This is a genomic window from Flavobacterium chryseum (assembly GCF_004362015.1).
Taxonomy (GTDB): Bacteria; Bacteroidota; Bacteroidia; order Flavobacteriales; family Flavobacteriaceae; genus Flavobacterium.
Genome location: NZ_SNWW01000004.1, coordinates 1 through 57,671, shown reverse-complemented (window position 1 = coordinate 57,671; position 57,671 = coordinate 1). Strand labels below are relative to the sequence as shown.

Below are 57,671 nucleotides of genomic sequence, written 5' to 3'. Positions count from 1 at the left end.
CCATTCTTCGGTCGTACCATAAACCATAATTATGTTCAAGGGCAATTATATTATTCGAAGTCAAATAATCTACAGTTTCTTCGACTTTATCTGTAAGTCCGTTTCCGGTTCTTCCCGGAACAAATCTCGTAAGATGTGGTGAAGATTTTTTTATGTCATTATCTAAAAGACTTCCGCGCCACCAAGCCACATTGGTTTCTTTTCCGGCAATTAGTTTTCCATCAAAAGTTAATAAGCCGTTTTCGATTTTTACTTTTGAGGTGTTTTTAGCAACTTTATTTTGATCATTTATTTTTAAATCATTGGCATTTTTTAAACCTGAATTATTAATATTGATCGGATTTGATTTTGATGCTTCGGCAATCCATTGCGGTAAACTTATTGCGGTTGTAACGGAATTTTTGATTAATTCTGCAGCCACTTCAATACTTGGACTTGATGATGCTTCTGAACCTAAATCATAAATAAAAGGCTGAACAGGAAGTTTTCCTAATCTTGTTTCTAATTGTGCGTAGAACAAACTTCTTGGAGTGATATGACCGTTTACATCTTTCCAATGTCCGTTTCCGGCAAATTGTCCCCAAACTCCAAATGCCCAGTTTTGCGCAGTTGGCGGACTGTAACATTCTATTTTTGAAGCTGATGATTCCCAGATTACAGAATTTGCAGCTGTCCATCCTGCTCCTCTTCCGTTTTGTTCTCTATTATTATAGCTTAATGCTTTTCCGTCGATGTTGGCAATATCGAATAAAACTCCGGTTGCCCAGCTTCCTATTGCTCCGCTGTTTTGAAATGGTAAATGAGATTCGCATTGTAAAAATACATTTGGTCCTGTTATTCCAAAACCTCCCACAGCAAAATCATGATATCCGAATTCTGAATAACAACGCTGAAACAACGTTTGCTGTCCTTCGGTATAAAAAGTATGTCTTCTAAAAGAAGCGATTTCAGAAACTGGTTCTGTTGCGATACAATCTTCAACGGTAATTTGTTGTGATGTTTTTAAAACTGAAACTGCTCCACCTGCAAAATGTTTAAAATTGACTTGCTTTACCCAGGCATTTCTGGTGTTTTCTATACTAATTGCCTGCCAGCGATGTTCTTCGTCTTTTAAATTAGAAGGATTGTAAGTTGATTTTATTAAAATATTTTCGATTCCGATATGTTCGATTCTTCCTTGCCAAGAGTAAACCGTGACTTTTGAAATTCCAAAAACATCATCTAATGACATTGTTAACGGAGCGTTTAAGGTAATTTCATTTCCGTTTATTTTGGTTACAACTCTGTTCCAGGTCATATCCCAATCTCCTTTTTTCCAGCCAATCCAAGAGGTTTCACCTCCAAAATCCTGCATTTTTACTTCTTTAATGAAATTATCCGTTAAAGGTTTACTGATTTCTATTTCATCAGAAACTTTTAATTTTGCAGTATTTTTTAGTTGAATTTTTTGAGTTCCTAACGGTGTGTAGGCCGTATTGAATTCAAATGAATCTTTGTACACTTTATCGTTTATTCCTAAAACACGAATTAACGCTTCTCTTTCTAATCCGGTTCCTAAAAGAATGGTTCCGTTTTCGTTGTTTCCGCTTCCTCTTAAAACTACGCCTGATTTTTTGATGTATAAAGTTCCGCTAACTTTAAAAGTTCCTTTGTCTAAAAGTACTGCTCCGCGAAAACCTGATTTGTCTGGTTTTAGAGTACTTACATAATCAATCGCTGCTTGTATTTTTTGTGTGGCATCTTCTTCTTGTTTCGGAACAAAAATTTTGTTGTCAAGATTGGGAATTGCTTTTTCTGAAGCCATATATCCTGCATACGAAAAATCAGGAATTTGGTTGCCTAAATTATCGGTTGTGAAAGAAAGTTTTCCTTCTTTCGTTTTGATAATATCCGGGAAACTATTTTGTGCGACGCTATTGCTAATGCAAAAAAGCAAAGCAAAAACAGACAAAATTATTTTATCTTTTTGAAGAGAAATTATATTTTTTAGTTGAGTAAAATTCACTTTATTCCTTTTTAGACTTTAAAATTAAAACAAATAAGTTCTATACTTTTCAGACTTATAATTTACATTCCTAATTTCCATAATCTTGTCATTTCGACGAAGGAGAAATCTTCGCAAGAAACTCTACAAAGCGTGATTCAGCAAACGGAGATTTCTCCTTCGTCGAAATGACAAACTTTGGGGATTCTTTATTTGATTAAACCTGACAGGTTTACGTTGAGAATATTGCTGTGACTAAATTTAAGACTTTATTGCAATAATCCTTTTGATAATTTTGCCAATGTATCGGTATTATTTTCGTTTTTGGTCCAGTCTGTTTTAGATTTTGGATCAATTCCGTTAAAATACTTTTCGATATTGGTATAACCGTCTCCGTTTGAATCTTTATTGGCATCTGAAGCATCGTTTGGATTCAGCCCATTTTTCTTTTCCCAATTGTCCGGAATTCCATCATTATCAGCATCTTTATAGGCTTTTCCTTTGTATTCAGGATAACCTCCAACTTGGTCAGGATGTGTTATAATTCCTTTTTTATACGAATCTGCAGGCAATCTTCTTTTAATATATGCTGCACCAATTGCATTTTCTAAACCGTCTTTAACTTCGATTTTTCCGGTGCGAACTTGTTTGATAATTCTTTCGTCTACTGCATCTCTTTTTGGTAAAGTTGCTCCAACATTATTCAATACAAATTCATATGCTTCTTCTGCCTTCATTATGGTAATGTGTGGCATTGTGAATGGTTTATTTTGTTTGATTAATTCTAAAAATCCTTTGGTTTCTTCGTCTGAAAGATCTTCTAATTGTACTCCGCCGTTCCAGTTATCGGCAGTAACTTCAGGAGCTCCATCAATATAATTGCCAGAGACATAAGCTCTTCCGTAGGTTTTAGGTTTCATATAATCTGATTCCGGTTTTAGAATTCTGTAACGGATTGGTTTATCTGTTGGCGTTATTGGTCCCGGTTTAAAATAATTATTTACGATATTAAACATCGAACGATAATCTCCTCCGTCAAGAGAACGATTCCACCAATTGAAAATTACGTTGTTTACAAAATTAAAATCGCCGTACATTCCGATTGAGGCATTTCTTGAAATATTATCTGCCCATAAATTTCTCATGAATGTACTGTTTAATCCGCCGATTGTGCTTCCGAAAGCGTGATTGTAAGTATCTAAACCTTCAGATGAAATGGTGTTTTGAATGGTAATATTACAAGCCGGAAGTTTGTCTAATGTCGATTTTTCATTGGCTCTAAACTGGTGTCTGTACAAAGAAATATTTTCGTCTAATCCCCAACTTACTGAGCAATGATCTATAATAATATTTCCAATTGGGTTTCCGCCAAGTGCATCATCTCTGCGGGCGACATCGGTTGCTCCTCTGCGAAAACGCATGTGCCTGATGATCACGTCGTGCGTATCGATTTCTAAAGTTTCGCCTGCAATGCAAATTCCGTCGCCTGGTGCTGTTTGTCCTGCGATGGTAACGTAAGGCGCACGCATGCTGATTCTTTTTTTTAACTGAATAATTCCGGAAACATTAAAAACAATTGTTCTTGCTCCTACAGCTTCACAAGCTTCACGAAAAGTTCCTTTTCCACTGTCTTCTAAACTGGTCACTACAAATATTTTTCCGCCTCTTCCACCTTGAGTGAAAGCTCCTCCACCTTCGGCACCCGGAAATGCAGGAATGTCTGCCTGAACAAAATCTTTTGGATAAGAAGCCCAAGGTAAATAAGGTCTCCCTAATTTTGCTTCGGCCTGAATAACGTTATAATTTGCTGTCCAAATTTCGCTTAAGCGTTTTTCTTCATCGGCTAAAACCTGATCTGCTTTGTCCTGAATTGCTTTTGGAATCTCGGGATATTGTGCATATGCAGAAGTAAAGAAGGAACAAAATGAAATGATCATCATCGTTCGTTTCAGAGTGGTATTTGGGGAAATATTTTGCATTTGTTTCGTTCTTAGTGATTAGTCCCTAGTAAATAGTCCGTTAGTACTTAGTTTTTATTAGTACATTATTTCAGTCATTTAAAAAGCTAATGACTAAGTACTAATTACCAGGGACTAAAAAATGACTGGCTAACTATTGACCTGATTTGGCTTTTTCTCTTTCTTCTACACGTTTATGCCAATCTGCACTTTCTTTGTTTAGGTCGTAACCTTCTTTAGATAAATAGTTATTGATTCTTCCTTTATATTTACCAAACCAAGCATGTTTTTCTTTGGATGTTCCTCCATCCATTGCAAATTCTCTGGCTTCTACTAAATTGGTGTAGATATATTCTTTTTGTTCTTTGGTTAAGGCAGGCAACATATCCTGATATCCGGCGTAGGTTATTTCTACAACGCCGTAAGTCATTCCGTCCTTTACTGCAACTATTTTATCCTGTGATAATTGAGTTCCTAATTTTTTTAAATATTCCTTGTGCAGTTTTCCAATTGATTCATCTGCTGTTGCTTTTAATTTATCAATTTTCTCGTTTCGTTTTTCCTTTACTAAACTGCTGTCTGCTTTTATTTTTTTAATTTCAGCATCTCTTCCATCCTGAATCTGACTTAAATCTCTAAACTGCTGTGCAATAATATCTGTAACTGCTTTTTCTTTTGCGGGATTTGCCAATTCTAATTTAGCTACAATTTTAGCAGCTCTTTCATTAGTAATATTGATATATACCGGATCTAAATGCTGTTGTGCAATGCTATTGAAGAATACTAATAACATCATCAACATACCTGTTTTTTTAATTGACTTCATTTTAATAAAAGTTATTAATTAGAATGATTTTGAAAATTTGCCTAGTCCGCTAATTTGCATGCCGTTATTTTTTCACGCAGATTTGGCAGATATTTTTTTAATTGAAAACGTTTGCCTTTAACTTTAAATCTTAAAACTACTCTTGCAAAGACTTCGTTAAAGTCTCGTGATTGTTGCTTAAATCTTTCCAGTCTGTTTTTTGGTTTGGATCTGTGCCGTTTAAATATTCTTCGATATTGGCATAGCCATCATTATCTGAATCTATTTTTGCATCAGATGCATCGTTTGAATTTAAGCCGTTTTTTTTCTCCCATTTATCAGGAATACCATCTTTGTCTGTATCTACATATGGTTTTCCTTTGTATTCCGGATATCCTCCTACTTGAGAAATATCTGTGATGATTCCTTGTTTATAAGAATCCATCGGAAGACGTCTGTGCTCAAATTGATAGAATTCTTTTTTCTCTAATCCTTTTGCATATTCAGGAACTCCGGTTTTAACTGTTCTTACGATTCTTTCATCGACTTTATCTCTGATTGGTAAAGTTGCTCCAACGTTTTTAAGTACAAATTCGTAAGAATCCTGAGCCGTCATGATTTTGTTAAACCATGGCATTGGGAAAGGTTTGTCGCTTTTCATTTTATCGAAATAAACTTTGGCTTCTTCATAATTCATTAACTCACCCTTTTTATTTTCGATTTGAACGCCGCCATCCCAATTGTCTTTTGTTACTTTTTCGTTATTATTTATAACGTTTCCGTTTACATAAGCTCTACCAAAAACCATGTAAGATAATTTGCTTCTTCCTGATTCCGGTTTTAAAATTCTATAACTAATAGGCTGCGTTAAATCTGTAACGGGACCTGGTTTATAAAAGTTATTGATGATATTGTAATTGGCAGTATAATCTCCACCGTCTGTAGATCTGTTGTACCAGTTGAAAATTACATTGTTTACGAAGTTGAAAATTCCGTTCCATCCAATTGATGGGTTTCTTCCAGCATTACTTGCCCACATATTTCTAACAAAAGCGCAATTTTCTCCACCTAATGTACTTCCGAAAGCATGGTTATAGGTATCTAACGCTTCTCCGAATAAACTATTCTGAATCGTGATATTTACAGTTGGTTTCTTTTCGTCAGGGTAACCTGCGCCCGGACTGTACATATGTCTGTACATAGACATGTTTTCGTCTAATCCCCAAGTTGCAGAAACGTGGTCGATCATAATGTTACCAACAGGATTTCCTCCAATTGCATCGTCTCTACGCCCAACGAAAGTTTCTCCTCTGCGGAAACGCATATGTCTGATAAGAACATCATGAGTATCAATCCAAACAGATTCTCCTGCCACACAAATACCATCGCCAGGAGCAGTTTGCCCTGCAATAGTAATATAAGGTGCACGAATAATTAACGGACTTTTGATTTTGATAATTCCCGAAACATTAAAAACTACGATTCTGGCTCCACCTTGTTCGCAAGCTTCACGTAAAGTTCCCGGACCGCGGTCTTCTAAACTTGTAACCGTGTAAACATTTCCGCCACGACCTCCAAAAGTAAACATTCCTCCACCTTCTGCTCCAGGAAATGCGGGAATATCTGCTTGCGGTAAATCATTTGGTCTTGATGCCCATGGAATATACGGTTTGCTGTGCTTGGCTTCTTCTTCGATAATGACAAGGGCTTTTTCCCAAGCTTCATCAGAAAGTTTGGCAGCTTCGTCTTTAATTGCTTTTTCTTGTGCCTGAACTTCAGGGCTTAGTTTAGGATACTGTGCAAAACATTGAAAATTTCCTAAAAACAATAGGAAAAGTGCCGATAAAGTGAAATTTTTCATACTAATTTTTAATTTGGGTAATCTTTTTTTAAACAAATCACCTGTATTTTTTTTAGAAATACAGGTGAAAGTTTAATATACTAATTCATTTAATCTTAAAATTTTATTCTTGGTAATTGAAGGTTCCAGCGCCTCCAAAATTGTCATTCCAACCTACTGTTTGCAATAACCAAGGGTTTTGTGTCAAAACAGCAGTATTAAGTCCACTTATGTAATAGTTTGGATTAAATTTAATATTGACCGGAGCACCTCCAAAATTATCCATAGCTGTAATTAGTTCAGTACGAGTAAAATTAGCATTATAAAAAGTCGCTAAAGTTGCCAATTGAGTCTGGAAATTAGGAGAATCAAAATCTACTACAATGCTTGCACGAGCAGCTGTTAAAGGATCTGTTGTTGACGATGCAGCGGTGTTTTTGTATTGTAAGTAATTTCCAGTTCTTTTTGTTCCGTTGATTGGAGACAAACCTAATTTACTAACTGTACCACCAGCAATACCAGGAAGTGATTCATTACTATAAAGCATCCATCTTTGCACATCCCAAAAACGTTTTCCTTCGTAAGCTAATTCAATTCTACGCTCATATAAAACAGCTTCTATAGCAGCATATTTACTAGCTAATGTTCCTATTCCGTAGTTATTTGCAGAAGGAATCCCTACGCGATTTCTAATTCTTCCTAAATATGCCAAAGTATTATTAGTTTGCCCTAGCGCTGCATAACATTCTGCAATATTTAGTAATAATTCAGCATAACGGTATTCAAAAATATCTGTTCCTGAATATTGGAAATTAGTTTCTTTACTTGCAGCAGTATTACTCATTTTTCGAACAAATGCAGGGCTTGATATAGCAGTATTTGCATCAGAGAAACCTGCTTTATTAGAAGCGTCTACCCAGCGATAAGCCCAAATAACGGCGTTTGGTGTTTCTTTGTTTCCCCATTTAGCACCAGAAAAAGAAAATGTTCTGTAAAATCTAGGGTCTCTATTAAGGAAGAATGTAAAATCATTATATCCATTCGCTGCAGTAGGTCTTGAACCATCAGCCAGTGGAAATAAATCAATCATTTCTTTAGGAGCGGGAGTACCACCCGCAGATCCACCTAAACTAACCAAACGAATCGCTTTTTCCCAAGAATTGTTTATTGCTGTACCTGTTGTACCAGTTCCACAAAGTTGAACCGTTATCGCTTCCGGACAAAAAACATTGTCTTTCAGGAACATTGCTTCCCAATCTTTAATTGAGCTTCCAAATAATCCGTACCCATCCTGTGTTAATCGAGTTTCAGCGGCCAATCCGGCATCCAAAGCTGCCTGCCAACGCTCGTTAGATCCATCCCAATTTTTGTTGAATAAAGGACTTGCGTATGTTAACAGTACTCTTGCTTTTTGTGCTAAAGCCGCTCCTTTTGTAAAACGCCCGTAACTTGCATCTATCCATTTTCCAGGCAATAGACTTGCTGCCATGTCTAAATCTGTAACTATTTGGGCTACCACTTCAGAAACTTTTGCTCTAGGAAGCTGTATTGTTGGATCATCTGAAGCAGCTGTCTGAACAGTCGTTACGATAGGAACTCCCCCATAAGTACGCATTAAATCAAAATACTGCATGGCACGCATGTAGTACATTTGCCCTTTTGCCTGATCTCGGAATGTTTTATCCAAATTTGCACCTTTTACATCAATATCTTCTAACAGAATGTTACATTCTCTTATTCTATTATAAGCGGTATTATTAACACCTGAACCAAGTTTAAGTCCATAGTAATTACCAGCTTCTCCTGCGGTTAAAAGCGTTTTATTTGGATTAATAAAATCCTGCGTTCCTCCAAGCTCTTCTGTTAATCTGGAATTTGTGTCAGTAAACAAACCTACTACAGTAGATACTGGTGATTTGTATGCGTTGTAAAAATCATAATATTGATTATCAACATACGCCTGTACACGTTCCTGAGTTTGAAAGAAAGTATCATCGTAAGAACCATAATTTTTCTTTTCTTCCAAAAAGTCCTGACTACAAGATGTACCCAAAACAACCAGTAGTGTTAAAGATATATATAAATTAAATTTTGTTTTCATAATTTCTTTTTAATTTAAATTAGAATGATACGTTAAAATTAAGCGCCCATGTTCTAAGTGTAGGATAACCTACAGAAGAATTGTCATACATGTTACGGTACTTATCAGGATATGGGTTATAAAGATCCCAAAGATTATTACCTGTTATACCTAATGTTATACTTGAGATTTTTGTATCTGCAAATACTTTTTTAGGAATATCATAACCAACACTTAAGTTTCTAATAAAACAACGGAAAGTATTCACTTGCCAAAAATCAGAAGGACTTGACATATAAGTCCATTGTGCCACGTTAGGATATTTTCCGTTTGGATTATCCTCAGCAGAGTACATATCATTCCAAAACGTTTCACGTGCCCACATATTAGAAGCAGATGAAGAACCTTGGTTTACTAAATCTACAAAAGTAGCTCCTCCCCAAGAAGTGGCAATTTGAGTTTTTAAATAAAACCCACTAACTTTGAAGCCCAAATTAGTATTAAATCCGTATTTTCTGTTGCTTTTAGCTAATTTAACATAATCTAATTCTTTACTATCCGATATAATCTGTCCATCAGGTGCGCTTATAGTTCCGTCGGGATTAAGTTGTCCTCCAGTATCCTGATAAGCTAATGAACCTTTTCTTAACGCGGCAGCCGAAGTAATATCAAAATATTTTGGAGTTCCGCCAACTGCAGTTGCATGATCAGTTAAGTATGCCCAGTAATTTGCTATATCTGCATCGGTACGTAAAATACCATCTCCTGTAGATGTTCCCTTCCATACTGCAAATCCCCAAACAGGATTAAATCCTTCTGATCTGCCTTCTCTTCTTACATTATTAGCTTCAGGCAAGTTACCTTGGTCTGGATATTTTATTACTTCATTATTTGCATAGCTAAAATTGATACCAACATCATAACTAACAGCTCCTTTTATTTTATCACTCCAGTTAATACTAAACTCAGATCCCCATGTATTAGCAGCACCGTAATTTTGCTCTGCATATCCTCCTCCTACTGAAAATGGCACACCTGTAGCACTTGCCATATCTGTTAGCATGTTTGTCGTTTTATCATAATAGAAATCATAAGTAATATTCAATCTGTTTTTCAAAACATTCAAATCTATACCAACATTGTTTTTTATTGTAGTATCCCATGTTGCATCTCTGTTCGGATTTACTCTAGGAGTCAAACCTGCTGCATTATTACCTCCATTAGAGCCAAATTGAAAACCTTTGTCAACAATAACATCATAATATTGAACCCATCGCCAGGCCTGAAGATTATCTTTTCCTGTTTTACCAATTGAATAACGAACCTTTAAGAAATCAACCCAAGGCACATTTTTTTCAAACCAATCTTCTTTAGACACTACCCAACCCAATTGAAGTGATGGAAAATATCCCCAATAGTGTTCCGGAGCAAATTTTGTCGAAGCGTCGCTACGGAAAAGAAATTGTGCCAAATACTTTTGCTTATAATTATAGTTGATACGTCCAAAATATGAAAGGGTTCCACCTTCGACTTTAGTTGCCTGGCTATTAGCCTGGATTAATGTCCCGGCTGTTGCAAAATTTCCTAAATAGTCTTTTCCTGTATTTTCATAGGCTAGACGTGTAAATGTATTGTAAGTCTCAGATGCTTCTCCTCCAATCATCGCACCAATTTGGTGATCTCCAAAAGTTCTGTCGTAATTAATTAAAAAGTCACCCTGAGTATTCTTACTATCACTATTATTATAATAAACTCTTGAATTTCTAACATTTGTTTCTATAATATAATCCCCATTTGGATTAGTAGCATTATTGAAAACAGTAGGATCAGCTGCACTTGCTAGGTGATTACCCAGTGTTTCGTAATTTCTAATTCTTGCCAAATCATATGGTAATTGAATTTGTTCTGTATAACTAGAACTTTGAGTTCTGGAAAAAGTTCCTTTAAAAGATAAGCCTTTAACAGCAGCTATTTTATAATTTAAAGAAGCATTAATAGTAGCCGAATTATCTTCACTTATCTGATGAGAACCATTATTTAAGTTAGCAAAATAGTTCCATCCTGCGATATTATTATTTGCATTTGCACTTCCAAAATTTTTATTTGAATTAGGAAATGGTGACATATAATATTGTTTACCATCAACAACTGTCTCCCATGGAACATGTTTTGGCATATGCACCAAATACCCATAATCAGCCTGTTCTCCTCCTGCAGCAGAACCATAACTACCGTCACTGATATTTGCCGAAGCTTTTGTAAAAGACTTATCAACTGTTCCTGAAGTTCCGGATACAGATGCAGAAAAATCTAAACCTTTTGCTATTTTTGCGTTAATTCCTAAACGATAATTCCATTTATCATATTTTTGATATCCCAGGTTAGCATCTTGAGTAAATAAAGTTGCTCCAGCAAAATAAGTAATATCATCACTACCTCCACTTACATTGAAAGTGTGTTTTTGTTGAGTAGCCGGTTTCCATGCTTCTTTTAACCAATCATAATCCAAACTTTTCATCTGCTCTAATTCTCCTGCAGAATACAATTTTACCGGATCAGTCACAGCGCCAGGAGCTGTTTGCGAATTGAAATATCTATTGCTGAAAACCCCAAATTCGTAAGCGTTCATTGTTTTAGTATGGCTAACAGCATCATTAATCGCAAACTGGCTGTTATAACTAAACTTTGCCTTACCTACTTTTCCTCTCTTGGTTTTTACTACTATTGCCCCTTGTGAAGCACGAGAACCATAGATTGCAGCAGAACCATCTTTTAAAATAGTTATACTTTCAATTTCAGAAGGATCCAATCTGTTAAATTGTTCTAATGTAGGTTTACCATTCGTTGGATCTACCTGAATCATATCATCAATAATTACTAGAGGTATTGATGAATCACCATCTTTTGAGAAACCAACAGACTGACGAATTTGAATACTTGCAGCCTCTCCTGGTCGTCCAGAACCTCCAGTAACGGCAAGTCCGGGAACCAATCCTTTTAAGGCATCAGATAAGTTAGTTACTGGCAAATCCATCAAATCATCTGGTTTAATAGTTGCAATAGCTCCTGTAAGTTCCTTTTTTCTTTGAGTACCGTAACCAACAACAACAATATTTTCTAGTTGATTAGAATCTTCTGCTAATTTCGCATTAACAATAGTACGCCCGTCTAAAGGGAGTTCTACTTTTCTCATTCCTATGAAAGAAAAAACCAAAGTTCCTCCTGTCTTTACTTTAATTGAATACTTTCCACTATAATCTGTGGTAACAGTATTCTTCGTCGATTTTTCAGTTACGTTTACACCAGGTATTAAACCTCCTGAATTATCTGTAACAGTTCCTGTCACAGTTACAATAGTGTGTGTTGTCGTTTGAGCATAACTCACAATACTCATCAGCGTAAACAAAAGAAAACTACATCTTTTAATAAGTGCTTGTTTCATAAATGTTTTGTTTTTGGTTAGGTTATTAGTTTAGTTAGATTTGAAATAAAAAATATAATTTTCTTAAAATTGTTTAACAATATTAAATGTTAAAAATACATTTATTAATTGTGTTCCAAAAATATAACGATTGCGTATTACAACTATCCTGCTCTATCCTGTACGAATGGTATTATCTGAAAAATTACGACTTAAAAAAACAATATTAATAAAAATAAGAAAGAAAAAATGAACGTTAAGTAAAAAACAAGGAAAAGGTTTGAACATAATTAAATATCCAAACCCTTTTTAATTGAAAAACAGTAAAATATGCAGTAAAATAAAAAATATGCTATTTTATTCGTAAAATAAAATTCTTCTTAAGACTGAATTTGAAGTGTTTAAAGATTCTTTTTTGAAAAATTTGCGCATTTACTATTAAAAAGAGACTACTAATCTGAATAAAAAACTTACAGAAACTAATAAATTTAATTTTAAGAGAATCTGTTAATTTTATCTAAAAATCACAAGAAAAAATAACTTTTAAAAGTAAAATCTTACGAATGGATTCAAAAGAAATTAGTGAGCCATCCAAACTGTCATTTCTCCTTTGCCTTTATTTCCCCAAGCGAAATATGGAATTAAATTGAAATTATATTCTTTTGCGACTTTAGCAGAAAGAGGCTGATATAATTTTTTGTCCCACGAATAGTCCTGACTATTTCTTGAACTTGCGTTTATGGTCAGTAATTTTCTATTATTCAATTCAATAAAATTTGTAGTAAATTGAGAATTAGCATTTAAAACAACATCGTTAATACTTATGTTTTCCGGAAGCTGATCTGATTCTAAACAATAAACAACCGGCCCTCTTTTTACAGCAATTTGATTTTTAATTTCCTCAACCAATGGATTTGCCTGCATTAATTCAACTGGCATCGGAATATTCAATTCGATAATATCTCCTTTTTTCCACTTTTGATTGATTTTGAAATAGGTTCCTGAAATAACCTCATCATTAAGTTTATTATTGTTTAAGGTAATAGTTGTTCCCTGACTCCATCCCGGGATTCTTAAGAAAAAATCCTGAGCTTCTTTTGGTGCTTTTATAATTTTCAGGACAATTTTTCCATCCCACGGATAATTAGTTTGTTGTTCGATTTCTATTTTCTGACCGTCAGGCATGGTTGTTTTCAGCGTATTGCTTCCGTATAAATTCACATACAAACCTTCTTTAGAAAAACTGTAGGCATAATTACCAACTTCGGCAATAGTTCTCGTAACGTTTGGTGCGCAACAATTAGAAAGCGCAATATAACCTTCGCGTTCTTTGCTCCATCGTTGTTTAAAAGGTAAATCTTTAGAAACATTCAATGGATTATTGTAACAAAATTTTGTTCCTTCTAAACTAATTCCAGACAATACACTATTATATAAAGCCAACTCTACAATATCTGCATATTTTGCATCGGCTGTAATTTGCAGCATTCTCCAATTCCACAAAACATTTCCAATATTAGCGCATGTTTCTGTATGAGCGGTTGCATTTGGCAATTGAAATGGTCGTCCGTAAGCCTGATGAATTTTCTGAACATCGGTTGGATTATAGGATGTTCCGTCTGGAGAAACGCCATCGTACAAAGCACCACAGGCTCCGGTAATGTACATTTTACGATAGGTTACATCATCCCAAATTGATTCCAGATTATCCAGTAATTTCTTTTCACCCGTTTCTGCATATAAATCGGCAACGCCGGCATATAGATAATTGGCTCTTACCGCGTGACCCATTGCGGTTGTTTGCTGTCTAAACGGAATTCTATCCTGATTATCATCGGTTCCGTCATTTGTAGTTCCTCTAATATCGATTAAGTTATTGGCCAATTCTAAATACTTCGGATTTCTGGTGGTGCGATACATTTCGACAATTCCCATATAATGTGATGGACAAATGGCATTTCTGGCTAATTCCGGTGAAGCTTTTTTATAGAAATCATATAAATAATCAGCAACACCTTTGGCTATTTCCAAAAAATTAGTTTTTCCGGTAGCACGATAGTGTACGCATGCTGCCGTCATTAAATGTCCCATATTGTATTTCTCGAAACCCAATTGTTTCTTAACTTCTTCTGGTCCCAAAGTTCCCCAACGTTCATCGATTAAAACCGGAGTGTGAATATAGCCGTCTTTTCGTTGAACCTTTGCAAACAGCGCAATGGCTTCATCCATTTCTGCATCTAACTTCTTATCTTTTGTTACGGCATAAGTTGCTGCCATTCCTTCAAAAATCTTATAAAAATCACCATCGTGAAATGAAGGTCCTTTAAAAGTTCCTTTACTTACTCCGGCTGCAATTTCAAAATTTTTGTAAGCATGAGAAATAGAATCATTATGATACAAATCCCACATATAAGGCAGTGTATTTTTGGTTTCTACATCAAATTGTTCTTTCCAAAAACCGTTTGTCCATTTTACATCTTCCAAACCAACACTTTGTAATTTAGAATAAGGACTCTGAGCATTGGCTACCAATCCTTTATTTTGAGCAACAAAAGCAGTTGAAAAAAGTATAGTCGATAATAGAATGATTTGCTTTTTCATTTTAAATGTGTCTTAGTATTGTGATGATTTGTAACGCTGATAAAAAGGATTGCTAAAGCAAAACACGGATTAAAGCGGATTTTTTATCTGCTTAATCTGCAAAATCTGCGTGCTTTAATTTTTCACGCAGATTTTACAGATTTAAGCAGATTTTTTCTATTTGCTTTCTTATTAAATTAAAATCTGCGCTGATCTGCCCAAATCTGCAAAATCTGCGTGAAACTCTTTTTTATTTAATGAAGAAATTTATCGTACGACTCATTGAATCTCCGTCAGCATCTTTAACTGTGATTACGAAAGAAGCCAATCCTTTTGCAACTGTATTAAATTCGATTGCGTTTCCTTTTACAATGACTTTTCCGTTTTTAACATCTGAAAAAGTATAAACGGGTTTGTTTTCATATCCTTTAAAATAATCAACCGCAGAAAGTTCTTTCTTTTCACCGGAATTTATAAAATAATGAGGTTTAGACATCCAATCCAGATATTCATCTAATTGTGTATAACCATCTTTATCAGCATCTAAATTGGTATCTGAAAAATCTCCGGCTTTAGAATTTTCATTTAAACTATGTGCCGCTTCCCACCAGTTTGGCAATCCATCATGATCGGTGTCCCAATCTGAAGGGCGTTTTTCCGAAGCATATTCACCTAAATCTCCTAAATCTTTTTCAGAATCTATCATTCCTCCTAAACCGCTTTTACTTCCTTTAAAACTAAAAGTTCCTTTTAAAGTTTCATTAATAATTCGGTTATCGTGTTTATCAAAAAATGGTTCACTTGCTCCCACATCCGAAAGTACATTTTTATAAGCCGCTTTTGCACTTTCTGTTTTTACGAAAGATTCAAAAAATGGTTTATTAACAAATGTTTCATACTTCACAATTTCATTATGTGAAATTGTAGACGTTCTGCCTTTATCCTGATTTTTTTCATCAAAATGGCCTTCCATAATATTACCATTAAAATAATAACGTTGCATTCCTTTTCCAACACCTTCATGTTGTGCATTTAAAGCATAAAAATATTTAGTTGCAGCGCCTGGTTTATAGTAATTATTTACAAAGTTCACTTCGTTTGCTCCACCGTCTGTAGTTCTCTGTCCCCAATTGTAAACCACATTATTTCTAATATCTAATCTTCCTGTGTAATAGCCGTCTCCGTTTAAACCACCACCGATACTCCAGTTACGACCGTAATTGTGAGCCAATAAATTGTGATGAAAACTACCAACGTCTCCGCCAATTGTAGCTGCAAATCCGTGCATTTTTCCAACTTCGTATTTATCATGTCCGGCGACATTTAAAGCTTCAGAAATTAAAGTGCGCTGCAAAGTAATATTGTGTGCACTACGTGAACTAAAAGACTCATCAATTGTCCAGCTAATAGAACAATGGTCTATAATACTATGATTAGCACCCGTAAGTCCCATCCCGTCATACGTTTTTCCGCTTCCAATTCTCACTTTCAAAAATCGGATAACGCCATCATTTCCTGTTAATCCAACCGGAGCTTTGCTAATCGTAATTCCTTCTCCCGGAGCTGTTTGTCCGGCAATTGTGATATACGGATTGTTTACTACCAAACGATCTTCTAGCTTTATATTTCCTGAAACATTAAATACAATTGTTTTAGGACCAAAACCCTCATTTACAGCCGCGCGAAAACTTCCCGGACCACTATCGTTCAAATTATCAACCTCAACAACTTTTCCGCCTCTTCCACCTACAGCAAAACGACCGTAACCTTCAGCTCCCGGAAAAGCCAATTGTGCAGGTTTGAATGACCAAACTTCTCCTAAAGTTATGTCTCCTTTACTATCAATTTCATCAACTCTCCAGTAATAAGTTGTCATGCTGTATAAATCACTTACAGTAAATTTAGTCTTGGTGTGTTTTCCTTTAAATTCAGCTGATTTTACTGTTGCGTTTGTAATCGCATTTTTATTTGTTCCGAAGTATAAATTATGGGCAACGGCATCTTTTGATGCTTCCCAATTCAATATTAAACTTTTGTCGACAACTACATGCTCATCTGCATTTTCAGGTTTTGGAGTATGCGATTGTTTTTTAAGATTTGGTGTATCAATTTCAAATCCGTTGATTATCATTTGCTGAATTAAATCAGCAGATTTTGGATCTAATTCAAAACGAATAATGACATTTTTTCCAGCTTGTGCATTAAATACTATGTACGAAGTCGCTGCATCAATAGTGGCGTTTGCACGATTGGTTGGCGTTACGGTTTCTGCCAGTTTATCATTCACAAAGATTTTTACCGGAGCAAATGCTTTTCCATCTACTTTATCAAAAGTGTTATGGAAAGTTAGTAACGAATGTTGTCCTTCTTTTAATCCGCTTATGGTTAGTTCCAGATTTTTATCTGTAAATAATCCATCGCTTGCTAAACGGCTATAAAATGGCGCACTCATTCCAACTTTATACCATTTAGAAGAGAAATTTCCTTTTAATTTAAAAGTCACACCATTAAACGATTTCTCTGATTCAGTTTGTTCGCTGATTGGCCACGAACTGTAATTAGGATCGCTTACTTCTTCGACTCTTCGTTGAGAAAAATCAAAATCAACTTTTACAATTTGTTTTTCAACTGTTTGTGCCTGAACACTTGCAGCTAAAAGTAATGACATAGCTAAAAAGCTAAATGTTTTTGTTATCATCTTAGTTTAGATATTAATTCAATTTTATTTTTGTTCTGTTGTTGTTTCTATGAGATTTATAATGTCTTTTTGTCTTTCCTGCGGAACTACTTTTATAATATTTGTTATCCCATTTTTAAGTTCTACCTCAACGGTTGTATTTTGGGCAGCATACAATTTAAAATGCACATTCCAGTCTTTTGGCCATGCCGGAAAAATGTAGATTTTGCCATTTGCTTCCTGCAAAAGCATTTCCTGCATGCCAATCATTCCGGATCCTCCCCAGTTATGATCGGGAACCCAATCGAACCCAGGACCCCAAAATGCCGGGAACCGTCTTTCGGAATTACTCATTTTTAATAAGGTATATTTTGCGGCTTCTACTGTTAAACCTAATCTTGCGGCAAAAATGTTATCTTGTTTCCAACCAATATGACTTCTGAATTTAATCGCATCTGTATCGTATTTCCAGGTATTTAAAGCTGTTTGTAAATCAGGTTTTCCAACTCCGTAAATTCCCCACGGAAAAACGGAATATAATTGCGGCACTTCAGAATTATTAATTCGTTCCCACGATTTTGCAGGAACCAATATTTTATGATTGTCTATTTCGCTAAAATTTAAAGGTGGAATTCTCGTTTGAAAACCTTTTAAATAATCGACTTCTTCTTTTGACAATTTTGCAGAAGAAAGGTTTAAAAGCGTTTTTGAAACAACCATCAAAGCCGAAATTGTGCTGTTAGAATTGTTGGCCATTTTATAAGTCTCAGCGCCTGAACCCGGAAAGAGAATTAAATGTCCCTTTCCGTCTAATGCTTTTCTGCCTCGTTGTTTCGCGAGATATTGATAATGTTCATCAAAAAAACGAAGACAACTTATAATGAATGAATTGTATTTCTGAATGTCTTCGCCAGCATATTCTTTCTGTTGTAGCATCATTTGGCAAAACTCAAAAACGGTGTCCCATTCATATTCCAACCAAGCATTATATTCCATTCCTGGATCATAATCCGATGGACGTTTCCATTCGTATTCAGCAGGATTTGGTAATCCGAAATTTTCTAGTTGTTCCGTAAATGAGGCACCATTGTGATTCCAATAAACCTTACTTCTTAATTCTGCATTTTTTTGTAGGCTCAAATAATAATCCAATTGCGATTTCATCATATCAAAATCACCGCTTTTTACCATCGGAAAATAAACCAATCGCTGGTTTTGCGCTGTCATAGTTCCGCCACCCCAATTCCTGAAATCTGGTGTGAAATTTAAATCGGGATTTGTAAAAACCGGATCAACCGTAAAAAGTCCACCGTTAAATTTTGTTGGATATTTTCCGTAAGCATTACAGCCTAACATATATCGGAACAACTGATAATTTTGACCGATTTGATACACTGAATCTTTCTCAATCGATTGATTTTTTTGAGTAAAAATAAAACTGCGGCTCCAGAAATCATTCCACCATTTTATCGTGTTTTTTTCTGATTGTTTTGAAGTATTTTTATTTGATGAAATTTGATTTTTCAATCCGTTATTCCAAGTATCTAAATCAGATTGACTCGTATTTAAATATATTTCTAACGAATGTTTCTTGGAAGGTTTTATACTTGAAAGATTAAAACCTTTAAAATCTGTATTTTGATAATTTCCCAAAGAAGTTCCGTCTGGCTTTAGGTTACTTCCCGTCATAAATCCGCCAAAAGTTAAATCCTTCAACGGATTCAGCATTTGATCTTTTACAGATTCCATTTTCTGTTGTTTTACAGCAACATCAAAAACGGTATTTTCTCTATTTCTATGATAAAATTTTATGCCGTTATTTTCAAAGGAAATCGAATCTTTATAGGTAATAATTTCTCCCTGAGGCGCCCACTTATAAGAATTGGCGTTGTTTGCTTTTCCTTTTGAATCTCTGTTTTTATAACGCCAGCTTTCATAAGAAGCCGTCATTTTTAATGGATTTTTACTTTCTAAATCCAAATGAATTATCGGTTTAAAAACATCAACCCAAAGTTTAATCTTGGCATTATTCTGAGTTATCAAAACGTAACCGTCTTTTAAAACCAATTCCTGATGAAAACCATCATTATCCTTAAACGGATTTGGGGTTAAAGTAACTTTTACGCGGCCTAATTTCAGCAAAGTATTATGTTCATCGAAAGTTCCGCTGCGCGAAAAATAGAAATACAAATCTCCTTTTTCTACCCACACATTCATGCCAATATCGCCACCGCCCAAAGGCATTGATTCTGATGCATTGTTGCTTTGCGTATTCCAGATTTGGTTGTAATTTTTAAGCACAGGAATTTGCGCTTTGATGCAAAGCGTTGTGAGGAGAAAAAGTATTAGTATTATGTTTTTCATTTTTTACGTTTCCTGCAAGGTTTAAAAAACTTTTTAGGCATATATTTTTATTATATTTTCTCTCGCAGATTAACTAGTAATTCCACAAAGATTGGCACTTTTAGGAACGGAGTTTCGTGTGTGATTTCTCCTTCGCCGAAATGACAAACTAAGCATCAAACTCATAATTTATAATTTATAATTCATAATTAACAATTATAAATCACCATTCATCAGTTCTAAAAGACGAAACCGGCAAACCTCCGGCACTAAAAAGTTCTGCTTTTGCAAAATCTTTCCATAAATAGCGAACTGCAACGGGTTTTGTCACTTTATCAGAAGTTAATACAACTGACTTTCTTCGAACTACAGTTTTCGCCGGATAAAAAACTTTATCTTCTCCTGCAATTTCAAAACCTACAACTTCTTTATCATAAGCTGTAATTCCATTGGCAACATCATCAAAAGAAACCGTAACCGAACCGTCTTTTATTTCCATCGATTTGTATTTTGGACTTTCGAATTCAAAACCTTCAATTCCGTAGGTTTTTGCCAAAGCCTGAAACGCCAATCGGTTTCCTCCTTTTTCTTTATCCATTGGGTGAATGTTATTTTCTTCACCAACATCCATCAAAACCGCCATTCCAGAATTCTGAATTTCCTTTGAAGCTTTCAATTGTGCTTCTCTCAAATAAGCCGAATTGTATTTTTCTAAATAATCTTTTGGATGAAATGACGCATAATTAAACGGAGCAATCTGAGCGAAATAAAAAGGAAAATCGCCTTGTTTCCATAATGTTCTCCAACTGCTTACCATCTTTTTCATCAATGCTGTATATTCCGAAGCTCGTTCATAATTTGATTCTCCCTGATACCAAATGCAACCTTTTATTCCGTAACCAATTACAGGCGAAAGCATTCCGTTAAATAAAGTCGTTGGAACACGATTTGGATCTTTTGCCAATTCTTCTTTTGTAGTTGGAATTTTAGCACTTGCAAAATCTTTCAGCATTTCCTGATTCATCCAGGCTTCCATGCTCGAACCTCCGTATGAAACGTGAATTAACCCAACCGGAACATTTAAAACTTCTTGCAAAAGCGAACCAAAATACCAGGCCGTTGCACTAAAATTTGAAGTCGATTTTGGTGAAGCAACTTCCCATTTTCCTTCAAAATCATTTAATGGTTCTAAAACTGTCGCGCGTGGAATGGTAATTAATCGAATGTTTTTATTGGTTGATCTTACGATTATTTCATTTCCGTTTTTTACGGGTTGACCCTGAAATCCTTTCAAAGGCATTTCCATATTCGATTGTCCGGAACACAACCAAACTTCACCAATCAAAATATTTTTAATGATTACTTTTTCCGTTCCTTCTGTCACTTCAATCGTAAATGGTCCGCCGAATGATGGGGTTTGTAATTGCGTTTTCCATTTTCCGGAATTATCTGCTTTTACTTTATAAGATTTAGAATCCCATGAAGTTTTTATTACAACATTTGAATTCTTCTCTGCCCAACCCCAAATTGGTGCGTTCGATTTTTGCTGCAACATCATATTATCCGAAAACAAAGCCGGTAATTTGATTTTTGCATTGATTTGTGAACTAGCCAAAACCAGGAAAATTGCAATAATATATTCTTTTAAATTTTTCATTTTTTTTTATTTTAATATATCTTTTAACGCCTTAAAACCCATTGTTCCAATCTGATCATCCATCGGATTAAAACCTGACGCTACAATACTAATCGTCCATCGGGTTAAAACCCGACGCTACAATATAAATCGTTCCTCCAGAACTTTACGTCATACACTAGAGCCATAGGCTCGAAACATATTGTAGAGCTGGACTTTAGTCCAGCTTAAATTGCAAAAACATTATTTTTCTTTTACAATCGTAACCGGCCCCAACAATCCGGCTTTCAATAACGGTTCTCCTTCCAATCTAAAAGGTGCTGTTGTCCAGATTAATCGTTCTTCTTTTGGTAATTTTTGATCGCCAATTAATCGGTTTGCCCAGGTATTGGTTATTTTTATTTCTAATGTATTTTTTCCTTTTTTGAGTGCTTCCGAAATATCAACTTTATATGGAAATGTCCAAAGTGTTCCGCAATCTTTTCCATTAATACTTACTTCAGCGATATTTGCAATTGTTCCTAAATCAAGCCAGATTTTATCTGTTGATTTTCCGTTCCAGTTCAACTCTTTTTTATAAATAGTTGTTCCTGAATAATATTTTATCTGATCATTTTCTGATGTACTCCAATCAAAAAGTTTAGTTGTTTTTACCACTTCTTTTGGTCCGCGAAATTCAGGATCAAATTGTAAATTCCAATTTTCATCTAAAGTTTGAACGGTTTCAAATTCAGAACCTTTTTGAAATCCTTTTCCCAAAACCTCTTTTGTTTCTTCTTTAAAAATTACAAAACCAGATTCATTTGCATCTAGAATTATAGAAACAATTGTTCTTCGGTTTTCTATTTTCCAATTTGCTAAAGCTGTGGTTTTATCTGTAACCGGATTGTACCAAACCGGAATTTTTCCGGCAATTCTAAACGATGCTTCAAATTGTCTTTTTGCTGAATTTTGATTGGATATAAAATAAATATCTTCTGTCTCAGACTTGCGATGTGTCCATGCTAAAGTTTGTGAATCAGCTCTGTTTAATTTTGGGAAATAAACATCTTGTTCGATTCCAATTGAAGCAAAATCATTTCCTAGATATGGAAGTTGGATCACCGTTCCTTTTCCAATATTCCATGAAGATGAATTTGAATTATTGTTCCAAATTTCATTCAGAACATTCTGCCATTTTTTATGATCTGCTTCTGATTGAATTCCGGGTTGTAAGTCCGGTTTTTCATTAATAAAAACGGTTGCGCCTTCTTTTATTAATTGTACTATTTTTTCGGCTACACCCAAAGAAATCATTTTATTTGGTGCCATTTTATGACTTCCGGGAAATAATAAAGCACTGTATTTGATGCTATTACTGAAAATCACTTTCCCATATTCTACTTTAGCATTATTTAATAAAACATCAGCATTGAAAGAATCGTATTGATAACCGTTCATAGCGTTTATCCATTGCGATAAATCGGTAGAGTTTTTAGTTGAAGAAACTTCTTTCGGAATTTTTATTGAAGGCTGACCTTCATTTTTCAACCGAATCGCTTCACTTTCTAAACGCTCCTTTCCGAAAACATTTGGAATAAAAGGCACCAAGCGATCCGGAAGCATTGAACGCGATGGTAAATCTTCACCAATAAAAACGGCCAAATCAATTACCGATTTTCCTTTTTGCAATTGAAACTGAACTCTCTGGCAATAATCTACCCAGGCTTTTCCGGGTTTCCACCAAGTTTGATCTTTTTGAAAATAAGATCCAACGCCATCTAATGTCATTCCGGGTTTTCTGTCCGTCCACGGATTATGTACAAAAACGTGATAGAAAAATCGGTTAATCCCGAGAGCATAATTTCTGTCTGCTAAAGTTTTTAGATTTCCCGGATGTTCATTCCAATCCATTTTCAACTCGGTAAAAGCTTCCGCCTGAATAATATCTTTTCCGTAAATATGTCCGCCTGAAATCGCATCTAACATATCATTTGGTTTATCATGTGTTGGACTTTTTAACCAAAATTCACCACTTGGATAATCGACATGTTTGAAATGTAAAAGCCCATCGCTCATCATGGTTGGCGCGACATTTTCGGAACTAAATTTAACTCCTGCTTTCTTAGCTTCATCTGCCATTGTAGCAAAAAAGTTATCAGAAACTAATTCTGCGATTGTTGTTCTTATATCATAAAGAACCTTTTCTGAGGTTTCAATGTCCTTCACAGGAATTCCCGCCATGACTGGCAGATAATCAATAACATCATAACCTCTTCGGGTTTTAAACTCATTTCTAAAAACAGGCGACCAGTTTTGGCTGCCACATTCCCAACTATCAATGTGCAATATTTTGACCACTTTTGAAGCCAGTTCCCCTGCAGTTCTGAGCATTTCTCCAAACCAATGATCGAGTTGAAAACGAATTGCCTCAGGATTAAACTTATCCACTTCTAATCCTCTTCCTGCTCCTGCGGTTGCGTTTTCGTGACCTGTAGAAGTATAACCGAAACGAATGATTCTCCAGTTTCCTTTTGAAGATGCTTTCCAGTTCAGAATTCCTTTTTCATCTACAAACTTCGAAATATTAATCATTTTTGATGGATCAATACAATCGGCTTTACTTATTTGTTCGACAGAAGTTTGCGGACTCAAACGCCAAATTGCTCCTGATTTTCCCTGATAATTATCTATTAAAGGTTCGTTTGATAAAAGTATTTTTGAGACTTTTAATCCCTGATTCCATTTTGCGGGATCCAGATCTTCTGCTCCTGGTTCTGTTCCTTCAGGATCGTAAACAAATCTGAAATATTTGGCTTTTGTCGGGATAATACTGTGTGTATAAAAAGCATCTGTATCCTGCCAACCGAGTCTTGGCGTTGTTAACCGACCCAGATTTTTAAAGTTTTTACCATCATCGCTTACCTCAACAATTAAGCGATGCGCCTGAAAGTTATTTCCTTTGGTTTCTATTTGAATGGATTTGCATAAAAACGGCTGATCAAACTCGTATTGAACCCAGCCTTTTTCTTTTAATCTAAATTGATCGTCTTTCTTTGTATCACTCAAAAATGAAGCATCAAAATCAGCAATTGTCGAAGTAATTTTTGGACGATTTTGATTTGATGTTGTATATATTTCCTTTACCGGAATGGCGAAAGTTGCAATATCTTTATAATACTCTTTGTAATGATTTGGCGTTGGCAATTGCACATTCTTGAATCTGTTTCCGTTTACCGAAATATCTGCCCAAACTACTTTTTGCATTGACATTTCCGGCGTTATCCAAGGCCCGCCTGCAACGGCAAAACCATCGGCGGGATGAAATGCGATTTTCACACCTAAACGATCTGCTTCTGTCAAAGCCCATTTTACTAAACTCCAGAATTCCGGACTCAATTGCAAAACCGGAGGATTCATTAATGGAGGATTTGCCGGACCTTTTATGGTCATTAAATAGGCGCCTCCAATTCCTGCTTGTTTCATTACTTCTAAATCGGCTGTGATGCCTTCTTTAGAATACGCACTTTGCATCCAATACCAATATACCCAAGGTCTTGAGGATTCGATTGTGGGTTGAAAAGTTGTTTTTTCTTTTTCATGGCTTTCCTGTGCGGAAAGGAATCCCACAAAGAGTAGCAATACAGTCGAAAGTCGGAAAGCCGAAAGTCGAAAGTCAATTCTAAAAAGAAAAAATTGTTTTTTTTGAAACATTATTTTTGTTTTTTATTGATTGGCGTTAAACCTGACACGCCTTATTTTATTCATTTGCATTGTCATTTCGAGGAACGAGAAATCACACTAGAAACTAACACACAGTACGTCGCTCTCTGGATGTGATCTCTCCTTCGTCGAGATGACAAAATCATAACTTTTAGTTTTTCTGCGTAAACCAATAATATTAAAACTTAAACTTTTTCAAGCTTTCTTCCAAGCCATTTTTTGATGCTTCGAAAGGAACTAAATAAAAACTATATTGATAATCTCCTGATTTAATTTGATATTTTTCTAAAGGCTGCGCCACTGCTGTCCAACTGTCGTTTCCTCCTACGCCCATCTGGATTAAATCAATATTGATTGTTAAAAATCCTGGATCTTTCAAATCGAAAGTATGTTTGGCTGCGCTTAAATTCTCTTGTGTATACGGCCACGCACTCATGCTCAAATTTTTCTCTTCTTTAAAAACTAACAAACCTTTATTTTTCTGTGGCGTTGTAAAAGCCATCCATCGTACTTCGGTTCTATTGGCATTTTCCTGCGGTTTTACATAATGCTCCAGAAAATCATTTATTGGCAACGAATATTTCCCTACGAATGAACCGAAACTTCTGTCGATATAGTTTTCTAATTCTCCTTTTCCGTACCATGAAATTTGATCAAATTTTCTTTGAACTCCCATTTGCATTCCGATTTTTGGAATGTTTGGTAATTTGTTTGTGGCTTTTAGATTGTAATCGACTTTAATAACTCCGTTTTTATTGATGTTATAAACTACACTTACATTTGCACTGTCTTTTATAACTTCATAATCACTTGTAATTGTTATTCCATCAATTGATGAAGCTAATTTTGTATTTACCAATTTTGGTTTTGCCTGATACCATGGTTTTAAAACCTTATGCGATTTCCAACCTCTTTTGTCATTGTCTGTTAACGGCCTAACAAAATTAGGAAGCAACGGAGCAAAAACTTGTTCTTCGTCATTGAAAACATACGAACTCAAAGCTCCGTTTATTTTGCTGATATTGATATCAAAAGTTTTTCCTTTTATTTTAAAGTCTGAATCTGTTTCAGTTGCTTTTACCTCAACATTGCTTTTCTTTTCAAAATCAAAAGAAGTATCTGCTTTTTTTAATAGAAACTGATCTTCCGCGACAGCGTAACCTTTTGTTTCCCAAGGTTTGTCTGTTGAAAGTTGAAATTCGATATTCAGAAAATATTCAGCATCCTTTTTTAGTTTTGGCAAATATTGTTTGACATCTAAAATTGTAGATTGTCCGGCTTCAAGATTGAAAGGTTTTAATATTTGCGTTTTAATGACATTTCCATTTTCTAATATTTTCAAAACCGGAATATAATCTGCTAAAGATTTAACCGCCTGACGATTTTTAATTTCTAATTGAAAACCGTCTTTTAAAATACTTGTGGTTGGCTGATAAATCCATTTGTTTTCATAAATTGAGCCTTTTGGTTTTCCGTTAGAATCGACAATTCCTTTTGTATTGAAATTTCCGTCATGGTATTTTTCTCCAAAATCTCCTCCGTGAGCAAAAAATTCATGACCCGTTGCAGGATCTTTTTTAACTAAACCCTGATCTTTAAATTCCCAAATGCAACCGCCAATAACTCTTGGAAGCGAACGGAATTCATCCCATAATTCTTTTAAATTTCCAACCGAATTTCCCATTGCATGAGAATATTCTACAAAAATAATTGGTCTTGTATCTTTCTTTTGATCGACTAAAAATTTAGGGGTAAAAACGCCCGGATAAAAACGGCTCACCATATCAACATAAGGTTCATCTTGCGGATTTTCAAATCGATATGCGTGATCGATTGTTTTTGGATATCTTGGATCTAGCGGATCAATGTAACCGTCTAACCTCGGATTTCCCTGCGCAGGTTCGTAATGTACGGGGCGTGTAATATCAAAATCATGAACCCAACCCGACATTGCGGCGTGATTTGGACCTTTTCCGCCTTCGTTACCCAAACTCCAAAAAACAACTGATGGATGATTTTTATCGCGTTCAACCATTCTGGTCATGCGCTCTAAATAAGCGTTTGTCCATTTTGGATCGTTACTTAATTTTCCGCCAATTCCATGTGTTTCCTGATTGGCTTCGTCCATTACCATTATTCCGTATTGATCGCACAAATCATAGAAATACGGATCGTTTGGATAATGGCTTGTTCTTATAAAATTGAAGTTGAACTTTTTAATGGTTGTAATATCTTCTTTGATATCTTCTCGAGTTACGGCTTTTCCTCTTGTTGGATGTTGATCGTGACGGTTTACGCCATATACATACGTTTCTTTTCCGTTGATGAGCATTTTCCCGTTCTCTTTAGAAAATTCGATGGATCGAAAACCAACTTTACAGCTTTTAGCTTCTGTAATATTTCCATTTGCATCTTTGATTGACATTACCAAAGTGTACAAATTCGGTTCTTCTGAACTCCACTTTTTGGGATTACTGATGTTTTCTTTGAACATTCCAAAACGAACATTATCCAGACGCGGATAACTTTCGTTAATCATATCGATAACAGGTTTTTGAAGCGGCTCTTTGAATAATGCGACATTATTGGCATCGTATAATTGCGCCTGAAACGTATAATCTTTTATTTTTTCTCCCGTCAGATTTTCTACTTTCGGACGTAATTGAAAAGAAGCATTTTTATATTCCTTGTCTAATTTTGTTTGATAAAAGAAATCCTGAATTCTTAATTTTGGCTCGGCCATAATGAAAACTTCACGCTGAATTCCGCTTACGCGCCAATGATCCTGATCTTCAAGATAGGAACCGTCTGTCCAGCGAATTACCTGAACCGAAACTACATTTTCGCCTTCTTTTAAATACGGCGTAATATCAAATTCTGAAGGCAGACAGCTATCTTCTCCGTATCCTAAAAATTCTCCGTTAAGCCAAACCTGAAAACCGGAACTTACACCTCCAAAATGCAGTGTTACGGTCATGTCTTTCCAATTTTCCGGAACAGTAAAACTGCGCTGATACGACCCAACTCCGTTATAATCTTTAGGAATATAAGGCGGATTTATTGGTCGAAACGGATAAACGGCACTTTTGTAAATGGGAATATCATAGCCTTTTAATTCCCAGTTGGATGGCACTTCAATTTTATTCCAATTTGCTACTTTTTCTTTATAGAAATCTTTTGACGCTTCTTTTAGGTTTGACGCATATTTAAAATCCCAATCTCCGGTTAGCATTTTAAGTCGGCTTTTTGTTCTGTCGCCTTTTAGGGCATCTTCTACATTAGTGTACGAATATGCTGTTGCTCTCGATGGTTGTCTGTTTATACTTGTAACGGTTGGATCTTCCCACGGTGCAAATTCATACTTTTTATGTAACTCAGGAATTCCTGCAGGTTCGCCGGTAACGGATTGTGCGTGTGTGTATGATGTGAGTAGTAAAATGTAAAATGCGAATACTAATTGCAGGATCGAAAATCGAAACCTAGTAAAGTGATTTATTTGAATTGGCTTAAACATTAATTCTTAATTTTTTAGTTTTTTGTCATTCCGACGAAGGAGGAATCACACTAGAAATTCCGTAACTGTAATCGACAATCTTTGTGGCTACGAGTGTGATTTCTCGTTCCTCGAAATGACAAACTTTGTCTTATTATCTTAATTCTATATACTTAATTCTTCTTAACCTTTTCGGGCGGCGCAACAAAATTCGTTTCGCTTTTGCCTAAATCTTTAGAGGTTGCCACTGCAATTCCCCTTTGTTCTGCTTTATTTACTGCACAATAAAAGTGATACACTACTCCATTGTGTTTTACTACGAAAGATTTATGCGCAAACAAATCGTCATAATGTTCAGATGATTTGATTAAATCTTCGCCCTTCCAATCTGTCCAGTGAATTAAATCGTTTGAAACCGCAAATCGATTAAATGCTCCGGGTTTCCAGAAAGCACCAAAATAAAACATTACCCAGGTGTTATTAATTCTTTGAATATATGGATCACCGGTAATTCCTTTATGATTGTTCAATAACGGATTTTTACCATAACGTTTCCAGTTTTTCATATCGTCAGAAACGGCCATTCCAATTCTTTCTGCGCCGCGTGCAGGTTTCAAGCTATCACCGCGAGCGTTGTAATACATGATAAAATTGTGCCCGGTTTGTTTTTCTGTGTCTCTGATAACCGTGTTTTTGTACATTGTGCTATTGTCCCACCAACTTACATCAGCATCCTTTGGAGTGAGAACTGGCTTTTCTAAACGTTCAAATTCGTGTGCTTTTGTTGGAGATTCTTTTATATAAGCCATTCCGATTGACAAAACTCCGGCTTCGTAACCTTTGCTGTCTCCGCCAAAATAACTCATCCAATATTTGTCATCGTATTTTTCCCATTCGTAGCTTCCTCCCCACGTTGGATCTTGTAATGAAATATATCCTGCTTTTTGATTGACATCCCAATGTTGTTCGTTTTCTGAGAAAGACATTACTTTTCCTAAATGTTTCCAATGTAATAAATCGTCACTTTCTGCCAGCCAGGTTTCGTAGCCTCTTCCTCCATAAATTAAATACGTCATAAACCATTTACCGTCTTTTCTAAATACGCTCGGGCAATCCATTGTGTATGAGTTGTCTGTGGGAACCATGACTAAACCATATTTATAAGGTGTTTTTACTTCGTTGTAAATTTCCTGCATTACGGTTTCGTTGATTTCTCTTTTTTTGTATTTAGTTGCACAGCTGGTTATGAAAAGCGATGCGATAGCTATTACTAGATAGTTGATTTTCATTTTCTTATATAATTATAGCGGGGCTATTATTTTAATTTTTCACGCAGATTTAAAAAGATTTAGGCAGATTGATGCAGATTTTTACAATTTAATAATCCGCCAAAATCTGCTTTAATCTGCCAGATCTGCGTGAAACTTTTATTTCAAAGCTTCTAAACGCGATTCCATTACGTCTTTGTTTAATTTTACTTTTACAATTCCCATTGGGTGAAATCTTTTTTTAAGGTCGATGGCGGCATATACAATTGTGTAAATGTCATTTCCTTCGGGGATTAAACAAAGCGGCGTTCTCATAATGTCCCACCATTTATTGACTTTTGTTTCTATGGGAAGATATCTAGCTTCGCCCCAATTTTTACCATCTTTTGATAATGAATATGCCATCATATTTGGTAAATGATGTCCCCAACCGTCCGGACCTCCATCAAAAATGGCAATATATAAACCGTTTGGCAACTGGCTCACAATTGGGTTTTCTACAAAATACGGATGCATTGTTTTAATCGGATTGCTGCCATCTTTTATTCTTGACCACGGACCTTCTAAACTATTTGATTCGGCTAAGCCAACGAACCAGCCTTTTCCTGATTTCTTTGGATAATCTACCCATGAATTAAACGGATATGCTCCGCTGTAAAAACCAAAGTATTTATCGCCAACTTTATATGGGAAAAAGGATGCAACTCCTTGTCTTCCTTCCCACGGTTCAGAATCTAAACCCGGTTCAATAATGATTCCCATATCTTTATACGGACCACCAATTCCATCGATTCCATCGACGGTTGATTCGCAACGCCAGATTCTTCCGAAAGAATGGTTTGGTTCTATTGTTTTACTGACTGTGTAAGCCAAATAATAGCCGTACCATTTGTTTTCCTTTTCGTTAAAAACCGGCATATATGACCAAATTGCGGCGCGGCGATCATTCATTGGGTTATCGTCTTCGGTTATAGCGTACGTTCCACTGGCCTGATAAATAGTTGATTCTCTTTTCCAGTGAATCGCATCTTTACTAGTCCAATGTCCAATTCTGGTTTTTACACGGTCGTAATAATAATCAACTCCTTTTTCTCCGGCTCTTTCGGTTGGAAACATATGATAGGTATGGCCAACTTTTACTACGCGACCGCCTTCAAAACCTCCCTGAATTCCTTCTGTTCCAGGCATTCCTTCATCGACAACGGCTTTGTTTTCTCCACCAATAATTTCGAAAAGTGGTTTTTCATCTGAAAATCCTTCAACGATAAAAGTCGGATTCCAAAGTTTTCCATCTGGAAGTGCTGCGTTTCTGAATTCTAATTTTTGACTGCTTTTTACAACTCCTAATATTGCAAATAATCCTTTTCCGAAATTTATAGATTGAGTTCCTTTTGAATAAGAAACTGCATAAACATTTACTGGCGGTAAACCTGTAATTGTCAATCCGTTTTCTAAAATTAATTTTGCATTTTGAATAGTATTCGATTGAAGATACTCCGGATTATTTTCCTGGAAAATTCCAATTAATACCTGAACATTTTCTTTGAATTTTAATTTTAATGGTGTATTTGAACCGTTTTTATAACTTTCTAAAGGAAGTTCAATTCCTGTTAGTCCTTCCAATTCCGGAGCAAGCCTGACAATATTGTGTTTGCTTCCACAAAACACGTGAGCGTATTGCGATGTTTTGAATGTTTTGTAATTTGATTTTACAACTTCAAATGATGCTGGTTTCCATGCGGTGGATTGTGCTGTTGCTTGAATGCAACATGCCAGCACAAACAAAATGGCTGTTTTTAATTTGAAGTTGTATTTTCTATTTTTTGAAAACATTGATTTTTATTTTTTGAGTTTTTTTGTCATTCCGACGGAGGAGGAATCACACTAGAAATTCCGCAACTATAATCGACAATGTAGAATTACTTGCGAAGATTTCTCCTCGGTCGAAATGACAAAACTTACGTTACAATCTTTCCGGTTACGAGTGTGATTTCTCGTTCCTCGAAATGACAAAACTGGACGTTATAAACTATGCGTTAATCACTAAAAACTAATCACTAGGAACTAAGGACTAATTACTAAAATTAAATCGCTTTATAACTTACTTTATATTCCACATTAGGCTTAATAATCAATTGATATTTATTTTTAGACAATTCTGTAATCGTTCCTGAATTCGTTTTTGGTTTTCCTGAACTTTCAAAAACCAATTTTCCTTCGCCTTCAGCTGCTTTTACTTTGATTTCTTTCGTGCTGCAATACAATGAAACCTCGCCGTTTGGAGTTGGAACTTTTCCTTCCATCCATTGTAATCCACCTAAATTGGGTTTGATTTCGTATTCAGCATAACCTGGAGCAGTTGGTTTTACACCCAAATAATATTTTCCTAATAAATAAATTGGACTAGAACCCCAAGCATGGCACAGGCTTTTTCCATAAGGGCGTCCGTACATCGCTAAATGCTCTGTTCCTTTTTTGGTTGGATTGTATTCTTCCCAAAATGATGTTGCTCCTTCTTTTAACATTCCGCCCCAATATTCTTTCATTTCTTTCAATACATAATCTTGTTCACCCATCGCACACAACGCTTCCAACTCGTAAAAACGCATGTAGGGTGTTGTAATTTGAAGGATATTATCATTGAGCAGCACCTTCTTTTTTATACTTTGTTTTTGTTCTTCATTAAAATAATTGAAAAAAATACCGAACATATTAGCGTATCTGGTTACAATATCCTGCATTTTACCGTCTATACGCTGGTGCTTCATCACGTTTTCTTTCTTATCCCAAAACACATCAAATAATTTTGTTTTTAAATCATCAGCTAATTTTTGATACTGTTTTTGGTCATCCTTTTCACCTGCAATTTCAGCACTAACTGCCATGGCTTCTAAACTTCTCGCTAAAAGCATTTGCTCAAAACTAACCTCGCCGGTTTTTGGTAATCCGTTCGCCCAATCAATAAAAACCCAATCGCCTTCTAATGGTTCCAGGAATCCGTTTTTGTTTCTTCTTTCTAAACAGAATTCCATAAGTGATTTCATTCGTGGATAAAAAGTTTTGATGAATTTCGTATCGCCCGTATGTAAATAGTAATCGTAAACACCCACAAACCAATAGAGCGAATAATCCATTATGATATTAATATGAGCTGTCACAGGTTCTTTTCCGCGAAGCGCTAAGAGCGTTCGTTCTACAGAAGCGGAATCAAAGAATAAATAATAATTCATTAAATAACTTTGATAAGCGTCGCCAGACCAAACCCAACGATCGCGTTTAATACCGTCAATAAAAAATTCGCGGGATGTTAAATGCATCGTATAAGCCGAAACATCCCATATTTTATTTAATTGTTCGTCTGAAGATTTGAATGCTCCACGATAATCTAACGGTAAATATTCATAAAGCATCGAAATAGAATCATATTTTACAGATGCATCTGCTTGTACCTGAACATAGCGAAATGCTTTGGATCCATCGTGTGTGTAGGTTTCAGGCTGGTTTCCATCAAAAGAAAGATGGTCTAGTGTTTCGCATCTGGCAGAATCGAGCGCTTCCTCACGAGATTCACCATAATAAAGTGCTAGTTTTCCTTTTCCTTTTAAACCGTGAATTTTAATATAACCAAAAGTTTCTTTACCAAAATCTACCAACGCACCAGCTCCAATTTTTTCTGATTTCGCTGCGTTCAAAGGTTTGGTGGTAAGTTTAAACTCAGAAGGCTTATTCTTTGGAGAATAAAAATTCCACGAACCAACAGGTACCCATGGTGTGCCTGATTGTTGTGCTTTTCCAGCTTCATCAATCCAAAGTTTATCTTCATTGGTTACCTTCCAGGATGGATCAGACTTTATATACTTGCCATCAATATAAATAGCCGGCAACACTTCCTGATTATATACTTTAAATGAAATTTTGTGTTTCCCAGCAGGAATTTTTAATGATTTTGGCTGTCCGTAAATTTGAACACCATCTAAAAGCAATTGAAAAGATCCTTCCGAGTAGATTTTTAACTCGTCTGGTTCCGGAATATCTACTTCTGTTTGAAAAGTTACTAAGGCATAAGGACTGTAATATTGCCAAAGCGGTGGAAATACTGCTTCGCGTTCTGTACGTCTTACCTGCATTTTATTGCTTAACCAAACTTCAAAATCTCCCGGATACCAAATCCATGTTGCTTCTTTCGTTTTTTCTTGGGCAAATAGGAAAGCAGAAAAAAATAAAGCACTAAAGACAATGAAGATCTTAAAAATGGAAAAGCGGTTTAGCATAGTTAGTTTATTTTGGGACTAAAGATAAGTGTTATTTTTACATTTCACAACCTGTTCTGTCCTGTTTAACATACATCATTTAACTATTTACTTATAGTCACGATAATTTTAATCACTTTTTTTTATACTATTCATTAAATTTTAGTTGATTTTTATTCAAAAATACAATCGCCTGTCAGATTAATCATTCAGTTCATCTTAAAGTTATACAACAAAAAAATGCCTCAAGAATCTTGAGGCATTTTAAAATTTAATCAAAAAAAATTTAATTCAAATTACTAGAATTATTATGTACTTGTTTTTCTTCATTAGTCATTTCCTGAAAAACTACATCATCATTGCATGTTGCTATATAATCCTGATCTGTGATTAGTTTTTGCTTTCCTTCTTTTGTTAAGAAGTTCGGCATAACTGATTTTTCAATTACCTTATATTTTTTTCCTTTTAAATCTGTTAATTCTTCATTAGAGAAATAAAAAATATTGAATTTAAAATCACGATTTTTTTCATAATTAATTACATCATCCATAACTCCGATTGGGGATTGCGGATAAATAGTTTGGTTTAATTTTACAAATAATAAAGTGGGATCTAGTCCAATATATGAAGCATTTGTTCCGTCAGCATGCTCTACTATAATTTTTGTTCTATACACTGTTGTTGCTGTTTGATCTGTAGTGTTAGCTGCAAATTTTACAATGTCTACTACAGTTACTTTTCGCATGCCATAGATGGTATCTTTTGTCTTTGAATAAGCAAGATAATTTTTCCAGATATCAGTTTTTATATTAAAACGTCCTGATTCGTAAATTGTTACTTTTTTATCTTTTTTGAATGGAAGAACATACGTTATGGCCTCATCGACTTTGGGCTGTATTGTTCCTTTTTGATAACTATAGTTATAGGAACAAAAAATTTCTGTTCGATTATCAGCGGGAAATAATTTAAACAGTGTTCCTGAATCGGCCGTTAAATTAAAATTATGAATTGCGCTTAGTGAGGCACTTCCCTCTACATTTTCTACATTTTCTAACTCAACTTTAAGGAAATAGCTGCCAACCGCATTTTTTATATAATTAAAATCTACGCTGTTGTCCTGATTTTTAACTTTGGTAACATATATTTCCTGGTTCTGCGAAACAGCTTTATCTACTTTAAATAAAAGAAGAAGTACAAAAACTAATAGTAAACTTTTTGACATAATTAAATTTTTATAGTTGTAATATATGAATGAATAGTATTACAAATATAAGATATATTCTACGAAAATGAAATATTCTAATAGATTATATCTTACAAAAATTTAATTCGGTGTTTTTAATTAAAATTAAATATCAGATATAGAATTGCGATCGTGATTCCTAATAACCCAAATAGAATTTTAACTCGCTTGCTTGTTGAGGGAACATTAGTCTCACTAACAAAAGTAGTTTCCGGATTTTTATCTGCCAATGAAATAACAATCGCTGACACTAATAAAGTCGCAAAAATGTAAAATGAGATTAATAAAAAGTGTGGCCAAACGGGATATTTATCTGCAGGGAAAATCCATAGATATAAAACTCCAACAAATAAGCTAAAGGCAGAACCCCATGATAAAGTGGCATTTACTGCTTTCTTCGTAGTACGTTTCCAGAAAATACTCAACAGAAAAACTACAGATAAAGATGGCGCCAAAAAACCTAAAACGGCCTGAAAAATATTGAATAAATTTTGCCCTTTTATATTATCAATCGCAACGGCAATAAGAATGGCGAACAAACATCCGACGGCAATTGTAATTCGGCCAATTTTAATTTGTTCCTTGATAGATGCCGAAGGATTTATTTTTTTGACATAAATATCATTGGTAAAAACGGTACTTAATGCATTTAATGATGAACCAATAGTCCCGACCAAAACGGCAATCATAACACAGATTACCAATCCGTTCATTCCGCTTGGAAATAAATTGGTTACCATTGTCATGTAAGCTAAATCAGAATTTTTGCCTAATTCGGGATATAAAACGTAACATAGAATTCCCGGTAAAATAAACAAGGGTAAAGCCAAAACTTTTAGCCAACCGATAAAATTAACTCCAAGTTGTCCCTGCTCCAGATTTTTTGCTCCCAAAACACTCTGAACCATCGATTGATCTGTACAGAAAAAAGCAACGGCCGCCACAGGATATCCTAATAATATTGCCGGCCACGGATAATGTGCATCGTTTGCAGGCTGAACTAAATTCCAGAAATTTGCAGGCGTTTTTGCAATTAATGCGTTTATACCACCCACTTTTTCTAATCCTAAATAAGATAATGTTAGTGAAACCACAATCAGTAAAATCATTTGAAAAACATTCACTTTTGCAATGGCTTTCAATCCTCCGGCAAAAGTAAATATTCCTGAAAAAATGACTAAAACGGTAACACTTTGCCACATCGGAATTCCTAAAATCTGACGTACTAAAATTCCGCCACTGAATAATCCTAATGACAACCAACTTACTAAAATTTTCACCAAAGCGTACCAGGCTAAAATATTTTGTGTACTGTCGCCATAGCGTTTTCCCATATATTCCGGCATTGTGCTTACTTTGCTGGCGATATATCTGGGTGCAAAAACCATTGCCAAAAGCAATAGAAATACAAAAGCGTACCATTCGAAATTTCCGGCTACAATTCCGGTTGCGTAACCAATACTCGCAAAGGCCAATAATGATGAAGGCCCAACATTTGTTCCCCACATATTAAAACCAATGCTATACCATTTTAGTGAGTTTCCGGCCAGAAAAAGCGTTTCGTTTTTCTTGCTTTGTTTTACGCTTACTACATAGCCAATTATTAATAAAGCGGCCAAATAAACCCCAACAATTATAAAATCTAAGGTCGTTAACTTATCGTAAATGCTGTTCATAATCCGTATTCGTTAAGAACATCAGCTATTTTTACTGGCATTCCGATTTGTAAAGATTTATCCATCGCTTGTAATAATGCTACGGTTCCAATGCCTTCTTTCATGTCAGGATAAGCAACAAAATTCTGTTCTATACTGTCTACGAAATATTCCAGATAATTTTGATATTCGCCTGCGTGATGACTTTGTCCTTCGAAACGGAAATAATGTTTTAAGGTTGAATCTCCCCAGGTTATTACTTTTTCTTCTCCCGTTTTGTCTGTAACAGCGTATCGCAATTCATGATAATCGGCCTGGCTTGCGCCTTCAGTCGCTCTCAAAATCGTACTCATTCCGCTATCACGTTGTGCTGGTTGTGTTGGCGAAGTATAAACGCCGCTAACTCTGGCAATTCTTCCGTCGGTTGCTTTGAATATAAAGTGCATCGTATCTTCGTTTTTTAATCCGGCGACGCTTCCGTTGCTGCTGATCATTCCGTAACCCATTACTTCCTGAATATTCGGCAAATACCATCTGATAAAATCTACAGGGTGGCTTAAACCTCCGTAAAGCCATTTAAAAGATTGCAGTAATGACCATTCTTTTTCTAAAAACCATCTGTGATCGGCGTGATAATGTGCTTCGATTGTAATTAAATCACCTATTAAACCTGCTTCAAAATCGGTACGTTGTCTTTTTGCGGGCTCAAAAAATCTTGAACTCTGACCTATAAAAACTTTCTTTCCGGTTTTCTCGCTCAAGGCTAATAATTCCTTTGCATCCGAAAGATTATCGATAAATGGTTTTGTACAAACGACATGTTTGCCATGCAACAAAGCTTGTTTAACATGATCAGCATGCAGATGATCTGGTGTGTAAATGGCTATGATATCTATTGCCTCATCATTTAATAAGTCAGCGTAGTTTGTTGTATACAAATGGAAATCAAATTCTTTTGCTCTTTGTTTACACAATTCCTCATTTCTGTCGCATACTTTTACGAGTTCTAATTTCGAACTTTTTAAAGCTGCCGACATCGTGCTTCTTCCTTCTCCGAGTCCTAAAATGGCGATTTTTAACATGAGTATATTATTTTAGATTTTTGAGTTTAGATTTTAGATTATTTCTAAAATCTTCTTTGAGGTTAGTTTTGTTTTTTCACGCAGATTAAGCAGATCGGGGAGATTTTCCTTCTTCTTGATTCTCCTGTACATTCTTTCTTCTTGACTCTTTTTTTCTATTTCTTCTCTTCTACATTCACTTTATTAAGGAAAATCCAGGTTTCGTCTGGTTTTGAGCCTTCGATTCCGGTTTGATATTTTTTCATTAAGGCATTCCAATCGTCTACGCGCGGATTGTTTTCGGTTGTTTTTGGATTTAGTTTATCCAGATTTTCTCCTTTTGGAATGCTGATAATCAACATTAATTGTTTTTCATTTTTGAAAACCTGCAATTGCTGAAAATCGGCATTGCAGAATCCTTTTGCGATTTCAGGCCATTTTTCAAATTGTGTCGTGTGATAATCTACATATTCTTTTTGCAGTTTCGGATCGTCAACTAAATTGGCTGTCAAAACAACATTTTCCCAGTCTGATGCCGGTTTTGAATCTTTACATCTTTCAAAATTTTGGAAATCATAAATTGGATTTTCGTAAATTTTTATTTGTGCCGATGGATAAGCCAAAGCCAATTTCTTTTTTGTTCTTTCCGGCTGATTCATTTTTCCGTAAATCACTAAATGATTTTTCCATTGGTGCAATGATTCGCCTACAATTCTAAAACCTTTTATAGTCGATTTAATTTTTTCGATATCAAAATTTGAACCGATCAATTCTATTGCAACCGATTTTGGTAATTCTTGTAAACCCCAGTTTTTGTCAATTACAACTTCTTTTGTTAAGTCGGTGTAAGGCTCTCTGATTCCGGCAGCATCTTTAATTTTTGTGCTTACATACGGATTATTATCCTCCCAAATATTCCCTTCCGGACCGTTGTTGTTTTTTAAGATTTTCTCAGTCGCAATCCAGTTGTTTTTGATTGTAAAACCCTGACTTCCTTCATCGGTGTACAAATACAACCACAAAAACGGATCGTGTGCGTACGGACTGTTATACACTTTATCAATATAATTTTCTTCTATTCGGCTATTTGGTTGTGATGAAAGTGTGTAAATTCCGGAAACATCATTAAGATGCTTTGCGTAATGGTGAATTTTATTCGCCACTATTTTATTGTTTTCCATCACGTTTTTGGTATGTGTCCAGCCCCAGCCCATCGAGATTCCGCTGTACGCAACATCCGAAATTTCATTATGTTCGATCGTAAGATTTTTTACAAAACCAACGGCAATTCCTAAGCATCCCCAATCTTCATTGGCAACATTGGTAATTAAATTGTCTGCAATTACTTCATCTGAACAAATTTCTCTTTCGTCTTTAATCACTAATGGCAAATGAGCTTCAAAAGCTTCTTCAGAGAAAACACCAACACTAATGGCATTTCCGCCAATGTCCTTAAATAAGTTTCCTTTGATTGTATTGTGATTTGTTCCTTTATTTAAATCTAAACCTGTTGAAGATAAATGTTCGAAACGACACCATTCTAACTGAATATTATTTGAATAATTGACTTCAACAGCTGCGCGTGGTCTCCCCACCCAACCTTGGTTTTCCAGATTCGCCTGATTTGGAGTTCCGGGAATTGCTAGTTTATAAGCATCTAATAAATACATTCCGGCCTGCAACGGAACGTGACCTTGTTGCGAAGGACGAAGCCAATTGCTGTATTGAAATGAGATTCCTTTAAAATTAAAATGATGAACCGGAGAATCAATTGTTCCTTTTATCTCGACTAAATTTTCGAGAACAGGAACTGTTACTTTTGCCGAATTTAAATCTTCTCCTTCTCTTGGAATGTAATAGATTTTGGCATTTTTTTTATCTAAAAACCATTCGCCGGGTTCATTCAGCATGGAGATTCCGTTGTTTAGAAAGAATGCAGAATTTCCGTTATTCTTTGAAATCCATGGCGCCGGCCAAGGATGTTCGCTTTGAATGCGGCTTTCGGGCTGTTCAAAAGAAAGTCTCGCCCTGTCTTTTTGAACTTCAATATTTTTAATTCGAAGATTTGCAGTCGACCACCATTGTATGATGAACATTTCCATTCCGGGTTCGTACTTTATGGATTTATCTTTAAAAGGAATCCAACACGTTTCAGTTGCTGCATCCCAGGAAAGAATTCGGTCCATTTGATTTCCGGCAGTGCTTTTGGCTCTAACAGCTTTTTTTCCGTTGACCCATAATTGTCTGTAATTGATAATTTCACCTGCTTTTTGAGGGGCATCGGCAACCCAGACATTTGCTTTTTTTAGACCATTTATTGATGTTGCTTTTTTCCAGTTTTTTATTTCTAATCCGCCGCTTAAAATTGGTTTTGCATTTATATCGGCTTCAATAGTTGTCGGACTTTCTGGAGTACCTGAATCTTCGGGTCTTATGAATAATGGCTCGTTTAAATAATAGGTTCCGTTTGCTACAATTATATGAATACCATCTTTTATGGAAGGATCTTTTAGACGTCGCAATTCTCTGGCTTTTCTTACTGCCATTTGTACGGTTGCTAAAGGACTTGATTTTGTTCCCGAATTTTTATCATTCCCATTCGGTGAAACCCAAATTTCTCCCGCAGTTGCTGAAAATACGGAACAGGTGATCAAAAAAGCTATAAATATTTTATAGAGAATAGGTAGACGCATTTTGTTTTTTAATTTTATAATGCTTAAAATTCGAATTTATATTCTCAAATTTAGCACTTTATATAATTATTTGGCACCAATTTAAATGAACCAGAAAACATAAGTATCCTGTACCTTCCTGAAACATGTTAAATAAGTGTGTATTTTACACATTATATGGTTTTTATCGCAAAGAACGCAAAGATTTTTATCTAGGAATGACTTCTAAAACACAAAGTTCGCAAAGCTAAGTCAATACAAAGCTTTGCGAACTTTGTATTTTCATAAAAGCTAAGAGTAAAAAACTTAGCGTTCTTTGCGGTAAAAGTAATTAGCATGTATTTTATAAAAAAATAACGTCCGACAATGCCGGACGCTAGATCACAAAAAACCACTTTTGCTTAAACAAACTTAAAAAAACTGTCTTTATCTATAAAAGCCCATCGCTACACCGCCGTCTACATTCAGTGCGTTTCCTGTAGATTTATTCAGGAAGCCGCCAACAAATGCAAAACAGGCATTGGCAATATCATCAGGCAATATGATTTCGTTGAGTAAGGTGCGTTTGGCATAATATCCCGGTAATTCTGCTACCGTAATGCCATATGCTTTGGCTCTTCCTTCTGCCCAGCCTCCAGACCAAATGTTTGAATCTGAGATTACGGCATCAGGATTTACCGTGTTTACACGGATTTTATCCGGTCCGAGTTCCGCTGCCATAAGGCGTGTTAAATGTGCCTGCGCTGCTTTCGCTGAGCCGTAACCCGGATTGTTTGGTCCTGCAACAACCGCGTTTTTCGATACGATGTTTACAATATCACCTCCAAATCCTTGTTTGCGCATGACTTCGATTCCGGCTTTGGAAACTATAAATTGTCCTTTTACCAGAATATCGTACAATCTGTCCCATTCTTCAAGGGTGTGTTCCGCTATTGATTTTGAGATGCTGATTCCGGCATTGTTCACAATAATATCAGCGCCTCCAAAAGCTAAACAAGCCTGGTCTAACGCTTTTTCAGTACTTTTTTCATCGGTTACATTTAGTAATGTACTTGCAATGGCATCTTTCCCGAAGGTTTTGATAAAATCTGCTGTTGCTTCCTGTAGTCGCTCTTCGTTGATATCGTTGATTACGACACAAGCGCCTTCCTGAGCAAATTTCTTGGCAATTGCTTTTCCAATTCCTCCGGCTGAACCTGTTATAACAGCTATTCTTCCAGACAAGGCTTTTGGTTTTGGCATTCTTTGCAATTTGGCTTCTTCGAGTAACCAATATTCGATATCGAAAGCTTCCTGATGCGGCAATGAAGTATATTCTGAAACCGCTTCTGCGCCTTTCATTACATTCACGGCATTCACATAATATTCTGATGCCAATCTTGCCATGGTTTTATCCTTGGCAAAAGTGAACATTCCAACTCCCGGATATAAGATTACCACAGGATTTGGGTCACGCATTGCCGGTGAATTTGATTTTTTACAAGCGTTGTAATATTCTTTATACATGGCTCTGTACCCCTCAAAATCAGGTGTTAATTTGGCTTTGATGGCATTTACATCTGATAAATCTTCATTTGGATCCAATTCCAAAACAAGCGGGCTGATTTTGGTTCTTAAAAAGTGGTCCGGACAAGAGGTTCCAAGTGGAGCCAGTTTTTTCAAATCATTAGAATTGATGAATTCCAAAACTCTTTGATCATCAGTATAATGTCCAATCATTTGGCGTTCTGAGGAGCAGAATCCTCTTAAAATCGGAGCAACTTTCGCTGCTTTTAGTTTTCTTGCTTCTTCTGGCAGGCTTTCTATTTTTTGTCCTCCAAAAACAGGACGTTTTTTTCCGTAATTATTTTCAAGATAAGTCGCGCATTTCTCGATTACTTCAAGCGTGTTGATATAACTTTCGTATGATGTATCGCCCCAGGTGAATAAACCGTGAGAGCCTAACATTATTCCTCTTAATTTTTTGCCTTTTTTCTCTGCTTCTTCGAGACAGCTTCTTAGTTGAAGTCCCAAATCAAAACCCGGACGCTGCCAGCCTACCCAGCCAATTTCGCCGTCGAATAATTCTTCGGTGATTTTTGCTCCGTCTTTGGCTGCTGCAATTGCAATTGCCGCATCAGGATGAAGGTGATCAATATGTTTGAAGGGTAAAAATCCGTGTAACGGTGTGTCGATTGACGGCGCTTTTGAAGCTAAATCAAAAATACAATGATTGAATAATTCTACCATTTCATCTTCGAATTCGATGCCTTTGTAAACGTTTTCAAGATTACGAAGTCTTTCTAAATACAATGCCGCACAGCCCGATTTGGTAAGCGTTCCGATATCTCCTCCCGAACCTTTGATCCACATTACCTCTGAGCTTGCTCCGGTTAAAGGATCTTTATCAGTGATTTTTACAGAAGTGTTTCCGCCTCCGTAATTGGTTAATCGCAAATCGGCTCCAAGTAAATTAGAACGATAAATGAAAAGCCCAACTTCATCGCCTGCCAATGCTGCCGCCTTAGACTCCTCCCAAAGATAGCTTACGTGCTTAAAATTCATATCTATAGTATTTTTATTCAACATTTTTGATATTATATATTTGGTTGTTTATAATATTGTTTTGTAAAATAAGAGAATGTAAAAAACATAACTATCCTGTACTATCCTTTACAAAAAAGGTCGTATCGTATTGATAACTAAATATTAACATGTATAATTGACTGTAAAACAAAATAATAATTGAGAAAGAGAATTAAAATTCTTGTAATTACATGAAAATTAGGCGGAAGCTATTAAATTGAGGATGCGAAAGTGAAGTAAAATAAAAATTGAATTGACGCAAATTTAAATTCTACTTTACTTATGGAATTCTAAAAATGTAATTTAAAAGCTATTTTTTTTCTTCAGAATTTAGTTCCTGAAATAAAAAATGCTTCCGGATTTCATCAACAAAATTGATTTATTCGGGAAGCATTTTTCTTTAATTTAAGTTTTAATCAATATTAAAAACTCAAAGCTTATAAAATGATTGGGCATTTTCATACCAAATTTTATTTTGATCCTGAACGGAGAATTGAGCAATATAATCTTCTAAAGTCTTTACGACTTCTGTGTAATCTGAAGCTACATTACACACGGGCCAATCTGATCCGAACATTAAGTTATCAACAGAAAAATTTTCGAAAACAACATCTAAGTAAGGTTTTAAATCATTCGGTTTCCAGGATTGCCAATTGGCTTCTGTTACCATTCCGGAGATTTTGCACATTACATTTTCAGCTTTTGCAATTGTTGAAATACCTTTTTTCCAGGATAAAATATCGCCTGATTTTATATCCGGTTTTGCAATATGATCAACCACAAAAGACTGATCAGGAAACTGGTTTACCAAATGTATTGCCGCCGGTAATTGATGATGAAAAATAAGAATATCGTAGGTGTAATTAAATTGTTTTAAAGCAGCGATTCCGTTTTGAAAATCTTTTCGCAACATAAAATCATCGGGTTCACCTTGAACAACGTGCCTGAAACCTTTTATTTTTTTGTGATTTGAAAAGTAAATCAAACGCTCTTCAATATTTTGATTTCGCAAATCTACCCAACCCACAATTCCTTTTATAAATTCATTTTTGGCAGCCAAATCAACTAAAAAATTCGTTTCTTCTTCTGATTGACTGGCCTGAACGGCAACACAACCTGAAAATTGATTTTGTTGAAGTAATGGAAAAAGATCTTTGGGCAAAAAATCTCTTTGAATTTTCTGCATTGAATCATCAATCAAACTATCTCTTATTGGATCAAATTTCCAGAAATGTTGATGTGCATCAATTCGGTTCATGATTTTTTAATTTACATCGTTGATTAAAGCGCGATCTAAATGCACGTATCCGCCATCAACAAAAACAAATTGCCCTGTTGTGTGCGATGAACGATCTGAAATTATGAAAAGTACTGTGTCTGCAATTTCCTCTGTTTTGGTCATTCTTCCCTCAAACGGAATACTTTTATTGATTTTTTTTAAAACCGCTTCGCCGTCGGGTAATGTTTCAATCCAGTCTTCGTATGCCGGAGTATAACTTTCTGCAATAATAATCGCATTCGAACGAATTCCGTATTGAATTAAATCTACCGCCCATTCTCTGGTTAGTCCTAAAACTCCGCCTTTCGCAGCCGCATATCCTGAAGTTCCGCCTTGCCCGGTTAAAGCCACTTTTGAACCAATATTTAGAATATTTCCTTTTGATTCTTTTAGATATGGAAGTGCATATTTAACCATTAAAAAATAGCTCACTACATTTAGTTTCAAAGAATTCATGAACTCTTCATAACTTGAATCTAAACCTGCACCGTCATTTACTCCAACATTGTTAATTACGGCATCAATTCTTCCGTATTTTTCAACGATTTTTTTAACTGCATTTTCAATTTCGATTGGATCAGTCACATCTGTTTCTACAAATAAAGAATCGATTCCTCTTTTTTGAAATGCTGTTGCATAATCTGCTCCTCTGCTGTTTCTGTCAACTAAAACCGGAATCGCACCTTCATCTGCAATTCGGTTAATAATGGTTTCTCCAATACTGCCTTGTTTTCCTGCCGAACCCGACACGACAAAAATTTTATTTTTTAAATTTAAATCCATTTGTTGTGGTTATTTGAGATTTATCAATAGCTGTAAATATTTTTTAACACATAGAAACATAGTTTTCATAGCTTAAAAAAAGTCGTTTCACTTCAAATAAATCTCATAGTTTTACTATGTGAAAAAATCTTGATTTTCTAAAAATCATCTTCATTGCTTATTTTAAAATCTATGTTTCTATGTGTTTAAAATAACAATACGCAAAGCGTTACTCTAATTCTATTAATGCTTTAATTACATTATTTTTCGGATCAATTAATTGTCCAAAATCGGTAATCATTTCTGAAAAACTGGTTCTGTGCGTAATGTATTTTTTAGGATCTATTTTTCCGTTTTTCAGGCATTCCATTACATATTCAAAATCCTGAATTGTTGCATTTCTGCTGCTCATTAAAGTCGATTCTCTTTTGTGAAAATCGGGATGACTAAAACTCAATTCTCCTTTTTGAAGTCCAACCAAAACAAATCTTCCGCCATGCGAAATATAATTAAAAGCACTATTCATTACCTTTTGGTTTCCGGTTGCATCAATCACAACATTTGCCATGTCGCCATTGGTAATTTCTGCTAATCTTTGTGCTACATCTTCGTTTAACGGATTTATGGTTGCATCAGCATTCAATTCGTTTTTGCAAAAGTTTAATCTGTAATCGTTAATATCCATTACTATAACTTTTGCTCCGGCAATTTTTGCAAACTGAATCAATCCGATACCAATTGGTCCGGCACCCATTACCAAAACAGTATCATTTGCAGTAACCGCAGCTCTTCGTACTCCGTGCGCCGCAATTGCCAAAGGCTCAACTAATGCCAATTGATCGTAATCAAGACCTTGACCGTGCAATAAATATTGCTCCGGAATCGTAACATATTCGGCCATTCCACCATCAATATGAACTCCGAAAACTTTTATATTTACGCAGCAATTGGTGAGTCCGTTTCTACAAGCGACACATTTTCCGCAATTAAAATACGGAATAAAAGTTACTTTATCGTCTGGTTCAAAACCTTTTACATTTCCTTTTACATATTCTGCAGCAAGTTCGTGACCTAAAATTCTTGGGTATTCAAAATACGGCTGAGTTCCGCCAAAAGCGTGAATGTCAGTTCCGCAAATTCCTATTCTTTTTATCTTTAACAATACCTCACCTTCTTTTGGTTCGGGTATTGGTTTTTCTTTTAATTTAAATTCCTGCGGTTTTTCGCATACAATAAATTTCATCTTAGAATTTTCTTTTTAATTACTTTTTGTATGCTACTGCAGTTTGTTTGCTTGTACCCAAACCTTCAATTCCAAGTTCTACAACATCGCCGGCTTTTAGGTAAATCGGATCTGGTTTTATACCAAGTCCAACTCCCGGAGGCGTTCCTGTACTGATAATATCGCCAGGAAGCAACGTCATAAACTGGCTTAAATAATGTAATAAATATGGAATTTTGAAAACTAAATTCAGCGTATTACTGTCCTGATATTTTTTACCATTAACTGTTAACCACATCGATAAATTATCAACATCTTTTACTTCATCTTTAGTCGCCAAAAAGGGTCCAAGAGGAGCAAATGTGTCGCATCCTTTACCTTTTGCCCATTGTCCGCCGCGCTCGATTTGAAATTCTCTTTCGCTGTAATCATTCAATAAAGCGTAACCCGCAACATAATCTAAAGCTTCTGCTTCATCTACATAACTCGCTTTTTTACCTACTACAAATGCCAGTTCCACTTCCCAATCTGTTTTTACACTATTCTTAGGTATAATTACATCATCGTCAGGCCCGCATAATGAAGTTGTTGATTTAAAAAAGATGATTGGTTCTGTCGGAATTGGCGCTCCGGTTTCTTTGCAATGATCTACATAATTTAAACCGATACATATTATTTTCGAAGGTCTCGCAACAGGAGATCCCAAACGTACACTTGAATCGACTTCTGGCAAAGTGGGATTACTTTCTAATGCTTTTTGTAATTTCTCTAAACCGTCTTCTTCAAAAAAACTTTCGTTAAAGTCTGAAACGATTGATGAAACATCATATCTTTTTTCACCAATTAAAACTCCTGGTTTTTCTTTTCCGATTTCTCCAAAACGTATTAATTTCATATTTTATTTTTTAAGGTTCTAAGTTGCTAAGGTCCTGAGGTTCTAAGTTTTTTTACTCTTAGTATCTTAGAACCTTAGCTCCTTTTTTATTCATTTTTTAAGTTGCCAGTTCCATTGTAACTAAGACTTTAAGTATAAAAACCGTAGCATCTTAGCACCTCAGAACCTTAGTACCTTTTCTAGTTATTTAACTTGATAAATCCTCCGTCGATTGGGTAATCGCAGCCGGTTATAAATCCTGCTTCGTCGCTGCATAAATATAATGCTAACGCTGCAATTTCATCTGGTTTTCCCATTCTGCCAATAGGTTGTGATTGTGATAATTTTTCGAACATTTCGGCTTCTTTTCCAGCGTAATTTTTCGAAATAAAACCATCAACAAAAGGAGTGTGAACCCTTGCCGGAGAAATAGAATTGCAACGAATATTTTCTCCTATGTAATCTTTTGCAACAGATAATGTCATTGCCATAACGGCTCCTTTTGCTGTTGAATAAGCAAAACGATCCGGAATACCAACCCACGCCGCAATTGATGCCATATTGATAATTACGCCACCATTTGAGAGCCTAAATTGTGGAATCGCCGCAAACAAACAATTGTATACGCCTTTTACATTTACATCCATAACACGATCAAAATCAGCTTCTGCTGTGGTATCTACTTTTCCAACATTTGCAATTCCTGCATTATTGATTAGAATATTAATGTTGCCGATTTTTTCAAATGTTGCAACAACTTCTTTCTGGTCAGCTACATTACAGGCATACGAAAAGGCAGTTCCTCCAGCTTTTTTAATTTCGTCTAAAGTTTCTTGTGCGCTTTCAAGTGATAAATCTATAATATGCACTTCTGCTCCTTGTTTTGCAAACAAAGTAGCAATTGCTCTTCCTATTCCGCTGCCTCCGCCGGTAACAACTGTTTTTTTATTTTTTAATGAAAACATTTTATTCTTATTTAGTCATTTATGTATTTTCTGTTGATTCACATTTAATAAATGTAAAAACCACAATTACAAAAGTAATTTTAAATATTAATATTTGAGAAATATTTTCAAATGAATACTCTAAAATGAGTAAACTTTAATAAATTATAACATTTTTTGTGCGGTTTGTAAAAAAAATCCTGTTCTGATTCATATACTTTAAAAAATGACTGTTAATAAATGCTTCATTTATTGTTCAAGTCAATCTTATTTCTATTTTTGTAATTGTGTTTTTTACATTTATTAATTTTCAAATAAATCATTACCCATAAATTATTCAAGAATGAAGCTACTAAAAGGGATTACCTGGAATCACACAAGAGGTTTGTTGCCAATGGTTGCTACAGCACAGCGGTTTACAGAACTTAATCCAGATATTGAGATTACCTGGGAGAAAAGAAGTTTACAGGAATTTGCCGATGCTTCTATCGAAGATTTAGCAAAACGATTTGATCTTTTGGTAATTGATCATCCGTGGACAGGCTTTGGAGCGCAAACAAATGCAATCCTTCCTCTATCTGATTATTTATCGACAGCATATATAAAGGACCAGGAAATAAATACAGTTGGCCGCTCTTACGGAAGTTATGTTTTTCATAATAAATTATGGGCGTTACCAATTGACGCTGCTACTCCGGTTGCCTCGGCACGTTTGGATATTCTGGAAAAACAAGGATTGAAAGTTCCTGAAACTTATGATGATTTATTGGCTTTGGCTAAAAAAGGATTAGTGGCTTTTGCCGGAATTCCTGTTGATGTTTTAATGAGTCTTTATATGTTTTGCTGCAGCCTTGGCGAAGCTCCTTTTCAATCTGACGAAAAAGTGATTTCTGCTGAAACTGGAAAAAAGGCTTTGCAGATGTTTAGAGAATTGGCTCAACTAATAAATCCAGCTAATTTTAACCGGAACCCAATTCAGGTTTATGAAGCGATGGTAAATTCTGACGAAATTGCTTATTGCCCTTTTGCTTACGGATATTCTAATTATTCAAGAACAGGTTACAGTAAAAATTTGCTTCATTTTTATGATTTGGTTCGTTTAAACAATAATCCGATGATTAGCTCTTTGGGCGGAACCGGATTGGCTGTTTCTTCTTTTAATAAAAACATTCCCGAAGCTATAAAATATGCTGAATTTACGGGATCATCTCAGGTTCAGCAAAATATATTCGCTGATAATGGCGGACAACCGGGTCACTTACAGGCATGGAAAAGTAACCGAATTAATGCTTTAACCAATGACTATTTCAAAAATACTTTACCCACTTTAGAAAGAGCATTTTTACGCCCAAGATATTCCGGACATATGTATTTTCAGGATCATGCCGGCGATGTTGTTCGTGATTATTTGATGAAGGGCGGAAACGAAGAATTAGTTTTAGAAGAAATGAACTCACTTTATACGAAGTCTTTAAACTTGCAAACCACATGAAACCATTAGAAGGATTAGTTGTTTTAGAATTCTGCCAGTTTTTGGCGGGACCTTCTGCCGGGCTAAAATTAGCTGATTTAGGCGCGCGAGTCATTAAAATTGAACGCCCCGTAAAAGGCGAAGCTTGCAGGCAACTTAGTATAAAAGATCTTTTTGTTGATGAGAGCAGTTTGCTGTTTCACACTATTAACAGAAATAAAGAATCATTTGCGGCTGATCTTAAAAACCCAGATGATTTAATTTTAATAAAAAAATTAATTGCCAAGGCAGATATTATGACACATAATTTCAGACCTGGCGTAATGGAAAAAATAGGTTTAGATTTCAGTGAAACGCTATCTATTAATCCAAAAATAATATACGGAACGATTACTGGTTACGGAACTATTGGTCCGTGGGCAAAAAAACCAGGACAAGATTTATTATTGCAATCGCTTTCAGGATTGAGTTGGTTAAGCGGCAGAAAAAGTCAGGGTCCGATTCCGTTTGGTCTGGCTGTAGCCGATTTAATGTGCGGAAATCATTTTGTACAGGGAATTTTAGCGGCTTTACTGAAAAGAGCCAAAACCGGAAAAGGAGTTTTGGTCGAAGTAAGTTTGTTAGAATCTGTTTTAGATGTACAATTTGAAGCAATTACTTCTTTCTTAAATGATGGCGGACAGTTGCCGGAAAGAGGCGATGTTAAAGGAAGTGCGCACGCTTTTCTTAGCGCTCCATACGGAATATACAAAACTGAAGACGGTTATATTTCTCTGGCCATGGGAGATTTACTTTTTATTGGAAATACGCTGGGCGTTGCTTTACAAAAGTATGCTGACAAGCAGCTTTGGTTTGAAAAAAGAGATGAAATCAGAGTACTATTAAGTGAACAATTGTCAACTCAAAAATCTGATTATTGGTTGAGTTTACTTCAAAAAGAAGGAATTTGGTCTGGAAAAGTTCTCAATTATGAAGAATTAGACAATCAATCTTTTGTGAATGAATTGGAATTGAAACAAACTGTTCAGAATTCTGCTGGAAAAAAAATAATAACAACCAGAAGTCCAATTCAGCTTGACGGGAAAATTTTAACAAGCATAAAAGCAGCTCCAAAAGTTGGGGAAGATAATGTGAAAATACATGAACAATTTTTAAACGAATAGGAATGAAACCATTAGAAGATTATTTAATAGTAGATTTTAGTCAGTTTCTTTCAGGTCCTTCAGCAAGTTTACGATTGGCTGATTTGGGCGCGCGCGTTATAAAAATTGAAAAACCGGGAACTGGAGATATTTGCAGAACTTTATATACTTCTGACTTGATTATGAATGGAGAATCTTCTGTTTTTCATACCATTAACAGAAATAAAGAATCTTTTGCCATAGATTTTAAGCAAGCCGAAGAACTCGAGAAATTAAAAAAATTATTAGCAAAGGCCGATGTAGTCATGCATAATTTCAGACCAGGAGTTATGGAACGAATAGGTTTAAGTTATGAAGATGTTGCAGTAATTAATCCAACTATTGTTTATGCTTCGATTTCGGGTTTTGGAAATCACCCTGATTTAAAAGATTTACCGGGACAAGATTTATTGTTGCAATCCTTAACAGCTTTAACCTGGTTAAGTGGCAATCAGGACGATGGCCCGGTACCCATGGGCTTGTCAATTGTTGATATGTTGGCCGGAGCGCATTTGGCTCAGGGAATTTTAGCGGCTTTATATCGAAAAGCCATACATAATATTGGAGCTTCTGTTCAGGTAAGTATGTTAGAATCTGCTTTCGATTTTCAGTTTGAAACCATCACTACTTTTTTTAATGACGGAGGAGAATTGCCTGTTCGAACCAAAACTAATAATGCTCACGCTTATTTGGGTGCGCCTTACGGAATTTATAAAACCAACAATGGCTTTTTAGCTTTGGCAATGGGCTCGATTCCTGTTTTGGCTTCGCTTTTAAAATGTGACGCTTTATTGCAATTTCCGGAGAACAAATTCCATTTAAGAGATGAAATTAAAAATATTTTAGCCACACATTTACAAACTCAAAATACAGATTTTTGGTTGAGTATTTTAGAACCTGCTGACATTTGGTGCGCCGGAGTTTTAAACTATCAAGAGCTTTTTGCTGAAGAAGGATTTAAAATTTTAGATTTTACACAAGAAGTTCAAATGTTAGATGGCTATTCCTATCAAACAACAAGATGCCCGATTAAAATAGATGGAGAATATCTAACTTCTGGTAAAGGCTCTCCAAAATTAGGACAAGACAACGAGAAAATCATTAAAGAATTTATAGCTATATAATGGGAAAATTACGAATAGCTGTTAGAAAGTTTGATCCTTTTGAAAGTACGCTTCAAAAGCTTTGGGATTTGTTTTGCCTTAAAAATAATGTTTCTATTGAGGTTGAAATGGTTCCTTTAGAATTGCATAATCTTTATGAAGAAACGATTACGAAAAAAGGTTTGAAAAACGGAACCTGGGATATTGCACATATTAATACCGATTGGATATTTGATGCCGCCAACGAAAAAGCGGTGCTTGATTTAACATCATTTATTAATCAAAATCCACCTCAGGATTATCCTGAAGGCTGGCACCAATCATTATTGCATTTACAACAAATAAAAAACAGCACTTACGGACTGCCATTTCACGATGGCCCTGAATGCTTAATTTTTAGAAAAGATTTATTTGAAGATTTAGCCGAAAAAGAAAATTTTAAAAATCAGTTTGGTTATGAATTAAATCCCCCGAAAACCTGGGAACAATTTGCTCAAATAGCCGAGTTTTTTAATAGACCTGATCAGAATCTTTACGGTTGTGTTTTTGCAAATTATCCGGACGGACATAATATGGTTTTTGATTTTTGCCTTCAATTATGGACACGTGGAGGATCATTAGTAGATGTCCAAAATCAGATTAATATTAATCAAAGTGCAGCAATTGAAGCTTTAGATTTTTACAGAACAATTGTAAATAATGAAAAAGCTGTTCATCCGAAATCTAAAAAATTTGGTTCTGTTGAAGCTGGAATGGCTTTCGCCGAAGGAGAAGCGGCAATGGCAATTAATTGGTTTGGATTTGCATCGATGTGTGAAATAATCGAAGAATCGAAAGTAAAAGGCAAAGTAGATATCACGGAACTTCCGTTTGATAAAAACCATAAAACGGCTTCTTTGAATGTTTATTGGCTGTATACAATTGGCATTGGCAGCAAGCACAAAGAACTTGCCTACGATTTTTTAAGATTTGCAACCACAGCAAAAAGCGATAAATTACTAACGAATGAAGGAGGAATTGGCTGCAGAAAATCAACCTGGAATGATGTGGAAATAAACAAAACTATTCCGTTTTATCATAAACTTGAAATGCTTCACGAAAATGCTTTAACCTTACCACAAACTCCGGTTTGGCCAAAAGTTGCAGCGTTGATAGATGAAATGGTTTTGAAAGCGATAGAAAGCGACATTCAGTCTAAAAATTTATTAGAGGAAACTCAAAATACGATTCAAAAAATTATTTAAGATGAATATTCCATATAAACCATTATTACCGGAAACAAATCAGCCCATCATTATTATTGGTGCGAGTGGTATTGTAAAAGATGCCCACTTACCTGCTTATGAAATGGCTGGATTTACTGTCTTCGGTATTACAAACAGAACTATTTCCAAGGCACATGATTTGGCTAAGCAATTTAAAATAGCACATGTTTTTGAATCTGTTACCGATGCAGTAAAAAATGCTCCATCAAATGCTGTATATGATATTACTGTTCTTCCTGATCAATATATTGAGATTTTAGAACAGCTTCCTGATGGTGCTGCAGTGCTAATTCAAAAACCAATGGGAAATGATTTAGCTCAAGCTCTTGAAATTGTTGCTGTTTGTGAGAGAAAAAATTTGGTCGCTGCTATTAATTTTCAATTGCGTTTTGCCTCTTTCGTGAGCTCAGCAAGATATTTAATTAATGAAGGAATCATTGGCGAATTATATGATTTAGAATTTAAAGTCACTGTTAATACACCGTGGGAATTATTTCCTCTTATTAAGGAACACCCAAGATTAGAAATTCTTTTTCATAGTGTTCACTATATCGATTGCATACGTTCATTTCTGGGAAATCCAAAAAGTGTGATGGCAAAAACAGCAAAACATCCACTAAAAAAGTTATCCTCCAGCCGATCGACTATTATTTTAGATTATGGAGAAACCAAACACGTCGTTATAAATACCAATCATGATCATCATTTTGGGCCGAAACATGAAGAAAGTTACATTAAATGGGAAGGAACAAAAGGCGCCATTAAAGCTAAGATGGGATTATTAATGAATTATCCTGACGGTTTGCCTGACATTTTTGAATACGCAGTTGAGAATGAAGAAGGCAAATATGAATGGAAAGAAATAAAACTCGAAGGCTCATGGTTTCCGGAAGCTTTTATCGGAACAATGTCTAACCTAATGCCCTATAAAGAAGGTTCAGATCAAAAATTATTAGCGAGTGTGCAAGACGTTTTAGATACCATGAAAGTAGTTGAAGCCTGTTACATCAGCAATGAAAACGGAGGCATTTTATTAAGTTAGATGTTAAATGTTATAAGTCAGAAGTTTAATAGTTTTTAAAAATTGAATGCAAAACCAACTGACTTTTAAAATAAATCTCACAATTTACAATTCACAATTAAAATATATGTATTTCAAATCCACCTTTTTTGAAGATTATCAGCTTAATGATAAAAGAGTTACATTAGGCAGAACCATTACAGAAACTGATTTTGTGGTTCACGCAGGACATACAGGAGACTTTTTTCCACATCATATGGATGAGGAATGGTGTAAAACTCAACCTTTCGGTCAACGCATCGCTCATGGAACTATGGTTTTTAGTATTGGTATTGGTTTAACAGCATCTGAAATTAATCCGGAAGCTTTTTCTAAAGGATATGATCGTATGCGATTTGTAAAACCGGTTCATATTGGTGATACCATTCATTCAGAAATCACCATTTCAGAAAAAGGAGAAGCTAAAAAACCAGATATGGGAACAGTTACCGAACATGTTGAAATTATCAATCAAAAAGGTGAAGTCGTTCTCGTTTGCGATCATTTATTATTAGTAAAAAAGAATCTTTAATAGAAGGTACAAAGCAGCAAAGTTGCAAAGGTACAGAGGTTTTTAATCTGAACGTATAAATCTTTGTCTCTTGAATCTTTGTCCCTCCGAACCTTTAAAAAAACTAACTATGCAAATAACCAACCAAATTGGCGATCAACATGAAGCCGCAACAGAAACAGGAAAAGGAACAAAATATCTTTTGCCTTTCATTTTAATAACAAGCTTATTTTTCCTTTGGGGAATGGCTCATAATCTGGATTCTATTTTAATTCCACACTTAAAAAAAGCCTGTGAATTAAATAATCGTCAATCAACATTAATTGATACTTCCGTATTTTTTGCTTATTTCATTATGGCAATTCCTGCCGGAATGCTGATTAAACGATTTGGCTACAAAAATAGTATCATAACAGGTTTATTAGTTTTCGCTACCGGAGCTTTTCTGTTTGTGCCTGCAGCAAACACACGAACTTATGAATTATTTTTGTTTGCTTTATTTGTAATTGGATGTGGCTTAACCATTCTGGAAACTAGTGCAAATCCTTATGCAGCTATTTTAGGTCCACCGGAATCATCTTCAAAAAGATTAAATTTAGCAGCATCTTTTAATGGTTTAGCAGCAATGGTTGCTCCAATTGTAGGATCATTATTTATTCTTTCAGGAAAAACCCATACACCAGAACAAATGGCTGCCATGCCAGATGCAACAAAAGCCGCTTATTTATTAGAAGAAGCTTCATCTGTAAAATTACCTTATATCATTCTTGGAAGTGTGCTGGTTTTAGTTGCCATATTATTTTATTTTATGCATTTACCTTCTATGAAACCACAACATACAGAAGTTGAAGCTAAACCAGGATTTTTCTCTGTTTTAAAGTTTTCTCATTTAAGCTGGGCCGTAGTCGCACAATTTTTTTATGTTGGAGCGCAGGTTTGTATTACCAGTTTTTTCATTAGAATTGCACAACAAGGAGCTGGATTAGATGAAAAAACAGCGGGATATTATCTTGGAATCTATGGTTTTCTTTTTATGGCCGGACGCTTTATCGGAACTTTCTTTTTGAAGTTTGTAAAAGATTATGTTTTGCTTTCAATCTATTGCATAATTAGTATTCTACTTTGTCTAGTAGCAATTTACGGAACAGGAATTTATGTGATTTATGCGCTTGGTGGAATCGGATTTTTTATGTCGATTATGTTTCCAACTATTTTTTCATTAGGCTTGGTTGGATTAAAATCAAATACTGAAACGGGTTCTTCATGGTTAGTAATGTCAATTGTAGGTGGTGCAATCTTACCTTACGGAATGGGAACTTTAATTGACATTAATCATGATGATATTCAATCGGGCTATATTATTCCTTTAGCATGTTTTATTATCATTCTTTCTTTTGGTGTGTTTGGGCACAAAGTAAAGAATAGTGTTTCATCTTAATTAATTTTTTAATTTTATATAAATCTTCCAAGGTGTTATTGTTGTATTGAATACGCCTTGGATTTTTTTTAAATAAATTACAAAGATTCCATTTTAAAATGAAAAATACGCTTCAGAAAATTTACTTATTACTACTTTTCTTTGCCAATATATTATCTGCTCAACAAAATAAAAGCATTTATGCCATTGTGGTGGCTATAGATGGAAGCGGGAATTTTACTAAAGTTCAGGAAGCATTTGATGCCGTTCCTGATAATAGTTTGAAACGTACTATCATTTTTGTTAAAGCTGGCACATATAAAGAAAAATTAAAGCTCATATCAAGCAAGAAAAATGTAACCCTAATTGGTGAGTCTTATAAAAATACGATTCTTACTTATGATGATTATGCAGAAATTGCTGGAGGAACCAGTAAATCATTTAGCACTTTAATTGAAGCTGATGGTTTTTCTGCAGAAAATATTACGTTTAAAAATACAATTGATAGCTATTTGCCACAATATAAGAAAGGAGGACAGGCTGTAGCTTTAATGATTAATGGTGATAGATCAATATTTCATAACTGCAAAATAAGTGGCTTTCAGGATACTTTTTATCTTAAAGCAAATAAGAGAACCTATATAAAAGATTGCATTATTGATGGCACTACAGATTTTATTTTCGGTTCTGGTATCGCTTTATTTGAAAATTGCTTTATTCAAAGTAAGGGAGGTTCATATATTACCGCAAGCAATCAGGATCTCGGAAAGAACAAATACGGTTTTGTCTTTAAAGATTGTGTTGTGATGGAATATCCCAAAGGAGCTGCTCCAAATGTATCTTTAGGAAGACCATGGGGAGCTGGAGCAAATGTAGTTTTTATTCATTGTTTTGAAGAGTCACATATTATTCCTGATGGCTGGTCTGTATGGTCAAAAGAGCCAGAACATAAAGCTTACAATAATTGGAAAACCACTTTTTATGCCGAATATAATTGTTACGGCCCAGTTTTTAAACCAAATGCTCGCATACCTTGGTCACATCAATTAAATAAAACAGAAGCTTCGGAATATACTAAAGAAAAAATATTTGCAGCTAATTCTACAACGGCAAACATTCTTGATGTAGATTGGAATCCAATAATTGATAAAGACAAATGCAATTCTATATTACCAGCGAAGAAAGCTAAAAATGCCGATTTAGTTTTTGAAAAAGGATTCCATTAATCAGAAATACATAATCTCAAACCCATTGTAAACGAAAAAACCCTTCATCTTATGATGAAGGGTTTTTAAAAAGAAAGGCGACGACATACTCTCCCACATAACTGCAGTACCATCTGCGCAGGC

33 protein-coding genes (1 of these 33 running past the window's edge) are annotated in these 57,671 nt (G+C 35.3%); 8 read left to right on the top strand and 25 right to left on the bottom strand.

The genetic code is table 11. The features are described 5' to 3' along the window. The 25 genes from EV143_RS21660 to EV143_RS09015 form a co-directional block, all read right to left on the bottom strand. A protein-coding gene (locus tag EV143_RS21660) for a DUF6298 domain-containing protein (RefSeq protein WP_208111262.1) crosses the window boundary here: on the bottom strand, positions 1-2,005 show its 5' portion. The gene continues 1,157 nt to the left of window position 1, outside the view; the window shows 2,005 of its 3,162 coding nt (coding positions 1-2,005); its start codon is at positions 2,003-2,005; its stop codon lies off the left edge, out of view. A 248-nt stretch (positions 2,006-2,253) separates the two neighbouring features. Further along, positions 2,254-3,963: a polysaccharide lyase gene (locus tag EV143_RS09130; RefSeq protein WP_133507661.1), complete on the bottom strand. Its 1,710-nt coding sequence runs from the start codon at positions 3,961-3,963 to the stop codon at positions 2,254-2,256. A 133-nt stretch (positions 3,964-4,096) separates the two neighbouring features. Then, entirely contained in the window at positions 4,097-4,768 is a 672-nt protein-coding gene (locus EV143_RS09125) for a DUF3826 domain-containing protein (protein ID WP_133507660.1), read from the bottom strand. Positions 4,769-4,904: 136 nt separating this feature from the next. Further along, positions 4,905-6,608 carry a pectate lyase family protein gene (locus EV143_RS09120; RefSeq protein WP_133507659.1) on the bottom strand — a complete coding sequence of 568 codons (1,704 nt, stop codon included), beginning with the start codon at positions 6,606-6,608 and terminating at the stop codon, positions 4,905-4,907. A gap of 103 nt (positions 6,609-6,711) precedes the next feature. Continuing rightward, positions 6,712-8,688 (bottom strand): RagB/SusD family nutrient uptake outer membrane protein, encoded by a 1,977-nt coding sequence (locus EV143_RS09115; RefSeq protein ID WP_133507658.1) that lies wholly within the window; start codon positions 8,686-8,688, stop codon positions 6,712-6,714. Between the two features lie 19 nt (positions 8,689-8,707). Further along, positions 8,708-12,109: a SusC/RagA family TonB-linked outer membrane protein gene (locus EV143_RS09110; protein ID WP_133507657.1), complete on the bottom strand. Its 3,402-nt coding sequence runs from the start codon at positions 12,107-12,109 to the stop codon at positions 8,708-8,710. Between the two features lie 558 nt (positions 12,110-12,667). Then, the gene (locus tag EV143_RS09105; RefSeq protein ID WP_133507656.1) at positions 12,668-14,689 is read right to left on the bottom strand and encodes an aceric acid hydrolase; all 2,022 of its coding nucleotides are present in this window, start codon (positions 14,687-14,689) and stop codon (positions 12,668-12,670) included. Positions 14,690-14,918: 229 nt separating this feature from the next. Beyond that, complete coding sequence (locus EV143_RS09100; protein WP_243739826.1) at positions 14,919-17,336, bottom strand: pectate lyase family protein; 2,418 nt, start codon at positions 17,334-17,336, stop codon at positions 14,919-14,921. A 54-nt stretch (positions 17,337-17,390) separates the two neighbouring features. Next, on the bottom strand, positions 17,391-19,709 hold the full coding sequence (locus EV143_RS09095) for a DUF5703 domain-containing protein (protein ID WP_133507654.1): 2,319 nt from the start codon (positions 19,707-19,709) through the stop codon (positions 17,391-17,393). A gap of 202 nt (positions 19,710-19,911) precedes the next feature. After that, positions 19,912-21,345 (bottom strand): sialate O-acetylesterase, encoded by a 1,434-nt coding sequence (locus tag EV143_RS09090; RefSeq protein ID WP_133507653.1) that lies wholly within the window; start codon positions 21,343-21,345, stop codon positions 19,912-19,914. 222 nt (positions 21,346-21,567) lie between these two features. Further along, positions 21,568-25,017, bottom strand: a complete 3,450-nt coding sequence (locus EV143_RS09085; protein WP_133507652.1) for a glycosyl hydrolase — start codon at positions 25,015-25,017, stop codon at positions 21,568-21,570. Between the two features lie 187 nt (positions 25,018-25,204). Further along, positions 25,205-28,540 (bottom strand): glycoside hydrolase family 2 TIM barrel-domain containing protein, encoded by a 3,336-nt coding sequence (locus EV143_RS09080; RefSeq protein WP_133507651.1) that lies wholly within the window; start codon positions 28,538-28,540, stop codon positions 25,205-25,207. A 152-nt stretch (positions 28,541-28,692) separates the two neighbouring features. Further along, positions 28,693-29,808: a glycoside hydrolase family protein gene (locus EV143_RS09075; RefSeq protein WP_133507650.1), complete on the bottom strand. Its 1,116-nt coding sequence runs from the start codon at positions 29,806-29,808 to the stop codon at positions 28,693-28,695. Between the two features lie 138 nt (positions 29,809-29,946). Further along, positions 29,947-31,620, bottom strand: coding sequence for a glycoside hydrolase family protein (locus EV143_RS09070; protein WP_133507649.1), 1,674 nt, complete (start codon positions 31,618-31,620; stop codon positions 29,947-29,949). 251 nt (positions 31,621-31,871) lie between these two features. Beyond that, positions 31,872-34,058, bottom strand: coding sequence for an alpha-L-rhamnosidase-related protein (locus EV143_RS09065; RefSeq protein WP_133507648.1), 2,187 nt, complete (start codon positions 34,056-34,058; stop codon positions 31,872-31,874). A 265-nt stretch (positions 34,059-34,323) separates the two neighbouring features. Further along, a complete protein-coding gene (locus EV143_RS09060) occupies positions 34,324-35,259 on the bottom strand; it encodes a hypothetical protein (protein WP_133507647.1) in 936 nt (311 codons plus the stop codon). A gap of 116 nt (positions 35,260-35,375) precedes the next feature. Then, entirely contained in the window at positions 35,376-36,956 is a 1,581-nt protein-coding gene (locus EV143_RS09055; protein WP_133507646.1) for a sodium:solute symporter, read from the bottom strand. Next, the gene (locus tag EV143_RS09050; protein ID WP_133507645.1) at positions 36,953-38,017 is read right to left on the bottom strand and encodes a Gfo/Idh/MocA family protein; all 1,065 of its coding nucleotides are present in this window, start codon (positions 38,015-38,017) and stop codon (positions 36,953-36,955) included. Before EV143_RS09050 ends, EV143_RS09055 begins: the two co-directional genes overlap by 4 nt. Before the next feature lie 155 nt (positions 38,018-38,172). Continuing rightward, the gene (locus EV143_RS09045) at positions 38,173-40,689 is read right to left on the bottom strand and encodes an L-rhamnose mutarotase (RefSeq protein WP_133507644.1); all 2,517 of its coding nucleotides are present in this window, start codon (positions 40,687-40,689) and stop codon (positions 38,173-38,175) included. Between the two features lie 405 nt (positions 40,690-41,094). Beyond that, positions 41,095-43,236 carry a bifunctional aldolase/short-chain dehydrogenase gene (locus EV143_RS09040; protein ID WP_133507643.1) on the bottom strand — a complete coding sequence of 714 codons (2,142 nt, stop codon included), beginning with the start codon at positions 43,234-43,236 and terminating at the stop codon, positions 41,095-41,097. 427 nt (positions 43,237-43,663) lie between these two features. After that, entirely contained in the window at positions 43,664-44,494 is an 831-nt protein-coding gene (locus EV143_RS09035; protein ID WP_133507642.1) for an amidohydrolase family protein, read from the bottom strand. 3 nt (positions 44,495-44,497) lie between these two features. Further along, positions 44,498-45,295, bottom strand: coding sequence for an SDR family oxidoreductase (locus EV143_RS09030; protein WP_133507641.1), 798 nt, complete (start codon positions 45,293-45,295; stop codon positions 44,498-44,500). A gap of 208 nt (positions 45,296-45,503) precedes the next feature. Continuing rightward, positions 45,504-46,517: a zinc-binding alcohol dehydrogenase family protein gene (locus EV143_RS09025; protein WP_133507640.1), complete on the bottom strand. Its 1,014-nt coding sequence runs from the start codon at positions 46,515-46,517 to the stop codon at positions 45,504-45,506. 19 nt (positions 46,518-46,536) lie between these two features. Further along, the gene (locus EV143_RS09020; protein ID WP_133507639.1) at positions 46,537-47,391 is read right to left on the bottom strand and encodes a fumarylacetoacetate hydrolase family protein; all 855 of its coding nucleotides are present in this window, start codon (positions 47,389-47,391) and stop codon (positions 46,537-46,539) included. A 179-nt stretch (positions 47,392-47,570) separates the two neighbouring features. Beyond that, on the bottom strand, positions 47,571-48,335 hold the full coding sequence (locus EV143_RS09015) for an SDR family NAD(P)-dependent oxidoreductase (RefSeq protein ID WP_133507638.1): 765 nt from the start codon (positions 48,333-48,335) through the stop codon (positions 47,571-47,573). A 322-nt stretch (positions 48,336-48,657) separates the two neighbouring features. On the opposite strand from EV143_RS09015, the gene EV143_RS09010 reads away from it, so the two are divergent. The 8 genes from EV143_RS09010 (at position 48,658) to EV143_RS08975 (ending at position 57,548) form a co-directional block, all read left to right on the top strand. Further along, positions 48,658-49,806, top strand: coding sequence for an ABC transporter substrate-binding protein (locus EV143_RS09010; protein WP_133507637.1), 1,149 nt, complete (start codon positions 48,658-48,660; stop codon positions 49,804-49,806). Further along, positions 49,803-50,948, top strand: coding sequence for a CaiB/BaiF CoA transferase family protein (locus tag EV143_RS09005; RefSeq protein ID WP_133507636.1), 1,146 nt, complete (start codon positions 49,803-49,805; stop codon positions 50,946-50,948). The genes EV143_RS09010 and EV143_RS09005 overlap by 4 nt, the downstream gene beginning before the upstream one ends. Before the next feature lie 2 nt (positions 50,949-50,950). Beyond that, positions 50,951-52,090: a CaiB/BaiF CoA transferase family protein gene (locus EV143_RS09000; RefSeq protein ID WP_133507635.1), complete on the top strand. Its 1,140-nt coding sequence runs from the start codon at positions 50,951-50,953 to the stop codon at positions 52,088-52,090. Next, on the top strand, positions 52,090-53,313 hold the full coding sequence (locus EV143_RS08995; RefSeq protein ID WP_133507634.1) for an extracellular solute-binding protein: 1,224 nt from the start codon (positions 52,090-52,092) through the stop codon (positions 53,311-53,313). Before EV143_RS09000 ends, EV143_RS08995 begins: the two co-directional genes overlap by 1 nt. Before the next feature lies 1 nt (position 53,314). Then, positions 53,315-54,376 carry a Gfo/Idh/MocA family protein gene (locus tag EV143_RS08990; RefSeq protein ID WP_133507633.1) on the top strand — a complete coding sequence of 354 codons (1,062 nt, stop codon included), beginning with the start codon at positions 53,315-53,317 and terminating at the stop codon, positions 54,374-54,376. A gap of 106 nt (positions 54,377-54,482) precedes the next feature. After that, entirely contained in the window at positions 54,483-54,926 is a 444-nt protein-coding gene (locus EV143_RS08985) for a MaoC/PaaZ C-terminal domain-containing protein (RefSeq protein ID WP_133507632.1), read from the top strand. A 109-nt stretch (positions 54,927-55,035) separates the two neighbouring features. Continuing rightward, the gene (fucP, locus tag EV143_RS08980; protein WP_133507631.1) at positions 55,036-56,343 is read left to right on the top strand and encodes an L-fucose:H+ symporter permease; all 1,308 of its coding nucleotides are present in this window, start codon (positions 55,036-55,038) and stop codon (positions 56,341-56,343) included. Positions 56,344-56,441: 98 nt separating this feature from the next. Beyond that, positions 56,442-57,548: a pectinesterase family protein gene (locus EV143_RS08975; protein WP_133507630.1), complete on the top strand. Its 1,107-nt coding sequence runs from the start codon at positions 56,442-56,444 to the stop codon at positions 57,546-57,548. The last annotated feature ends 123 nt before the right edge of the window (positions 57,549-57,671 follow it).

Coding starts and splice junctions, on each gene's coding strand:
- EV143_RS09130 (WP_133507661.1), bottom strand. CDS start 3,963: ATGCAAAATATTTCCCCAAATACCACTCTGAAACGAACGATGATGATC.
- EV143_RS09125 (WP_133507660.1), bottom strand. CDS start 4,768: ATGAAGTCAATTAAAAAAACAGGTATGTTGATGATGTTATTAGTATTC.
- EV143_RS09120 (WP_133507659.1), bottom strand. CDS start 6,608: ATGAAAAATTTCACTTTATCGGCACTTTTCCTATTGTTTTTAGGAAAT.
- EV143_RS09115 (WP_133507658.1), bottom strand. CDS start 8,688: ATGAAAACAAAATTTAATTTATATATATCTTTAACACTACTGGTTGTT.
- EV143_RS09110 (WP_133507657.1), bottom strand. CDS start 12,109: ATGAAACAAGCACTTATTAAAAGATGTAGTTTTCTTTTGTTTACGCTG.
- EV143_RS09105 (WP_133507656.1), bottom strand. CDS start 14,689: ATGAAAAAGCAAATCATTCTATTATCGACTATACTTTTTTCAACTGCT.
- EV143_RS09100 (WP_243739826.1), bottom strand. CDS start 17,336: ATGTCATTACTTTTAGCTGCAAGTGTTCAGGCACAAACAGTTGAAAAA.
- EV143_RS09095 (WP_133507654.1), bottom strand. CDS start 19,709: ATGAAAAACATAATACTAATACTTTTTCTCCTCACAACGCTTTGCATC.
- EV143_RS09090 (WP_133507653.1), bottom strand. CDS start 21,345: ATGAAAAATTTAAAAGAATATATTATTGCAATTTTCCTGGTTTTGGCT.
- EV143_RS09085 (WP_133507652.1), bottom strand. CDS start 25,017: ATGTTTCAAAAAAAACAATTTTTTCTTTTTAGAATTGACTTTCGACTT.
- EV143_RS09080 (WP_133507651.1), bottom strand. CDS start 28,540: ATGTTTAAGCCAATTCAAATAAATCACTTTACTAGGTTTCGATTTTCG.
- EV143_RS09075 (WP_133507650.1), bottom strand. CDS start 29,808: ATGAAAATCAACTATCTAGTAATAGCTATCGCATCGCTTTTCATAACC.
- EV143_RS09070 (WP_133507649.1), bottom strand. CDS start 31,620: ATGTTTTCAAAAAATAGAAAATACAACTTCAAATTAAAAACAGCCATT.
- EV143_RS09065 (WP_133507648.1), bottom strand. CDS start 34,058: ATGCTAAACCGCTTTTCCATTTTTAAGATCTTCATTGTCTTTAGTGCT.
- EV143_RS09060 (WP_133507647.1), bottom strand. CDS start 35,259: ATGTCAAAAAGTTTACTATTAGTTTTTGTACTTCTTCTTTTATTTAAA.
- EV143_RS09055 (WP_133507646.1), bottom strand. CDS start 36,956: ATGAACAGCATTTACGATAAGTTAACGACCTTAGATTTTATAATTGTT.
- EV143_RS09050 (WP_133507645.1), bottom strand. CDS start 38,017: ATGTTAAAAATCGCCATTTTAGGACTCGGAGAAGGAAGAAGCACGATG.
- EV143_RS09045 (WP_133507644.1), bottom strand. CDS start 40,689: ATGCGTCTACCTATTCTCTATAAAATATTTATAGCTTTTTTGATCACC.
- EV143_RS09040 (WP_133507643.1), bottom strand. CDS start 43,236: ATGTTGAATAAAAATACTATAGATATGAATTTTAAGCACGTAAGCTAT.
- EV143_RS09030 (WP_133507641.1), bottom strand. CDS start 45,295: ATGGATTTAAATTTAAAAAATAAAATTTTTGTCGTGTCGGGTTCGGCA.
- EV143_RS09025 (WP_133507640.1), bottom strand. CDS start 46,517: ATGAAATTTATTGTATGCGAAAAACCGCAGGAATTTAAATTAAAAGAA.
- EV143_RS09020 (WP_133507639.1), bottom strand. CDS start 47,391: ATGAAATTAATACGTTTTGGAGAAATCGGAAAAGAAAAACCAGGAGTT.
- EV143_RS09015 (WP_133507638.1), bottom strand. CDS start 48,335: ATGTTTTCATTAAAAAATAAAAAAACAGTTGTTACCGGCGGAGGCAGC.
- EV143_RS09010 (WP_133507637.1), top strand. CDS start 48,658: ATGAAGCTACTAAAAGGGATTACCTGGAATCACACAAGAGGTTTGTTG.
- EV143_RS09005 (WP_133507636.1), top strand. CDS start 49,803: ATGAAACCATTAGAAGGATTAGTTGTTTTAGAATTCTGCCAGTTTTTG.
- EV143_RS09000 (WP_133507635.1), top strand. CDS start 50,951: ATGAAACCATTAGAAGATTATTTAATAGTAGATTTTAGTCAGTTTCTT.
- EV143_RS08995 (WP_133507634.1), top strand. CDS start 52,090: ATGGGAAAATTACGAATAGCTGTTAGAAAGTTTGATCCTTTTGAAAGT.
- EV143_RS08990 (WP_133507633.1), top strand. CDS start 53,315: ATGAATATTCCATATAAACCATTATTACCGGAAACAAATCAGCCCATC.
- EV143_RS08985 (WP_133507632.1), top strand. CDS start 54,483: ATGTATTTCAAATCCACCTTTTTTGAAGATTATCAGCTTAATGATAAA.
- fucP (WP_133507631.1), top strand. CDS start 55,036: ATGCAAATAACCAACCAAATTGGCGATCAACATGAAGCCGCAACAGAA.
- EV143_RS08975 (WP_133507630.1), top strand. CDS start 56,442: ATGAAAAATACGCTTCAGAAAATTTACTTATTACTACTTTTCTTTGCC.